At 63.7% G+C, this 42902-nt stretch carries 51 protein-coding genes (1 of these 51 running past the window's edge); 12 read left to right on the forward strand and 39 right to left on the reverse strand.

What is annotated here, in order from left to right:
- Positions 1–230, forward strand: the 3' end of a protein-coding gene (locus tag AC56LW_RS11510; RefSeq protein ID WP_332533338.1) for an NAD(P)/FAD-dependent oxidoreductase. Its footprint begins 700 nt before the window's first position; 230 of the gene's 930 nt are visible here — the last part of the coding sequence; its start codon lies beyond the left edge, outside the window; its stop codon occupies positions 228–230.
- An 11-nt stretch (positions 231–241) separates the two neighbouring features.
- On the opposite strand, the gene AC56LW_RS11515 is transcribed toward AC56LW_RS11510, so the two are convergent.
- From AC56LW_RS11515 to AC56LW_RS11540, 6 genes are all read right to left on the reverse strand, one after another.
- On the reverse strand, positions 242–871 hold the full coding sequence (locus AC56LW_RS11515; RefSeq protein ID WP_499634330.1) for a hypothetical protein: 630 nt from the start codon (positions 869–871) through the stop codon (positions 242–244).
- Positions 868–1815 (reverse strand): MlaD family protein, encoded by a 948-nt coding sequence (locus AC56LW_RS11520; protein ID WP_332533336.1) that lies wholly within the window; start codon positions 1813–1815, stop codon positions 868–870. The genes AC56LW_RS11515 and AC56LW_RS11520 overlap by 4 nt, the downstream gene beginning before the upstream one ends.
- A 19-nt stretch (positions 1816–1834) precedes the next feature.
- Complete coding sequence (locus AC56LW_RS11525) at positions 1835–2641, reverse strand: MlaE family ABC transporter permease (RefSeq protein WP_499570728.1); 807 nt, start codon at positions 2639–2641, stop codon at positions 1835–1837.
- Positions 2642–2730: 89 nt separating this feature from the next.
- The gene (locus AC56LW_RS11530) at positions 2731–4971 is read right to left on the reverse strand and encodes a RelA/SpoT family protein (protein WP_332533334.1); all 2241 of its coding nucleotides are present in this window, start codon (positions 4969–4971) and stop codon (positions 2731–2733) included.
- 4 nt (positions 4972–4975) lie between these two features.
- Positions 4976–5326 (reverse strand): RidA family protein, encoded by a 351-nt coding sequence (locus AC56LW_RS11535; RefSeq protein WP_499502769.1) that lies wholly within the window; start codon positions 5324–5326, stop codon positions 4976–4978.
- Positions 5327–5367: 41 nt separating this feature from the next.
- Entirely contained in the window at positions 5368–6255 is an 888-nt protein-coding gene (locus AC56LW_RS11540) for an alpha/beta fold hydrolase (protein ID WP_499634334.1), read from the reverse strand.
- Between the two features lie 149 nt (positions 6256–6404).
- On the opposite strand from AC56LW_RS11540, the gene AC56LW_RS11545 reads away from it, so the two are divergent.
- The 6 genes from AC56LW_RS11545 (at position 6405) to AC56LW_RS11570 (ending at position 11446) form a co-directional block, all read left to right on the forward strand.
- Complete coding sequence (locus AC56LW_RS11545) at positions 6405–7187, forward strand: 3-hydroxybutyrate dehydrogenase (protein WP_499634338.1); 783 nt, start codon at positions 6405–6407, stop codon at positions 7185–7187.
- Positions 7188–7350: 163 nt separating this feature from the next.
- A complete protein-coding gene (locus AC56LW_RS11550; protein ID WP_499634341.1) occupies positions 7351–8652 on the forward strand; it encodes a dicarboxylate/amino acid:cation symporter in 1302 nt (433 codons plus the stop codon).
- 143 nt (positions 8653–8795) lie between these two features.
- Complete coding sequence (locus AC56LW_RS11555; protein WP_499634344.1) at positions 8796–9299, forward strand: GAF domain-containing protein; 504 nt, start codon at positions 8796–8798, stop codon at positions 9297–9299.
- Complete coding sequence (locus AC56LW_RS11560) at positions 9292–9702, forward strand: DNA-binding transcriptional response regulator (RefSeq protein ID WP_332533718.1); 411 nt, start codon at positions 9292–9294, stop codon at positions 9700–9702. Before AC56LW_RS11555 ends, AC56LW_RS11560 begins: the two co-directional genes overlap by 8 nt.
- A gap of 89 nt (positions 9703–9791) precedes the next feature.
- Positions 9792–10178, forward strand: coding sequence for a BlaI/MecI/CopY family transcriptional regulator (locus tag AC56LW_RS11565; protein WP_332533719.1), 387 nt, complete (start codon positions 9792–9794; stop codon positions 10176–10178).
- A complete protein-coding gene (locus AC56LW_RS11570; protein WP_499634348.1) occupies positions 10175–11446 on the forward strand; it encodes a M56 family metallopeptidase in 1272 nt (423 codons plus the stop codon). The genes AC56LW_RS11565 and AC56LW_RS11570 overlap by 4 nt, the downstream gene beginning before the upstream one ends.
- A 136-nt stretch (positions 11447–11582) precedes the next feature.
- Here the strand turns inward: AC56LW_RS11570 and AC56LW_RS11575 are convergent, their stop codons facing one another.
- Both AC56LW_RS11575 and AC56LW_RS11580 read right to left on the reverse strand, forming a co-directional pair.
- Entirely contained in the window at positions 11583–12242 is a 660-nt protein-coding gene (locus AC56LW_RS11575) for a 3-oxoacid CoA-transferase subunit B (protein WP_499634351.1), read from the reverse strand.
- 34 nt (positions 12243–12276) lie between these two features.
- Entirely contained in the window at positions 12277–12981 is a 705-nt protein-coding gene (locus AC56LW_RS11580; RefSeq protein ID WP_499634354.1) for a CoA transferase subunit A, read from the reverse strand.
- 129 nt (positions 12982–13110) lie between these two features.
- Between AC56LW_RS11580 and AC56LW_RS11585 the strand changes: the two genes are divergently transcribed.
- On the forward strand, positions 13111–13668 hold the full coding sequence (locus AC56LW_RS11585; RefSeq protein WP_183553102.1) for a PAS and helix-turn-helix domain-containing protein: 558 nt from the start codon (positions 13111–13113) through the stop codon (positions 13666–13668).
- A 6-nt stretch (positions 13669–13674) separates the two neighbouring features.
- Here the strand turns inward: AC56LW_RS11585 and AC56LW_RS11590 are convergent, their stop codons facing one another.
- The 23 genes from AC56LW_RS11590 to AC56LW_RS11700 all read right to left on the reverse strand — a co-directional run bounded on the left by AC56LW_RS11590 (position 13675) and on the right by AC56LW_RS11700 (position 32942).
- The gene (locus AC56LW_RS11590) at positions 13675–14256 is read right to left on the reverse strand and encodes a 4'-phosphopantetheinyl transferase family protein (protein WP_499634357.1); all 582 of its coding nucleotides are present in this window, start codon (positions 14254–14256) and stop codon (positions 13675–13677) included.
- A gap of 44 nt (positions 14257–14300) precedes the next feature.
- Positions 14301–14738 carry an excinuclease ATPase subunit gene (locus AC56LW_RS11595; RefSeq protein ID WP_499634360.1) on the reverse strand — a complete coding sequence of 146 codons (438 nt, stop codon included), beginning with the start codon at positions 14736–14738 and terminating at the stop codon, positions 14301–14303.
- Between the two features lie 71 nt (positions 14739–14809).
- Positions 14810–15397: a hypothetical protein gene (locus AC56LW_RS11600; RefSeq protein WP_499634363.1), complete on the reverse strand. Its 588-nt coding sequence runs from the start codon at positions 15395–15397 to the stop codon at positions 14810–14812.
- Between the two features lie 30 nt (positions 15398–15427).
- Complete coding sequence (locus tag AC56LW_RS11605; RefSeq protein ID WP_499634366.1) at positions 15428–16651, reverse strand: beta-ketoacyl-ACP synthase; 1224 nt, start codon at positions 16649–16651, stop codon at positions 15428–15430.
- The gene (fabG, locus tag AC56LW_RS11610) at positions 16648–17382 is read right to left on the reverse strand and encodes a 3-oxoacyl-ACP reductase FabG (RefSeq protein ID WP_499634369.1); all 735 of its coding nucleotides are present in this window, start codon (positions 17380–17382) and stop codon (positions 16648–16650) included. Before fabG ends, AC56LW_RS11605 begins: the two co-directional genes overlap by 4 nt.
- Positions 17372–17836, reverse strand: a complete 465-nt coding sequence (locus AC56LW_RS11615) for a hotdog family protein (protein ID WP_499634372.1) — start codon at positions 17834–17836, stop codon at positions 17372–17374. The genes fabG and AC56LW_RS11615 overlap by 11 nt, the downstream gene beginning before the upstream one ends.
- The gene (locus AC56LW_RS11620) at positions 17833–19026 is read right to left on the reverse strand and encodes a beta-ketoacyl-ACP synthase (protein ID WP_499634375.1); all 1194 of its coding nucleotides are present in this window, start codon (positions 19024–19026) and stop codon (positions 17833–17835) included. Before AC56LW_RS11620 ends, AC56LW_RS11615 begins: the two co-directional genes overlap by 4 nt.
- A gap of 8 nt (positions 19027–19034) precedes the next feature.
- A complete protein-coding gene (locus AC56LW_RS11625; RefSeq protein ID WP_499634377.1) occupies positions 19035–19589 on the reverse strand; it encodes a DUF3261 domain-containing protein in 555 nt (184 codons plus the stop codon).
- Positions 19567–21945, reverse strand: a complete 2379-nt coding sequence (locus tag AC56LW_RS11630; RefSeq protein ID WP_499634380.1) for an MMPL family transporter — start codon at positions 21943–21945, stop codon at positions 19567–19569. The genes AC56LW_RS11625 and AC56LW_RS11630 overlap by 23 nt, the downstream gene beginning before the upstream one ends.
- Positions 21942–22544, reverse strand: coding sequence for an outer membrane lipoprotein carrier protein LolA (locus AC56LW_RS11635; RefSeq protein ID WP_499634382.1), 603 nt, complete (start codon positions 22542–22544; stop codon positions 21942–21944). Before AC56LW_RS11635 ends, AC56LW_RS11630 begins: the two co-directional genes overlap by 4 nt.
- Positions 22541–22975, reverse strand: a complete 435-nt coding sequence (locus AC56LW_RS11640; protein WP_499634385.1) for an acyl-CoA thioesterase — start codon at positions 22973–22975, stop codon at positions 22541–22543. The genes AC56LW_RS11635 and AC56LW_RS11640 overlap by 4 nt, the downstream gene beginning before the upstream one ends.
- Positions 22968–24527, reverse strand: coding sequence for an HAL/PAL/TAL family ammonia-lyase (locus AC56LW_RS11645; RefSeq protein WP_499634388.1), 1560 nt, complete (start codon positions 24525–24527; stop codon positions 22968–22970). Before AC56LW_RS11645 ends, AC56LW_RS11640 begins: the two co-directional genes overlap by 8 nt.
- Complete coding sequence (locus AC56LW_RS11650; protein WP_499634391.1) at positions 24514–25464, reverse strand: lysophospholipid acyltransferase family protein; 951 nt, start codon at positions 25462–25464, stop codon at positions 24514–24516. Before AC56LW_RS11650 ends, AC56LW_RS11645 begins: the two co-directional genes overlap by 14 nt.
- Entirely contained in the window at positions 25452–26192 is a 741-nt protein-coding gene (locus tag AC56LW_RS11655) for a glycosyltransferase family 2 protein (RefSeq protein ID WP_499634393.1), read from the reverse strand. The genes AC56LW_RS11650 and AC56LW_RS11655 overlap by 13 nt, the downstream gene beginning before the upstream one ends.
- Positions 26193–26194: 2 nt before the next feature.
- A complete protein-coding gene (locus tag AC56LW_RS11660; RefSeq protein WP_499634396.1) occupies positions 26195–27268 on the reverse strand; it encodes a methyltransferase in 1074 nt (357 codons plus the stop codon).
- 8 nt (positions 27269–27276) lie between these two features.
- A complete protein-coding gene (locus tag AC56LW_RS11665) occupies positions 27277–28974 on the reverse strand; it encodes an ApeI family dehydratase (protein ID WP_499634399.1) in 1698 nt (565 codons plus the stop codon).
- Positions 28967–29512: a COG4648 family protein gene (locus AC56LW_RS11670; protein ID WP_499634402.1), complete on the reverse strand. Its 546-nt coding sequence runs from the start codon at positions 29510–29512 to the stop codon at positions 28967–28969. Before AC56LW_RS11670 ends, AC56LW_RS11665 begins: the two co-directional genes overlap by 8 nt.
- A 4-nt stretch (positions 29513–29516) precedes the next feature.
- On the reverse strand, positions 29517–29807 hold the full coding sequence (locus tag AC56LW_RS11675; protein ID WP_499634404.1) for an acyl carrier protein: 291 nt from the start codon (positions 29805–29807) through the stop codon (positions 29517–29519).
- A gap of 9 nt (positions 29808–29816) precedes the next feature.
- The gene (locus AC56LW_RS11680; RefSeq protein ID WP_499634406.1) at positions 29817–30071 is read right to left on the reverse strand and encodes a phosphopantetheine-binding protein; all 255 of its coding nucleotides are present in this window, start codon (positions 30069–30071) and stop codon (positions 29817–29819) included.
- The gene (locus AC56LW_RS11685) at positions 30064–30834 is read right to left on the reverse strand and encodes a lysophospholipid acyltransferase family protein (protein WP_499634409.1); all 771 of its coding nucleotides are present in this window, start codon (positions 30832–30834) and stop codon (positions 30064–30066) included. The genes AC56LW_RS11680 and AC56LW_RS11685 overlap by 8 nt, the downstream gene beginning before the upstream one ends.
- On the reverse strand, positions 30824–31570 hold the full coding sequence (locus AC56LW_RS11690) for a beta-ketoacyl synthase chain length factor (RefSeq protein WP_499634411.1): 747 nt from the start codon (positions 31568–31570) through the stop codon (positions 30824–30826). The genes AC56LW_RS11685 and AC56LW_RS11690 overlap by 11 nt, the downstream gene beginning before the upstream one ends.
- 146 nt (positions 31571–31716) lie before the next feature.
- Entirely contained in the window at positions 31717–32148 is a 432-nt protein-coding gene (locus AC56LW_RS11695) for an acyl-CoA thioesterase (RefSeq protein WP_499634413.1), read from the reverse strand.
- A gap of 17 nt (positions 32149–32165) precedes the next feature.
- Positions 32166–32942 (reverse strand): SDR family oxidoreductase, encoded by a 777-nt coding sequence (locus AC56LW_RS11700; RefSeq protein ID WP_183553104.1) that lies wholly within the window; start codon positions 32940–32942, stop codon positions 32166–32168.
- A gap of 182 nt (positions 32943–33124) precedes the next feature.
- On the opposite strand from AC56LW_RS11700, the gene AC56LW_RS11705 reads away from it, so the two are divergent.
- Positions 33125–34801, forward strand: a complete 1677-nt coding sequence (locus AC56LW_RS11705; protein ID WP_332533724.1) for an electron transfer flavoprotein-ubiquinone oxidoreductase — start codon at positions 33125–33127, stop codon at positions 34799–34801.
- Positions 34802–34986: 185 nt separating this feature from the next.
- A complete protein-coding gene (locus tag AC56LW_RS11710; RefSeq protein ID WP_499634416.1) occupies positions 34987–35286 on the forward strand; it encodes a hypothetical protein in 300 nt (99 codons plus the stop codon).
- Positions 35287–35346: 60 nt separating this feature from the next.
- Here AC56LW_RS11710 and AC56LW_RS11715 read toward each other — a convergent pair whose 3' ends face one another.
- Positions 35347–36186, reverse strand: a complete 840-nt coding sequence (locus tag AC56LW_RS11715; RefSeq protein WP_499634419.1) for a transporter substrate-binding domain-containing protein — start codon at positions 36184–36186, stop codon at positions 35347–35349.
- Positions 36187–36247: 61 nt separating this feature from the next.
- Entirely contained in the window at positions 36248–37357 is a 1110-nt protein-coding gene (locus AC56LW_RS11720) for a Gfo/Idh/MocA family protein (RefSeq protein ID WP_499634421.1), read from the reverse strand.
- A 126-nt stretch (positions 37358–37483) separates the two neighbouring features.
- Here AC56LW_RS11720 and AC56LW_RS11725 point away from each other — a divergent pair, with 126 nt between their 5' ends.
- Positions 37484–38455: an SMP-30/gluconolactonase/LRE family protein gene (locus tag AC56LW_RS11725; RefSeq protein ID WP_499634424.1), complete on the forward strand. Its 972-nt coding sequence runs from the start codon at positions 37484–37486 to the stop codon at positions 38453–38455.
- 6 nt (positions 38456–38461) lie between these two features.
- Here AC56LW_RS11725 and AC56LW_RS11730 read toward each other — a convergent pair whose 3' ends face one another.
- From AC56LW_RS11730 to AC56LW_RS11750, 5 genes are all read right to left on the reverse strand, one after another.
- The gene (locus tag AC56LW_RS11730) at positions 38462–38866 is read right to left on the reverse strand and encodes a hypothetical protein (protein ID WP_332533729.1); all 405 of its coding nucleotides are present in this window, start codon (positions 38864–38866) and stop codon (positions 38462–38464) included.
- An 88-nt stretch (positions 38867–38954) separates the two neighbouring features.
- Positions 38955–39416, reverse strand: coding sequence for a metallophosphoesterase family protein (locus AC56LW_RS11735; RefSeq protein WP_499634451.1), 462 nt, complete (start codon positions 39414–39416; stop codon positions 38955–38957).
- 6 nt (positions 39417–39422) lie between these two features.
- Positions 39423–39713: a DUF378 domain-containing protein gene (locus tag AC56LW_RS11740; protein ID WP_332533730.1), complete on the reverse strand. Its 291-nt coding sequence runs from the start codon at positions 39711–39713 to the stop codon at positions 39423–39425.
- Between the two features lie 144 nt (positions 39714–39857).
- A complete protein-coding gene (locus AC56LW_RS11745) occupies positions 39858–40475 on the reverse strand; it encodes a YcbK family protein (RefSeq protein ID WP_332533731.1) in 618 nt (205 codons plus the stop codon).
- 111 nt (positions 40476–40586) lie between these two features.
- The gene (locus tag AC56LW_RS11750) at positions 40587–41111 is read right to left on the reverse strand and encodes a GNAT family N-acetyltransferase (protein ID WP_499634427.1); all 525 of its coding nucleotides are present in this window, start codon (positions 41109–41111) and stop codon (positions 40587–40589) included.
- Between the two features lie 221 nt (positions 41112–41332).
- Here AC56LW_RS11750 and AC56LW_RS11755 point away from each other — a divergent pair, with 221 nt between their 5' ends.
- The gene (locus AC56LW_RS11755) at positions 41333–42352 is read left to right on the forward strand and encodes a sulfate ABC transporter substrate-binding protein (RefSeq protein WP_499634430.1); all 1020 of its coding nucleotides are present in this window, start codon (positions 41333–41335) and stop codon (positions 42350–42352) included.
- Positions 42353–42412: 60 nt separating this feature from the next.
- Here the strand turns inward: AC56LW_RS11755 and AC56LW_RS11760 are convergent.
- The coding region (locus AC56LW_RS11760; RefSeq protein WP_499634433.1) for an IS1595 family transposase at positions 42413–42902 on the reverse strand (490 nt) is incomplete at its 5' end.

Genomic DNA, 42902 nt, shown 5'->3' on the forward strand with positions numbered 1-42902 from the left:
TCTACCCGATGCTGGGCGAGAATGCGCGCTCTGCCCTGGCGGCCAACCTGGGCGCCGAAACGGTTGAATGCGACACGCTGACCGTGGATGACCATTGCCGCACGGCGGTGCCGGGGCTGTACGCCATTGGGGATGTCACGCGCGGGCTGAACCAGATCACGGTGGCAACCGGCCAGGCAGCGATTGCCGCGACGACGATCCACAACACGCTGCCGTGGGCGCTGCGCTAAAGGGTTAAGGTCTACAGGCCGCCGGCCAGCTTGCGGCGCCGCTCGATCGCCGCCTGCGCGGCCGTGTCGCCCGCCGCTTCGGCACGTTGCGCCTGCACACCCAGCCACGCCAGCAGCGGCCGGCGCCAGCCCTGGGTCGAGGCCGTGTCAACCGCCAGCGCAATCCCCGCCGGCGTGATGCGGCGCGCCTTGAACTGCGCGCCAGCAGCAACCAGCCGCGCCAGTGGATCGGCGATGCTCTCCAGCGCGCCGCCGCCAACCACAGCCCGATGCTGCTCAGGCAGCAGCGCAACATCCAGTCCATCCCACTGCCCCGCCAGATACGCGGCGTACGCGCGCTGTGCCGGTGTGGCGTCAGGCGCCAGCGCCGCGTAACCCGGACAATCCTCGAACACCAGACTGGCTACCTGCGCCGCGCAGCGCACCAGCTCCACCTGGGCCACATGGTCGGCTCGGCCAGTGGCAGTCGTCTCGGCGCGCGCTTCGCGGAACTCGGCATTCGACGCGGCCGTGTGCCCTTTCAGGTAGTCGTCCACCGACGCGTCGAGCGCGCCCTTGGCGTTCGCCTGCCAGTCGGGCGGCAACGGTTTGCTCGCGCAGCCGGCCAGCAAGGCAGCGATCAACAATGGAAAGGTCTTCATGGCAGCTTGATCTCCGGATTGGTGCGCGCGAACGGCCACTTGCGGTTGATTTCCTCGACCAGGCGATTCACCTTGCGCAGGCTGGCGTCGACGTCGCCGCGCAATGCGCTCAGGTCTTCGGTCGCTTCGCGCGTGTTGGCGCCGACGGCTTGCGCCTCGACCAGCACCGCGTCGACCTTTTTCAGTGTGGCGCTCGCGTCCTTGAGCACGACGTCGAGCTGACGCACGGCCGTCTGGGCGTCATCCATCACGCCGGCCTGGCCGAATACGCGCTGGTCGGCCTTGGCCAGGATCACGTTGACGCGGTCCAGCGCTTCCATCAGCTTCTTCGCTTCTTCGTCGCCACCGAGTGCGCCACCGAGCACGCCATAGCGCCCCGACATGCGGCCCGTCACGGCCGACAGGTTCGACAGGCTGGTGTTCACGTCCGAGCCGGACGAGGTCATCGTTTCCAGATTTTCCAGCAGCCCGCGCGCCGTAGCGACGATGCGCGGGATTTCCGCGGTCGCGTCGCCGCGCAGCACGGTGCGGGTCGAGTCGGCCGGCAGCGGCGCATCGGTCAGCACGCCCGTGTAGGCGCGCAGGCGCGTTTCGCCGACGATGCTCGACTCCAGCGTAAACACGCTCGAGGCGCGCAGCCACTTGGCGTCCTTGCTCTGGACATCGACCAGGATATTCACCTTGCCGGTATCGGCCAGTTCGACCTGGCGCACGCGCCCGATCGGAAAGCCGGCAAACGTCATGTCCATGCCGGGAATGACGCCAGTCGAATCGTCGGCCACGAGCGTCAGGCGCTGGGTCGGCTCGAACACGCCGCGCGCGTACATCACATAGAACACGAAACCGCAGATCATCAGCCCCAGAAAAACGAGGAGGATCACGGCCTTGGTTTCGACATGCTTCGGCTCGTCGGGAAGCGCGTTATCGGGAATCTGGTCCGTCATGTAATGTGGGTCCTGTCAATCAGATGTATTTCAGTGCAAGCGAGGCCGCCTCGATCACGATCAGCACGAACAGCAGGCGCAGTGCGCCCGGCTGCACGGTCGAGACCAGGCGCCGTGGATAACGCTGCAATTCGAGAATGGCCGCCGTCGGAATCAGCGCCACGGCCAGGCCGAACAGCACCGTCTTGAGCACGAAGCCGGCGGTGACGGTTGGCGCGAATACGCGCCCCACGGTGCGGGTATAGTCGCCCAGGCCCCACGGCGAGACGCCGTAGACGTTCAGGTAGGCCAGCAGCAACACGACGATGGATGTAACCAGCGCCAGCGTCAGCACCGACACCGCATTCGCGATCAACTGCGGCACCAGGTCGCTGCGCATACGGCGCAGCGCATCGTCGCTGGCGCCACGTGCCGGCAGCGCGCGGCGGGCCAGGCCCAGCGCCGATGCGTCGAACGCCATGCTGGCGCGCAGCGCGACGAACAGCGCCGCGCACAGGGGAATGAGTTCGAGCACCAGCACCCGCACCACCATCTCGAGCGCAAAGCCAGACAAGCCGTAGCTCTTGGCCGTGACCAGCACGATGCGGATGATGACGAGGCTGACCAGGCACGCGGCCAGCGTGAACCAGGGCAGCACTTGCCAGGTGCTGGCATGGATGTGGCGCGCGGTGGCGTGGAAGCGCTCGCGCTGCCAGGTGGATGGCGAGAATGCCAGCACGATGGCCACCGCACCCAGATGGATCATGTACCACCAGCTGCGCAGATAGCGTTTGACGTGCGCGAACCAGAGTTCGGGATGGGCAATTGAAGGAAGCGAGCGCGGCATGGGCTGAATGATACTGCGGTTGCGGCAGGCTGCGCGGCACGGTGACAAATGATTACGTCACCTCGCCGCACAGGGGGATAATGCTACTGCTACTGCCGCTTCGCCTCCATCACGCCGCCCACTTCCATGATCGCCGCCAGCGCCTTCTGCGCCTGTGCCGTCGACCCGATTTCGGCCGTGAAGATCATGCGCGCTTGCCCTTTGGCGCTTTGCGTGTTCACCCCGATCACATTGATCTTCTCGCGCGAAAAGACTTCGGAGATATCGCGCAGCAGCCCTTGCCGGTCCTGCGCCAGAATGAACAGGTCGACCGGGTAGACGGTCTCGTTTCCGGCTGAACCCCATTCGGTCTGGATGACGCGCTCCGGCGACTTGGCCTGCATCTCGGAGAAGTTCTTGCACGTCAGCCGGTGGATCGACACGCCCTTGCCGCGCGTGACGAAGCCGATGATCGGATCGGGCGGCGCCGGCTTGCAGCACTTGGCGAGCAAGGTCATCAGCCCTTCGGTGCCCAGCACCAGCACGCCCGACTTGGCGCCCTGCTCCACGCTCGAGGCGCGGCTCTTGTTGTCGAACTTCGGCTCCTCAACGGGCGCCGGTTCGTCGCCATCGTGCAGCGCCGCTTCCACGTGGCGCAGGCTGAATTTGTCCTTGCCCACTTCGATGAACAGTTCGTCCACCTTGGCAAAGCCCAGTTTCTGCGCGAGCAGTTCCAGGTTAACGGCGGTCTTGCCTTCGCGCTGGAGCGATTTTTCAACGAGCGCGCGGCCGTGGGCCAGCGTTTCGGCCTGGTCCAGCGCGTGGAACCAGGCGCGGATCTTCGAGCGCGTGCGGCTGCTGACCGCGTAGCCGGGGCTGAGCCAGTCGCGCGACGGGCCCTGGTTGCCGCTCGATCCCTTGGCCGTGATGATTTCGCAGGTCTGGCCGTTTTTCAGTTGCGTATTGAGCGGCACCATCACGCCATCGATGCGCGCGCCGCGGCAGCGGTGGCCGACATCGCTGTGCAGGTGGTACGCGAAGTCGATCGGCGTGGCGCCCACCGGCAGTTCGAGCACCCGCGCCTGCGGCGTCAGCACGAAGATGCGGTCGTCGAGCGTCGTGGCCTTGAGCTTTTCGACCCATTCGCGCTGCAGTTCTTCCTGACCCGACACCGCATCGGACACGTCGGTCTTCCACGCCAGCAGCTGGCGCAGCCAGGCGATCTTTTCGTCGTATTGCTGGCTCTTGAAGTTCGAGCCCCCTTCTTCTTTATAACGCCAGTGCGCGGCGATGCCGTATTCGGCAAAGTTGTGCATCTCTTGTGTGCGGATCTGCACTTCGAGTGGCCGGCCGTCTTCGGCCATGACCACCGTGTGCAGCGAGCGGTAGCCGTTGGGTTTCGGGCGCGAGATATAGTCGTCGAATTCCTTCGGCACCGGCGTCCAGATATTGTGGATCACGCCCAGCACCGTGTAGCAGGTCTTGATGTCGGGGACGATCACGCGAAACGCGCGCACGTCATACAGCTCGGTGAAATCGAGCTCCTTGCCGCGCATCTTGCTCCAGATGCTGTAGATGTGCTTCGGGCGGCCCGACACATCGGCCGGAATCGACGCCGACGCCAGCTCGCTTTGCAGGCGCTCGATCGACGAGGCGACAAAGCTCTCGCGCGACATGCGCTTTTCTTCGAGCATCTTGGCGATGCGTTTGTAGGTATCGGGTTCGATGAAGCGAAACGCGAGGTCTTCCAGCTCCCACTTCAGTTGCCAGATCCCGAGCCGGTTGGCCAGCGGCGCATAAAAGTCCAGCACCTCACGCCCATAGGCGCGCGTGACGTCGTCAAACCGTTTGTGTTCGGCGAAGTGGCGCAGCGTGGCCGCGCACGAGGCCAGGCGCATCAGCACCACGCGCATGTCGGTGGCCATCGCCAGCAGCATCTTGCGCAGCGTCTCGTTTTGCGCCGCGGCCTGTTGCGCCGCGTTCTTGCCGCTGCCCACGGGCGCGCCGCCGGCGGTCAGGTCGCGCAGGCGGATCAGCTGATGCACGCCCTGCACGAGCGCAACGACGCCGGCGCCGAAGCGTTCTTCGAGGTCGGCGAACACGGCCGGATCCATCAGCGCCAGCTCGAACACCAGGCCGGCGATGCGCGTTTCGGCATCGGTATTCAGGTACGCGAGCGTGCCGGCTGCACCGAGCGAGAATTCGAACGCGCTCTGGCCCGAGCCGGCCAGACGCGTGCCGTACGCGCCGAACGCGTAGTCGAGCGCAGCGTGCACGCGCACGCAGTCCTCAGGGCTCAGCCCCTGTACCAGGCCAGTCTTGGTATCTCCTAACAGTGCGGTGGAGACCATGCGCTCAGCGCAGAGCGGCGATGATGCACACCTCGACCAGGCAGGCCGGGTTGGCCAGCCTGGCTTCGACGGTGGCGCGCGGCGGCGTGTGGCCCTGGGCGACCCACTCGTCCCAGACATCGTTCATGCCGGGGAAGTTGTCCATGTCCGAGATGAAGATATTGCAGGACAAAATGCACGATTTGTCGCTGCCGGCTTCGCCCAGCAAACGGTCGACGTGGCCCAGCACTTCGCGCATCTGGCCATCGATGCCCTGGGTCGTATCTTCGGCGATCTGGCCGGCCAGGTACACGGTCTCGTTGTGGATCGCGACTTCGGACAGTCGTTTGCCTACGTGCAGTCGTTTGATTTCCATGATGTCTTTCTGTTCGATAAAGGTTGATTCAGGCCGGATCGTCATGATCCCGTGCCGGTTAAAAATGTGCGGGCAATGGCGATCTGGTCGGCGTGCACGAACGTCGGCGCATGGCCGACGCCGGGGATTTCGACCAGGCGCGCATGCGGCCCGCGTGTCGTCATCTGCTGCGCCGTGGCGCGCGAGAGCAGATCGGACTGTTCGCCGCGTACCAGCAGCGTGGGACACCTGATCGCATCCCAGGCCGCCCACAACGCCGCTTCGTCCTCGGCCGCGCGTTCCACCGTCATGCTGCGAAACGGCTGCGCCAGGCTCAGATCATAATGGCGCCGCCACTGGCCGTCGGCGTCCTGGCGCAGCACATCGCTGGCCAGCTTGTGCCACTCGTCGTCGGCGTGCGGCCCGAACGTGGCCGAGACGGCCCTGATGTAATCCGCGCCGGCAGCAAAGCTCGGAAAGCGCACGTCCTGGCCGATATACTCGCCAATGCGCTGCAGCGCCTCGCCGCCCAGCGCCGGGCCGATATCGTTGATCACGAGCCGCGAAATCGGTGAGCCTTCCAGGGCGGCCAGCGACATGCCGATCAGGCCGCCCATCGAGGTGCCGAACCATGCGACGTCTTCGCTCTCAGTGCCCGCCGTGACGCGTGCAATCAGCGTGACCATGTCGGCCACGTATTGCGACACCTGATAACCGGCCGGATCGCGCAGCCGGTCGGAGCGGCCGCGCCCGACGATATCGGGGCACACGACGCGAAAGGTATCGCACATCGCCTGCGCCATATGGTCAAAATCATCCCCGACGCGGGTCACGCCGTGCACGCACACGAGCACCTTCGGATTGTCCGCCGCGCCCCATTCCTTGTAGGCGACGCGGTGCAAACCAGCAGGCGAGATGCACTGGACGCTCTTGAATCTGGGCTCGGACATCGCGACTCCGGAATAAGAAAATCATGAAAGGCGCCTGGCTGCTTTCGCGCGCGGGAGGCGTTACGGTTAGAATTCTACCAATTCTGAGGGAGTTCCCCACATACGCTCGCCAACGGGCATTTACCAATGAGGACACAATGACATCGACCATGCTAAACGGTAAAACGGCTCTCGTCACCGGATCGACCTCGGGCATCGGCCTGGGCATCGCACGCTCGCTGGCCGAACAGGGGGCCAATATCGTGTTCAACGGCTTCGGCGACGCGCAGCAGATCGAAAAGCTCTACACCGATATCGGCGCCGAATTCGGTGTGCAAACGGCGTACCACAATGCCGACATGTCCAAGCCCGACGAGATCGCCGCGCTGATGCAATATGCCAGCGACAAGTTCGGCGGCGTCGACATCCTGGTCAACAATGCCGGCATCCAGCACGTCGCCGCGCTCGAGGATTTTCCGCCTGAGCGCTGGGACGCGATCATCGCCATCAACCTGAGCTCGGCCTTCCACACGACGCGCCTGGCCTTACCCGGCATGAAGCAAAAGAACTGGGGCCGCATCATCAACCTGGCCTCGGTCCATGGCCTGGTGGGCTCGAGCCAGAAGTCGGCGTATGTCGCCGCCAAGCACGGGCTGGTCGGCCTGACCAAGGTCACCGCGCTGGAGACGGCGCAGACGGGCGTGACGTGCAATGCGATCTGCCCCGGCTTTGTGCTGACACCGCTCGTCCAGAAACAGGTGGACGACCGCGCTGCACGCGAAGGGCTCGACAACGACGCCGCGCGCAAGGCGCTGCTGCTCGAGAAGCAGCCGTCCGGCGAATTCGTCACGCCCGATGAACTGGGCGCGCTGGCCGTGTTCTTCTGCAGTCCGGCGGCAAACCAGGTGCGCGGCGTGGCCTGGAATATGGACGGCGGCTGGGCCGCTCAGTAACAATTCTCCCGTCGTGGCCTGGCTTGCTGCCCGGCCACGCACACTCCGGGTGCGAAAATTTCCACGCTGCACTGCTGCAGTGCAGCATGCGGATTTCCACAATAGCCCGCACCCGCTGATTGCGCCACCATGGCATCACTACCAACCTCGTTGAAGAGTTGCCATGAAGAAGCCGTTTTATAAAATCCTGTACGTCCAGGTATTGTTCGCCATTGTTCTTGGCGTATTGCTGGGCGTATTTTACCCAGAGGTAGGCACTGCGATGAAGCCCTTGGGAGACGGCTTCATCAAACTGATCAAGATGATCATCGCCCCCGTGATCTTCTGTACCGTCGTTGCCGGTATCGCCGGCATGCAGGACATGAAGAAGATCGGCCGCGTCGGCGGCAAGGCACTGCTGTACTTCGAAGTCGTGTCGACCTTCGCCCTGGCCATCGGCCTGGTCGTGGCCAACGTCGCCAAGCCGGGCGCTGGCTTCAACGTCGATCCGGCCACGCTTGATTCGAGCTCGATTGCGCAATACACGACCAATGCGCATGCCCAGACCACGACCGAGTTCATCATGCACATCATCCCGACCACGTTCGTGGATGCATTTGCTACGGGTAACATCCTGCAAGTACTGCTGGTCGCGATCCTGTTCGGTTTCGCGCTGTCGATGATGGGCGAGCGCGGCCGTCCGGTGACCAAGCTCATCGATGACATCTCGCACGTCATCTTCGGCATCGTCAACATCATCATGAAGGTCGCTCCGCTGGGCGCGTTCGGCGCGATGGCGTTCACGATCGGCAAGTACGGCATCGCGTCGCTGCTGCCGCTTGCCAAGCTGATGGGCTCGTTCTACCTGACCTGCGCCCTGTTCATCTTCATCGTGCTGGGCGCAATCGCCCGCTTCACCGGCTTCTCGATCTTCAAGTTCATCCGCTACATCAAGGAAGAACTGCTGATCGTCCTGGGTACGTCGTCGTCGGAAAGCGCGCTGCCAAGCCTGATGCGCAAGCTGGAAAACCTGGGCTGCGCCAAGCCGGTCGTCGGCCTGGTCGTGCCAACCGGTTACTCGTTCAACCTGGACGGCACCAATATCTACATGACGATGGCGGCCCTGTTCGTGGCGCAAGCAACCAACACCGACCTGACGCTGACCCAGGAACTGACCATTCTGCTGGTGGCGATGCTGACCTCGAAAGGCGCATCGGGCATCACCGGCGCAGGCTTCATCACGCTGGCCGCGACGCTGGCCGTGGTGCCGACGATTCCGGTGGCCGGCATGGCGCTGATCCTGGGTATCGACCGCTTCATGAGCGAAGCGCGCGCGCTGACCAACTTCATCGGCAACGGTGTCGCCACGGTCGTCGTGTCGAAATGGGAAAACGAACTCGACGTCAAGCGCATGGACGATGTCCTGCATAACCGCGTGATCGTTGAAGACCAGACCACGATGAAGGCCGTGCGCGAAGCGGCGTAATCTTCTGCCCTTGCCCGTCCACGAAAGCCGCACCCTTCGGGGTGCGGCTTTTTTTTGGCGTGCCTGATCGTGCGGAGGCGGCCTGGTAGCGTCTGGTATATTGAACATCCCGACTGACGACCGGCCGCGCCGGTGCTTCCACGATGCTGATTGCCGCTACCCCCGACAACGAAGCCGCGCGCCTGGCCGCCCTGTATGACCTGCTGATCCTGGACACGCCCGCCGAGGAGCGTTTCGACCGGATCGTGGCCTTCGCTGCCACCGAGTTCGACGTGCCGATCGTCACCATCACGCTGATCGACACGGATCGCCAATGGTTCAAGGCCCGTACCGGCACCGCGCTCTGCGAAACCGGCCGCGACATCTCGCTGTGCTCCCATGCGATCCTCGAGCAGGACATCCTGGTCGTGAACGACACGCTGCTCGACACGCGCTTTGCCGACAATCCCCTCGTTACCGGCGCGCCGCACATCCGCTTCTATGCCGGCGCGCCATTGACCATGCCGTCACGCCTGAGCCTTGGGACCCTGTGCCTGATCGACCGCAGGCCACGCACGCTGGACGCGATGGAGCTGGGCATCCTGCGCACGCTGCGCGACCTGGTCATACTGGAACTGCGCAATCTTGGCGAGGTGGCCGATGCCTGACGCAACCACCCACATCCTGCTGGTCGAACCGGAACCGATGCTGCGCCGTACTGTCGCAATGACAGCGCGCAGCCTGAACCTGGGCCAGGTCCATGAAGCGGCAACGAGCGCGGCCGCACTGCGCCTGCTGAGCGTGCGCACCTTCCAGGGCGCGGTGATCGCTGTCGATTGCGTGGGCAGCGGCAAGGACAGCCGCTACGATCTGGGCCTGATCGACCGCCTGCGCGCCGATGCGGCCGCCAACAAACAGGGCTTGTCGATCGCGATCATGACCGAGACGGCCACGCCCGAACTCCTGAGCGACCTGCGCGAGCGCCGGATCAGCCGCGTGATCCTCAAGCCGTTTCGCGCCAGGGTCGTGCTCGACACGATCGAGACGATGTGCCGCGCGCGGAAAACCTGAACGCTTCCACGCACGGTACGCAAAAATCTTCGTAGACAACTCGATCTAGACAAGATAATCTAGCTTCATCTTGCCTATCCGAGGATGTCATGCCGCTCTCCCCCGACGCGCCCAAGCCCACGCCTGCCGAGCTCGACCTGCTACAAGTGCTGTGGCCGCTGGGCGCCGCCACCGCCAAGCAAGTGCATGAGGCGATGCTGCCGCAGCGGCCCGACGTGACGTACGCAACAGTGCTACGGCTGATGCAGGTCATGCACGCCAAGGGCTTGCTGGGCCGCGACGAGAGCGAACGCTCGCACGTCTACAGCCCGGTCCACGCGCGCGATGCGCTGCAGGGCAATCTTCTCAACGACCTGATGCAGCGTGCCTTTGCCGGCTCGGCCAAGGCACTGGTGCTGGCGGCGCTCAAGAGCGGCATCTCGAAGAAGGAGCGGGCCGAGATCGAGCAACTGCTGAAGGATGGAGACGGCCAATGACCGCCGCCCACCTGGTTGCCAGCATTGGCTGGACGCTCGTCGAATTCATCTGGCAAGGGGCGCTGATCGGCTGCGCCGTGGCGCTGGCGATGAGCCTGCTGCGCAATGCACGCGCCGAGCACCGGTATGCGGTCGCCTGCGCTGGCCTGTTGCTGTGCCTGCTCTGGCCCGCCGCCGAACTGGCGACGCGCCTGGCCGGCACGCCGGACATGGCGACCCAGCCGATGGCAACCTTGGCGAGTAGCCTGCTAGCGGGTCCGCTCGACGAGAGCTGGCGCACCGTATTCGAACGCAGTCTGGGCTGGATCGTCGGCACGTGGGGTGTCTGCGCTGTCGTCCTCGCATTGCGGATGATCGCAGGATTGCTGTGGCTGCACCGCGCAGCGGCGGTCGAGGCAAGCGAACCGGTCTGGCAAGCCCGGCTTGACCGAATGGCGCAGGCTGCCGGCATTGCGCGCACGGTGCGGCTGCGCATCGTCGCGGGCCTGGCCAGCCCCGTCACCTTTGGCTGGTGGAGGCCGGTGGTGCTGGTGCCGGCATCGCTCGTATCCGGCATGCCACCCCACTTGCTCGAGGCGTTGCTGGCGCACGAACTGGCCCATATCCGGCGTCACGACTACCTCGTCAACCTGCTGCAGAACGTGGTCGAGGCACTGCTGTTTTATCACCCGGCAATCTGGTGGATCTCGGGACGCATCCGCGCCGAACGGGAACTGGTTGCCGACGCCATCGCAGCAAGACAACTGGGCGAACCGCGGCGCCTGGCTCTTGCGCTATCCGAACTGGAACGACGCCAGTTTTCAACCCAGCATCTGGCCCAGGCGGCCAATGGAGGCAATCTCATGCAACGCATCAAACAACTCGTTCGTCCCGACACGCAGGCACTGAACTGGAAAGCCGCGCTTCCGGTACTCGGCCTGGCCCTGGCAGCCCTGGCCGGCTGCACGAGCACGGCGCCGGTCAACCCGTTCGCCGCGATGCCCGACAACGACACGACGATACCAATGGCAAAATTCAATTCGTGTGCAAGGCCCGTGTACCCGGCCGATGCGCTGGCGGCCAAGATCGAAGGCACGGTGACACTCGCGATGCTGGTAAGGGCCGATGGCAAGGTGCGCGAAGCCGTGGTACGCAAAACCAGCGGCAATGGGTCGCTCGACGAGACGGCGCGCGCGGCACTCGCCAAATGCACCTTCCAGCCGGGCACGGTGAATGGCGCACCGAAGGAACAGTGGGCCGAGGTGCAGTACGTGTGGGTCGCGAGCTGATTCGCTCTACCGCCAAGCATTACCGTAGGGTGGACGGCTGCGCCGTCCACCCGTTCAACGATTGTTGATGCGCCACGAAATCCGTGCAGGTTGAACGCGTGGGCGGCATAGCCCCCCACCCTACGTTCGGCGACGGCTACGCGTGCTGGACGGAAGACACGTCGAGTTCGCAACCAGTCGCTGCGACGATCTCGTCCACGCTCACGCCGGGCGCCAGCTCGACCAGCTTCAAGCCGGTGGGCGTCACGTCGAGCACGCCCAGATCGGTGATGATGCGATCGACCACGCCGACACCGGTCAACGGCAGATCACATTTCTTCAGCAACTTGTGACTGGTGGAGCCATCCTTGGCGGTGGCGACATGTTCCATCACCACGACCACGCGCTTGACGCCGGCCACCAGATCCATCGCGCCGCCCATGCCCTTGACCATTTTCCCCGGAATCATCCAGTTGGCCAGGTCGCCTTCTTCCGACACCTGCATCGCGCCCAGGATTGCCAGGTTGATCTTGCCGCCGCGGATCATGCCGAACGAATCGGCCGAGCTGAAGTAGGCCGAGCCCGGCAGCGCCGTCACGGTCTGCTTGCCGGCGTTGATCAGGTCGGCGTCGACCGCATCCTCCGTCGGGAACGGGCCGATGCCCAGCAGCCCGTTTTCAGACTGCAGCGAGACCTCGATATCCTTCGGTACATAGTTTGCCACCAGGGTTGGTAATCCAATGCCCAGGTTCACATAGAAGCCGTCTTGCAGCTCCAGCGCCGCGCGCGCGGCCATTTCATCACGAGTCCATGCCATGTTGTTGTCTCCGTTTCTGTCGTCGGGTTAAAGCTCAGTTGCTCGCGGTGCGCACGGTGCGCTGCTCGATGCGCTTTTCAGGCGACGGGTTGTGGACGATGCGGTGCACGAAGATGCCCGGGGTGTGCACGTGGTCGGGATCGATCTCGCCGGTCTCGACCAGCTTCTCGACTTCGACGATGCAGATCTTGCCGGCCGTCGCCACGTTGGGGTTGAAGTTGCGAGCCGTCTTGCGAAACACGAGGTTGCCCGAGCGGTCGGCCATATAGGCCTTGACCAGCGACACATCGGGGAACAGCGCATGCTCCATCACATAATGCTCGCCATGGAATTCGCGCGTTTCCTTGCCCTCGGCGACGATGGTGCCGTAGCCGGTCTTGGTGAAGAAAGCCGGGATGCCGGCGCCGCCGGCGCGCAGCTTCTCGGCCAGCGTGCCTTGCGGCGTGAATTCGAGTTCGAGTTCGCCGGCCAGGAACTGGCGCGCAAATTCCTTGTTTTCGCCGACGTACGACGCGATCATTTTCTTGATCTGGCGTGTCGCGAGCAACTGGCCCAGGCCGAAACCATCGACGCCCGCGTTGTTGGAGATCGCGGTGAGTTGCTTGACACCCGAGTCGCGCAGCGCTGCGATCAGGGCTTCCGGAATACCGCACAGGCCAAACCCGCCCACGGCGATGGTCTGGCCGTCCTGCACGACGCCTTCGAGTGCCGAGCGCGCGTCTGGATACACTTTATTCATACCTGTCCCTTTTATAAGTTTGAGAACCCGTCTCAGCATAGAATACCGGCAGCCCGTGCACAATACCGTAGAACTACCGCCATCCTGCGCCACCTGCACGCCAACGAACCACGCCCTGACCCGCCTCACATGAACCTGCCGCACACGATTGACTATGAGATGATTTTCCAGCACGCGCCAGTGGGCATGTGCATCTCGCGCGACCGGGTGATCCAGGCTTGCAATGGCGCGCTGGCGGCGATGTTCGGCCATCCGGCCGGGCACCTGACCGGCTCGTCGTTCTCGGTGCTGTATCCGACCATGGACGAATTTTTACGCACGGGTGACCGCATCATCCCGATCATGAACGCGAAGGGGCGCTACTCGGACGAGCGCATCATGCGCCGCGCCAACGGCGAGCTGTTCTGGTGCCATGTGACGGGCCGTGCGCTGTCCCCGCTCGAGCCCCTGGGCGCCGGCGTCTGGATCTTCGAGGATGTCAGCGAGAAGCGGCCCGTGACGGCGCAGCTGACACCGCGCGAGCGCGAAATCGCCGCGCTGCTGGTCGAGGGCAAGACCAGCAAGATCATCGCGCGCGAAACCGACCTCAGTCCGCGCACGGTCGAAATGCACCGCGCCAGCCTGATGCGCAAGTTTGCGGCATCGACGTCGGTGGAACTGGTGCACAAGCTGGTGGGTGCGGGCTAGGCGCGGTCACAGGTCACCCAGTTTTACCTGCACAGGAACGGACATTGATGTCAAAGGCATGCTGCATGCCAGCGCGCCGGCCAGACCATCACGTTCCCACAAATGTTCCACGGCGGCAGGCTGGCCGAGCTTGATGAAAGCCTCATGCCGGCACCACATCTTGTAAAACGTGGCGTGACGCCGTTCCGTGGAGGAATCCAGTACAAGCGTTGCATCCTCTACATCGAAGGCATGCTGCGCCATCGACACCACGTCGCGCGTGAGGTCGATACGCTCGATATCGATGCCGAGCGCAACGCCAGTAGCAGATGCGCACGCGACCCAACGGCCACTATGCGAGATACTGAAGCCAATGTCAGCGAATGAAAGCAAAGCGGGTGCCTGACCGGGCCGCTCGAGCAATGGGATCGTGTCTGGTGCGCATGCCAGCAACCGGCCCAACGCCAGACGCAATAATGCGCGTCCGACAATGAACTGGCGCTTGCGTTCCGGTCGCACAAACCTCGCACAGCGCGCCAGCTCGGATTCGCCAAGCCACGCAGCGCACGCGACGAACAGATTGTCATCGACGTCATTGGCATCGACCAACCACACCAGCAGATCCGCGCCAGGCGCCACAATGATGGTGTCGTTTATTTCAATTTGACGAAGTCGGCCTTGAGCGCAACGCCGCTCATGATCGCGCCTTCATGGCACTCAAATTCGGTCCTGCTCGAGCGCTCGACATTCTTGTAGTTGCTGACGATATTGACGACCGCATCCGCACCCAATTCTTTGGCCCGTGTCTGCAGGCGCAACATGGCCGACAGGAAGACCCAGTTGCACGATGTCTCGAAAGCCTTGCCGACGGCATTGGTCTTCTGGCTGGTCTTGTCGGAACCGAGACGCCGCGCAATTTCCGGGGTCGGCTGATCCCCGAAGTAGAACTTGATCTCGTCACCGAGCCGGGCTTTGGCGTTGTTGTCGTTCAGCGCAACCTCGATTGGAAGAAAGTGGACAGAGTCGGCTGCCTGGACCGGCAAAGTAGCCAATAACATGGCAGCTGCGATGGTCAGAATACTTTTTTTCATGTTTTTCTCGTTACCAGAATGGATGGGATGGGAGGTAACGCACGGGGATCGTGCGCTACCCAGAGAGAAAATTAATTGGCTCCCACCGCGCTGTCGTCAGCGCCCGTCGGGCCGCCTACCGCGCGCTCGTAATTGTCGATCGTATAGCTGCTGGCCAGCTTGGCTACGCGGAACAGCATCATGTTGTCCTGCACACCGAGCGTAAAACCACCGCTCATGGCACCGGCACGCTGGAAGAACTGCGGCTCGGCGATGACCTTGCCGTTCTGGTCACGGTACGTAACGCGCATCAGCACGCCCGAACTACCTGCGAACGGGCCGAGGAACACGCGTTTGGTACTGCTCTTGAACGAGATCTGCTCCACGACCGGTTCCACCGTCAGTGTGGTGCCATTGGCTGGTACGCCATTCCATTTCGCCAGCGAGGGCGCCAATTCCTTGTTGAAGTTCGCGGCAATCTTGCTCAACGCAGCATCGTTGCCCTTGTAACCTGCAGCGAACATCACCGGCTTGACCTCGATGCGGCTGAAGTTTGAGAAAGCTTGCATCGGCGCCGGATTGGTCAGCGACGACGCCTTGATCCTGGTGGCACAACCGTGCAGCATTGGCACAGCCGTGATGAGTGCGACGGCGACGATAGTACGACGAGTGACTTTCATGGGATTTCCTGTTGTAGGTTTTAGTGGGGACTACCTTTTGAAAATCAGCGACGTGTTGATGCCGCCGAAAGCAAAATTATTGGACATCACGTATTTGCAATCGAGCTTGCGGCCCTCTCCCCTGATGTAGTCGAGTGCTCCGCATTCAGGATCGACGTCATGCAGGTTCACCGTTGGCGCAAACCATCCTTCTCGCATCATCTCGATACTGATCCACGCCTCCAGCGCGCCGCAGGCGCCGAGCGTATGACCCATATAACTCTTGAGTGAACTGATCGGCATTCGTGCACCGAACAGTGTGCTGGTTGCCAGACTTTCTGCCAGGTCGCCGTGCGACGTCGCGGTGCCGTGCGCATTGACGTAGCCGATCGCGTCCGGCGTCAAGCCGGCATCCGAGAGGCTCAGCGCCATCGCGATTTGCATGGTCGCCGCGTTGGGCTGCGTGACGTGGGTGCCATCGCTATTGGTTCCGAAGCCCACCAGTTCTGCGTAGATGGTCGCGCCGCGTGCCAGCGCGTGCTCGCGCTCTTCCAGAATCAGACATCCCGCGCCTTCGCCGATCACCAGGCCATCGCGCGCCCGATCGAACGGGCGCGGGCTGGTCTCAGGCGCATCGTTTCGCGTGCTTGTGGCAAACAGCGTATCGAACACCGCCGCCTCGGTCGCATCGAGTTCTTCGGCGCCGCCGGCGATCATGGCCAACTGCCGCCCACTCTTGATTGCCTCGTAGGCATAGCCAATGCCCTGACTGCCCGATGTGCATGCCGACGACGTGGTGATCACGCGGCCCGTCACGCCGAAGAACACGCCAATATTCACCGGCGCAGTGTGCGCCATCATCTTGATGTAAGTTGTCGCGTTGATGCCGCGCGTTGTGCGTTCCTCCATCATCCGGCCGAAGTCACCGATCGCACTCGGCGTGCCGGCCGACGAGCCGAACGACACCCCCATCTGCCCGCTCGTGAGCAGCGGATGGTCAAGCAGACCAGCATCCTGCAGCGCCAGTTCGCTCACGCGCGTGGCCAGCAGTGCAACCCGGCCCATGCTGCGCGTGGCTTTGCGATCGTAATGCTTCGGCAGCGCGAACGGCGCAGCAGGTGCGCCCAATTGCGTATTCAACCCTTCGTAATTGGCCCACTCGGGCATGCGCACTATGGCATTGCGGTATTCGCCCAAACGCGCACGTACCGTCGGCCAGTCGTTGCCAAGGGGGCTGATGCCGGCCATGCCGGTGACGACCACGCGATAGCTCATGCCAGCCCCCCGTTCACCGACAGCACCTGCCGCGTGACATAGCCAGCGTCGTCGGACATCAGGTAACTGACCGCCGCCGCGACTTCTTCAGGGCGGCCAACGCGGCGCGCCGGCACCATCTTCAGTACCTCGTCGATCGGTACGCCATCCAGCATCTCGGTGTCGATCAGGCCCGGCGCGACACAGTTGACCGTGATGTCGCGCTTGGCGAGTTCGAGCGCGAGCGCCTTTGTTGCACCGATGATTCCCGCCTTGGCCGCGCTGTAGTTGACTTGCCCGCGATTGCCAATCAGGCCCGACACCGACGCCATCGTCACGATGCGGCCGGGTTTGCGGCGCTGAACCATCGGCATCACGAGCGGATTGAGTACGTTAAAGAACCCATCGAGGTTCGTGCCCAGGACGATATCCCACTCTTCCCCGGTCATGGCGGGAAACGCCGTATCGCGCGCGACGCCGGCGTTGGCGACGACCCCGTAGTAGCAGCCGTGCGAATCGATGTCAGCCAGCAGTGCTGCAGCGGTGGCGTCACGCTGGCCGATGTCGAACTGCAGTACGCGCGCGGCGCCGCCATCAGCAACGATCTGCGCGGCCACGGCGTCGGCCTCGGCACGCCGGTCCCGGCAATGTACGACGACTGCAAAACCATCGCGCGCAAGGCGCAGCGCGATGGCCTTGCCGATGCCACGCGACGACCCTGTCACCAGCACTGTTTTCTGGTTACTGCTCATTCAGACTCCGTTGCAAAAACGTTTCCACATTGTGGGGTTGAAACACTGTGATCGTGGCACTGGCCAGCGCCAATCCACCGTTGGCGTCAACAATGCGGCAATCAAATGCGCCCATGCCGTTGTCCCCCTGCAGCGCGCGCTGCACGTGAACGTGCAGTACGCTGCCGATCGGGAACGCTGGCATGCTGCACACGTAACGGCGGGTGCCAAGCAAAAAACCCAACTGCACTGGCTGATCGAGCTGGCGCGCCAAGTAGCCGGCGTGCGCGGCAACCGCCTGCGCCATGTATTCGACGCCTACCCAGGCGCCAACCGCGCCATCAGTGCAGAACAAGCTGTGCGCCCCGATCACGACCTCGGCGCTCAGGTTCTCGTTATCGGCTGCAAGCAAACGGCCCAACAGAGACATGGCGCCGCTGTGCGGTACCAGTTCCTGGATAGCCGGCAGCGTCATGACATCCTCCCGAACACCAGGGATGCGTTCGAGCCGCCGAACGCGAATGAATTGCTGAGCGCGTAGCGGATCGGGCGGCCCAGCCGCGCGCCATACGCCACCACGTTAAGTACCGGCAGTGCCGGATCGGGGACGCCGTCCCACAGGTGCAGAGGCAAGCAGCCCTCGGGATTTTCATCCTGCATCGCCAGCCAGCAGAGCGCCGCTTCGACCGCGCCGGCCGCACCCAGGGTGTGGCCGGTGAGTGGTTTGGTCGAGCTGACAGCGACTTGCACGCCAAACAGCGCCGCCACTGCGCGCGACTCCATCGCGTCGTTCTGCGGCGTGGCTGTACCATGCAGATTGATGTAGTCGATGCTGCTGGCGTCGATGCCAGCGCGTCGGAGCGCCTCGGTCATCGCGATACGCGCGCCGCCGCCTTCCGGGTCTGGCGCCGACATATGGTGGCCATCGGACGACTCGCCCCAGCCGCACAGGGCCACGGTCGCCGGCGAGCGGCTCATCAGGAACAAGGCCGCCGCCTCACCCAGATTGACCCCGTTGCGGTTGGCGCTCAGGGGATTGCAGCGCGCGCCGCTGACCGATTCAAGGGCCGAAAATCCGGCGACCGTGAAACCGCACAAGGTATCTACACCGCCCGTGACGACGGCGTCGCACAGGCCCATGCGGATCAGACGCGCGGCGCTGGCCAGCGCCTTGGCGCTCGACGAGCAGGCGCTTGAATGCACGTAGGCGGGGCCGCTGACGCCCAGTTCGCGCGCCACGACCTCGGCGCACGACCCCATCTCTTGCTGGCCGTAGTGGAAATCGGCCGGCAACGCGCCGGTGTGCAACTCCTTGGCCAGCGCCGTCTCGGCTGCACTGACGCCCGACGTACTGGTGCCGAGTACCACGCCCACGCGCGCTGCGCCGTACTGCGCGATCGCCGCATCGAGCGCCGGTCGGATCTGTGCCAGTGCAGCCAGCGTGAGCTGGTTGTTACGGCTGCGCAGGCGCAGCGGCAAATGATCAATCGGCGGTAGTGCGCCCGTTATGCGGCCTAATGGCAACGGCCGTCCGATCGACCAGGCGTCCGATACAGTCAGGCCGCTGACGCCATCCACCAGCAAGCGTCGCGTGATCGCGGCGCGCTCATCGCCCAGCGCGCACACCAGCGCGCAGTCGTTCAGAAAAGTCGTCGGTTGGGGCATGGCGGCGCTCATTCAGTGGCGGCCACCACGGTCAGGCGATAGCCGTAGCGCACATTGTCCAGAACCGCAGTACCCTGCCAGCGCGGCATCGTGCTGTAGGTTACCGTGGCCACCACAGCGCCGTCACGACTGAGCGTGCGGCGCAAGCCGTCATCGACGATCGTCCAGCCAGGCGGCAAGGCACGCGCGATCTCGGCAAGCGGCCACAGGGTCAGTTGCAGGTCTTCCAGTACATCGGCAGCGCGCACCTGGGCCGGCAGCATCGCATGGCGCCATTCCTTGACCTCACGCCCGTCGAAATCCAGGCTCAGGACACGCATGCCCATCGCCAGGCCCACCAGGCTGACGCGCTGTGAATCGACTTCGAGCGCGGCAAGCAAGTCGTTTTTCATGCCAGCGCGTTCGACGCTCAACTGCTGCTGCACGCTAATGGTCTCGCCCAGCGCGGCGGGCGCCAGGCGCAGGCCAAGGCGCGTGGGCGCTTGCGGCGCGGTGCCGCATGCTGCAAGAAGGATCGCCAGCGCGAGCGGCGCGGCGCATTTATACCAGGACGGGCGTTGCATGCATCGATTCCTTGGAAACGGAAAAACAGGGAGCGAACAACCACACGAGCGCAGAGCCGACCAGCATCGTCAACCCGAACGCCTGCAGCGCCGGCGTGCCGCTCAGCGCCAGTAATCCGAACGACAGGATGGTGCTGGCGGCCGAAAGGCCAACGGCCAACCATGGCGCATCATCGCCGGCGGCTGACTCCTCCTGCATGAAAATGCCGTAGTCAACACCGACACCGAGCAGCAGCATCAGTGCCAGCACGTGAAACAGCTGCAGCGGCTGGCCGGTGTAGCCAAGCACCGCAAGGGTCAGAAGGCTGGCTGCCGCGGTCGGCGCCAGCACGTGCCAGGTGCGGCTGCGGTAGCGCGGGAACAGCACGGCGAACACCACCACGTACGCGCCCAGCACGACCCAGCCCATGGTCTCGCGATAACTGCCCAGCACCGCCGAAATCCCTCCGACCTTGTCGACCCATTGCACGCCGTCGAGGTCCCTGGCCGCACCGGCCAGCAGCGGCAGCGAAGCGTAGCGCAAGCCGCGCAGCGCGACGATGCTGGCATGCGTCGGTACGCCGCCCACGTCGATCGCGCCCAGCCACAAGTGGCGCCACGGCTGGGCGGCCGGCGTGCGCATGAAATCATCGATAACGAGTGGCCTGGCGTTCGTGCGCAGGTGCGCGGCCGTATCGGCTGCCCATTGAGGGTCTTCGCCGATCTCCTGTGCCAACAGCGACAGCGGGCCGCCATCGGCCAGCAGCGTGTTCTCGACCAGCGTCCTGCGCTCGGCCTGCGCGCGCATGGACGGCACCCAGTTCGACAGTGCCTGGTAGCCGGCGATGTGCTTCTGCGCGATCATGACCTCGAGCCTGCTCTTGAGCGCTTCTTCGCGCTGCAGCACCTCTTCGCTCGACGCGCCACGCACCAGGAAATACTGGACCGGACTCGGTGCGTCCAGCAGCTTGCTCAACTTGATCTGGTCGCGGATCAGGTCGGGCGGCGACGATTGCAACGAGCGGATGTCGTCGTTCGTCGTCAGCTGCAACCAGCCGCCGATCGCCATCACACCTACCAGCAACACCAGGGCAATCGCCTTCGGCTGCTTCGACACACGCGGCCAGCGCGGCATGAGCTTGCGGTATTTGTGCGCCAGCCAGCCCGCCTTGAGCGTCCGACCCGAGATCAGCCCCGGGAACCAGCACACCACCGTCAGCCATGCAAACACGAGGCCCAGTGCCGAGAACACGGCCATGTGGCGCAAGCCGGGGAAAGGACTCAGAGCCAGTCCCAAATACCCCACCACCGCCGCCAGCATGCTCAGGGAGAGGCCTGGCAGCAGACGTCGCAGCAGCGCGGTCGAATCGAGCGCCGGATCCGCGCGCAGACGATGGCACAGGAAGTAGATGCCGTAATCCTGCGCCACGCCGATCAGGCTCGCGCCGAAGACAAGCGTGAGCAAGTGGATCTGCCCGAACAGCAGCCAGCACACGGACAGCGCGCCCAGAAAGCCAATGCCGATGGCCAGCAAGGTCAGGCCGATCGGCTTGACCGAGCGGAAGGTTAGCCACGTCAGCAGGATGATGCCGACGAGCGAGCCAACGCCGATCGTGTGGATTTCGCCGCTGGCCTGGCGGCCGGCAGCCGCAGCGTGCAACAGTACGCCGGCGGTGACGACTTCGGCATCCGGTGCCCCGCGGCGGGCAGCATCGGCGGCCTGGGTCAGCAATGGCACGACCGCATCCTGCGCACCGAGCGAAAAGGCCGATCCCTGCAGCGTGTAGGTCAGCAGCACATAGTCGCGCCCCTCTCCCGCCACAAGCAGGCGTCCGTCGCGCGGACGCACCGGCGTTTCGCCCGCACGTTCCTGCACCCAGCCGGCGAACAGGCCAAACGGATCGTCGCGGAACGCGCCGAGCCTGGGGCCAGAAAACGCGTTATAGAGGCGCGCCAGCGCGTCGTTTTTCCAGAACTCTGCAGACTGTTCGCGCATCTGGCGTTCCTGCGCCGCGCCCACGAGCAGCAGCGCGTGCGGCTGCAGGCCAGCCAGCCATCCTGCCTGCGTGTCGTCGTTCATGGCATCGAACGTCAGCAGCGCGCCATGCGGCGTGAGCACCTTGCGGTAAGCGTCGGCGGCGTGGACTGCATCGTTCCAGTCTTTCGCGCCGACCAGCACCACCACGCGCTGCTGCGCGCTGTCGACCATGTGCGTGAACGACTGTTGCAGAACCGGATCGCGCTTATCCAGCGGCAGCAGGGCCAGGATGTCAGTGTCCGGCACGATGCGCTGGCCCAGCCACAGCCAGGCGTTATGCCCGATCAGCAGGCATACGATGAATGCCCAGGCCAGTGCCAGGCGACGTTGCGTGATCAAAGCTGGGCTGCCTCTTCAGGCAACGCGGCGCCGGGGCCGGTTTTGATGTCGGAGAAGACGATGCTGGTCTGATCGCCGCTCTCTTCAGTCATCTGAATCACGCGCACATGGGCGCCGCCTTCCAGCGAGATCGCGCCAACGGCGCGCGCCAACGCCGCGCTGCGCGCTTTCAGGTCCACCTTCCAGGTCTGGCCTGTGATGCTGCCATTGACGTCAAATAGCGTTTCCAGCTGTCCCAGGTCCCCACCCAGCAGAGAGAACAGCACGCCGTTGATCATGCGCACCGTCGGTTCCTGACTCGCATCCAGTCTCATTGAAACGCGGTCTCCCTGCATGTGGATGATCTCGTCGCGTGTCAGGCGCAGTGTGGTGGGAAAGGGCTTGATGGTGCGCCAAAGGACCCCCTTGCCGGCGACCACGCAGAAGCGGCCCGTCGATACCAATGGCTTCCTCATGCCGGCCAGGCGCTTGGTCTGGTCAAAGCGCCCACACAACTGCTCGGGTTTGGTCAGCATTGCACCGATTTGCGCGATTGGCGCTGCCGCATGCGCGCTGGCGACGCCGACAACGAGCGTCAGCGATAACAGAAGGCCTTTCATTGTGTGGAAACTCCCAATTTGTCGAACAGAATGGCGGGCGAGGCAAAGCACATCTCGCCGCTGGTGATATCCACCGCGACCTGGGTCGTCGTGGCGCGGTTCAGGCGCTTGCCGCTGATCGCGTCCGTGATCGCGTATTCGATGAGCAGGCGATTTTCCCATTCCACGATTTCGGCACGCAACAGCAGGCGCTGGCCGAACGCGGCCGGGCCGGCGTAGCGCAAGTGCATGTCGATAATCGGCCAGCCATATCCCGACGCACGCATCTGTTCGTAGTTGTAATCGATCTTGTCGAGCAACGCGCAGCGCGCCACCTCAAGGTACTTGACGTAGTTGCCGTGCCAGACGATCTGCATCGGATCGAGGTCGAAAAACTGCACCTGCATCTCGACCTCGGCCCACCAGCGTGCAGGGAGCTTCGCCTTACGCATACAGGCTCCAGGCTTGTGCACGAATACGCCCAAGCAACAGGCGCAATTCGAGATCGAGCCGGCGGTCTTCCACCACCGGTGCGATGTCCGTGCTCAGCTGCTCGAGCATCTGGGCCAGTGGAGCTGGCAGCGTACGCGCCGGGTCCAGGCGGCAGCGCAGCCATACACCCTGACGTACGGTGATCAACATGCTTGCGGCGACCTGCTCGGTCAGTTCCAGCACGCGCAGGCAGTCACGCGCGGCGATCGTGCCCATGCTGACCTTGTCCTGGTTGTGGCATTCGGTCGAGCGCGAGAATACCGACGCCGGCATGGTCAGCTTGAGCGCTTCGGCAGTCCAGGCCGACGCGCTGATCTGCAGCGCCTTCAGGCCGTGGTTGATCGCGGCATGCTCACCAGTCATGCCCGAGAGGTTGGCCGGCAGGCCGGCGTTGTAGCGCGCATCGACCAGGAGCGCCATCTGGCGGTCCAGCAGGTCGGCCAGGTTGGCAACCGCATTTTTCATGCTGTCCATCGCAAACGCGATGTGGCCGCCGTAGAAATGCCCGCCATGCAGCACGCGTTCGCCGTCGGCGTCGATGATCGGGTTGTCGTTGGCACTGTTGAGTTCATTTTCGATCCCGGTGCGAAAGAACGGCAGCGCGTCGGCCAGCACGCCGATCACGTGAGGCGCGCAGCGAATCGAGTAGCGGTCTTGCAGACGCTTGCCGTTGCGTTCCTGCTGGCCGGTATAGACCAGATCGTCGCGCAACCAGGCAGCTACCCCCTGCATGCCCGCATGCGGCTTGACCGAGAACAGCGTCTCGTCGAAGTGGTGATCGTTGCCGTCAAGCGCAAACGAAGCCATCGCAGTGATGCGTGTCGTCAAGCGCGTCAGGTACGCGGCGCGATCAAATGCCAGGCAGGCCAGGCCCGTCATGACGGCGGTGCCATTCATGATCGCCAGGCCTTCTTTCGGGCGTAATCGCAGAGGTGTGATGCCGGCCTCGCGCAACGCGTCGGCGGCGGACATCTGCACGCCGCCACGCAGCACTTCGCGCTCGCCGCACAGCACCGCCGCCAGGTAAGACAGCGGGGTCAGGTCGCCGCTCGCGCCCACAGAGCCTTCGCTGGGGATCAAAGGCAGCAGGTCGGCATCAAACAGGCGCACGATCTGTTCCAGCAGACCCACGCTCACGCCCGAGAACCCTTTCGACAGCGATGCCAGGCGCGCGGCCATCACGGAGCGCGTTTGCGACGGGTCCAGGTAAGTGCCCAGGCCGCAGCCGTGATAGGTGTACAGGTGATGCGGCAGCTCGTCCACCAGCGACAGCGGCACGGCCACCGTGCACGAGTCGCCGTAGCCGGTGGTGACGCCGTAGATTGCGCCATCCTCGCGCAGCAGACGGTCGAGGAAATCCGCGCCACGCGCAATCCCCGAGCGAAATTCAGGGTCATCCGACAGCACCGGGCGCGCCGTGCCGCGCGCAATGGCTACCACGTCTTCCAGCGTGAGACGCCCACGGTCGAAACGGACCGTACGTACATCAGGGTTTACATCATTGGACTGCATCAGGACGTTCCGATCCGGGGGTGTGCCAAAAATCATAAAAGTTGAACCATTCGAGCGGCGCGCTCCGCACGTGGTATTCGAGCTGCGCCGCGAATTCTGCCGCGAGCACGCCGAGCGCCGCATCGCGGCTGGCGCGCGGCAGCAGCACGCGTTCGCGCAGGCAAGCGAAATGCAGTTCGTGGCGCTCGCCATTACGCACTGCGAACATCGTGTAGACCGGGCAACCCAGCACCGACGCCATCACGTACGGTCCGACCGGGAACGCCGCGTCGCTACCCAGGAACGGCGCCATCACGATGCGCGGCGCTGGCGACACCGGCACGCGGTCACCGGCGATGACGATGAATTCGCCGCGCTCGATACGCTCGGACAGCTGCATCGCCATCGCAGGCGTCATGTCGGTCACCTGCATCAGATTGAGCTCGCTGCGCGGGTCGAGGCTGGCAAGCATCTTGTTGAATGCCTGCGCGTGGCGCGTGTGCACCAGCACGGTGACCTTCAGGTTCGGTGTCGACAGGGACAGCGCACGGCACAGGTCCAGATTGCCCAGGTGCGCGCACACAAGCAGCGCGCCGCGGCCGGTGGCAATCATCTCGGCAAGCGGTGCGCCGCCGTGCAGTGAAACTTTCGAGAAATCGAACAGGCCGCCCCACAGCAGCATCTTGTCGAGGATCGATTCGGCAAAGGCGCCGAAGTGGCGCACCACACCGAGAAAGCCATGCGACGCGCCCACACGCTGCAGGTAGCGGCTCGATGCACGCCGCGCCCTGCCCTGTGTGGCGACATACCACAGCAGTACCGGGTACAGCACGGTGCGAAACGGCCAGCGGCCGAACACGCGGCAGACCCAGAACAGCAGGCGCATGCCGCCGACGAAGCTCGCTTCGTTGATCGACGCCCAGTGGCGTGCGTCGCGTACGTTGTTCACTTTCGCCATGTGCGGGCCAGCAGGCGTGGAATGCGCGGCAGCATGCCGAAAAACAGTGCCGTGTGCAGGCGCGTGATCAGGACGTTGTCGGTCCAGGCCTTGAAGTGCGAGACGCCGTCTTCGGGGTAACCGACTTTCGTTGGCAGGCTGACCACCTCAATGCCGTCCCAGTACAGGCGCACGAGGATCTCGATATCGAAGTTCATGCGCAGGCCGAGCCTGCGGCGCGCCGCCAGCGCGACGACCGGCGCAACCGGATAGACACGAAAACCGCACATCGAATCGCGGATGCTCAGCGACAGTGTGTTGATCCAGACCCAGACGTGGGTCAGGTAGCGCGCGTACAGGCGCAGTGCCGGCACCGACTCGTCATAAATCGGGCAACCGGCAATGAGCGCCGCCGGCTGCGCGAGGGCGCCCGCCAGGAAGCGCGGGATGTCGTCGACATTGTGCTGGCCATCGGCATCGACCTGCAACACGTGGCTGTAGCCGTCCGTTGCGGCGCGCGCGAAACCGGTCAGCACCGCACCGCCCTTGCCCTGGTTGCTCGCGTGACGCTCAAGCACCAGCCGGTCGGGATACTTCGCAACGAGCGCATCGAGCACGCCGGCGCAGTCCGGCGAGCTGCCGTCATCCACCAGAATGCAGCGCAGGCCGTGCGCCAGCACGCGCGCCACGACCTTGCCGATGGCATGCTCGTGGTTATAGACCGGGATGACGACGCAGGGCTGGAACATGATTAGTCCGACTTGGCAAAACGCAGCAGCGAGTGGCAGTAGCCGATGCCGTCGCGCGCCGTTAACAGGGTGAGACCGGCGTCGCGCGCCAGGCGCACGTAATCGTCGCTCTGATAAACCTTGCTGTTGCCACTGGCGAGCACGGTAAAGTACGGCGACGTGTTGATCAGGCAGTACGACGCGATCTCGTAGCGCTGACGGTCCCAGAATGTGTCGAGCACGAGCACCTGTCCATGCGGCGCCAGCGCTGCAGCCACACGACGGAAGATGCTGGCAATGGCGTCCTCGGAAAAGCAGCTCAGGAATTGGCTCATCCAGATCAGGTTCATGTCGCCCGGCAGTGCGGCCTCGCCCAGCAGATCGGTCGGGTGCAGGCAGGCGCGTTCGCGCAAGCCTGCATCGGTCAATACCGTGTCGGCCACGGCCAGCTGGCCCGGCAGATCGACCAGGTGCAGCACCACCGAAGCATCGTAGGCCAGCGCGGCGAGCGTGAATTTGCCGGTGTTGGCGCCGATGTCCATCAGGCGCCGCGGCGCGGTCGCGAACACGTCCGGCATGATGTCAGGGAACGAGGTGTCCGAATAATAGTGATCGAACGCGAGCCAGCTGGTGCGCGCCGGCTCGGGCAGTTCCGACAGGCCTTCGTACAGCGTTGGCCAGTCGCCGAACACCTTCAGGCCAAGCGGGCGCCTGGCATCGAGCGCATGTTCGAGGTCGAACATGGCCTGATAGCAGACATCGTGATTGAAGTCGATGTTCACCTGGGTGATCGGATCGGTCAGCACGACAAAGCCCGCCTTGTCGAGCGCGTAGCGGCCATCCTCGATCACGACCACACCGGCTGACAGGCAGGTTTCCAGAACCACCTTGAGCGCGTACGCGCTCCAGCGACCATCCTGCGCCAGCATCTCGAGCGACAGGCCGGTGTCGCCGGCGTCGGCGATTGTTTGCAGCATGCCGCGTTTCCAGGCGTAGCGCACGCACTGGAACACCACCGGACCGTAGGCGATTTTTTGCGCCTCGAAGCGCGCGGCGAACGCGCTCTGGCCCTCGGGCGAGAATTTTTTGTTCAGCATGCTGATGGTCATGGCCCTAACTGGATGCGGCCGCTGGCATGTGCGCCGGCGTCGGAGAAATAGCGAAAATTAAGACTGCCCTTGGACAGGTCGTGGACCAGCTCGATCCGTACCGGGTGGCCGGGGCGGATCATTTGTTGAAACTTCAGCGCATTGACGCCAGCGAATGCGCCCGACAGGCCTAAATACAGGCGCCCGAAATGGATCGCCCAGTCAAGCTGCACCACGCCCGGCAGAACAGGCGCCACGCGAAAGTGGCCGTCGAAATACAGCAAGTCTTCGGGGATCGTCAGCGCCAGCAGCGCGCGCGCCGGTTCGGCCTCCAGCACCTTGATGAGGGGGTAGCGCGGGCGCTCTAAGGGGGCTTCGTCAAGCAGCGACAGCAAACCCGCGACCGTCGTCTTGCCCTGGGCATTGACGGGCCAGGCGTCCAGATAGCGCCAGCGGCGTGGCAGCGCGACCGCTTCGACCAGTGGTGCGAGCGCCGCGCGCAGGCGCGTGTTGAGTGCCAGCTTGCCGTCCCCCGCCAGCAACACCCTCCCCGCCTCGCTTGGCAACGCGAAGACTGCGAGCGCCTGGCGTGCGGTCTGCTGCATGCTGACGACCTTCGCTTCGCACACCAGTCCAGTTGTGACCAAGGCCGCTTCGAGAGCATCGAGGGCGATGCGTTTTTCTTCGATCTTGACGATGCGGTCGGCGCGCCCGCGCAACACGAAGCGGCCAGCGCCGGCATCCTCGACGCAATCGGCCAGCGCCAGCCACGGCACAGGGCCGGCGTACGGCGAGGCCACGTCAAGGGTGCCGGAAGGCCCGATGCGCCAGCGCACATCCGGCAGCGGCGTCCAGGATTCACCCGCGTCACGGCGGCGCCAGGCGATGCCGCCGCTCTCCGAACTGCCATACACCTCGATCGGCGCATGGCCCAGCAGGCATGCGGCATGGACCGATGCGTCCTGCTCCAGCATGCCGCCCGAAGAAAACACAGCGCGCAGCATGCCAGTTGCACCGGTCCAGTCGAGGTGCGCAGGCATGCGCTTCAGGTGAGCCGGGCTGGCCAGCAGGATGCAGGGTTGTTGCGCCAGGCTTGGCGCCAGCGTTTCAGGAAATTCGTGCCGTGCCGCGTGAATCGGGCGGCCCGCGGCGAGCGGCCACAGGATGCGAAACAGCAGGCCATAGATGTGCTGATGCGAGACGGTCGAGATCACGTGCGCATCGTGCAGGCCGGCGCCGAACTGGCGCTCTAGTGCGGCGACTTCGCTGGTCAGCTGCGAGAATTGCTTCGGGATCGGCGTCGGTTCGCCGGTGCTGCCCGACGTGAAGACGACGAGTGCTGCGAAATCGTCGGCCGGCATGCGCCAGGCTTCCTGCCAGTCGTCACCAAAAACCGTCGCGACCGGCCGGCAGCCGGCGGGAAAAGTGCCCCAGAATGCATCGACCCGGCCGGCCAGCGCGATGCAATTGGCCGGCAATGTATCTGCAACTAACCACACGGTCTTGTACGTAAGCCAGGCGCCGATCAACGCCGCGGCGAATTCAAGGCTGTCATCGTGATACAGCGCCACGCGGCCCGCATCGCTGCGCGCACCGAGTGCGGCCCAGGCTCGCACGCGTGCCAGGAATGCGCCGTGCTTAACAGGCGCGCCATCGCGCCAGCCGGTGACAGCGTCCTCGCGACGCGCTGCGATCAGGAAAAACAGGTCACGCATGGTGCAAACGCTTGAAGCGCAGGCGCAGCAGATACTCGCCGGCGAACATCGCACCCATCAGGACATACGCGATCACGCCGTTGTAGAGCGACCAGACGGCACTCGACGCAAACAGCGCCGTACCCAGTGCGATGGCGCCATTGATGACGAAGAACACACACCAGGCCTGGGTCACGCGGCGCGTGTAGCGAATGCCCGCCGGCGGCAGGCCCGGTTCGCGCAGGCGCGCCAGGCGCTCGACCATCGACGGTCCCTCCATCAGGCTCGCGCCGAACGCGGCCAGCATCGCACCATTGACCAGCACCGGATAAAGCTTGAGTGGCAGGACGACATTGGCCACTACGGCCATACCCACCAGCAGCAAGGCCCCGGCCGCGCTCCAGCGCGCGGGCCCGCTCATCTTGAGCGTGGGCAGGCGGGTAGCGACTGTCAGCAAGAGCAGCCCGGCCAGCCAGCGCGGCTCGATACGGTCGTGACCGAGCCAGATCGCCAGCGGATACACGACTGTCAGCAGCGCAGTCAGGACATTCCAGTGCACGGATTTACGCCACTTCGGCGTGCGTCTCGACCGGCGCCGTAGTCAAGGCGACCAGCGCATTGACCACATCATCGATCGTGCGGATGGTTTTGAATACGTCCGGCTGCAGGCGTTTTCCAGTCATTTGCTTGAGCTTGACGGCCAGGTCGACCGCGTCGATGCTGTCGATGTCCAGGTCGGTGTACAGGTTCGATGCTGGCGTGAGCGACGCGCGATCGAGTTCGAACATCTCGGCCAGCAGGTCGGCGACCCACACGAACAAGGCGTCGCGGTTCATGTCTTCAATGCGTACCATTTCCTTCTCCTACTTCTTGCGGTTTGCTTCGATCATCGATGCCAGCGCACGCACCGACGCGAAATGACGGCGCGTTTCTTGCGATTCGGCCGACAGGGTAATGCCGTAACGCTTTTGCAGCGCGACGCCGATTTCCAGAGCGTCGATCGAGTCGAGTCCCAAGCCATCGACAAATAGGGCGGCATCGCTGTCGATATCCTCGGGAGTGATGTCCTCTAGCTGCAGAACATCGATGATCAGGTGTTTCACTTCCAGTTCAAGCATGGTGCTGACTTTCTCTCATAAACAACTGTTGCAGGCATTCGGTGAGCCGACGTGCGGCGACGACCTCGGAGGCATCGTGGACAAAATCGTCAACCGCGATATCGTCCAGAACGTCGATGCGAAAATGCGCCTGGTGCGGCGGGACATGCCACCACCTGTCGCCCTTCCCCAACGTGGGAGGATCGCAGCGAATCACGACCGGTGTTACGGCCCTGAGACCGCGTACCGCGATATTGGCAGCGCCGCGCTTTAACGTGGCCGCGCTGCCAGGCGGTGTACGCGTCCCTTCGGGGAAAATGATCAGGTTCCCACCAGCGCGCAGGGAAGCGATGCCATCACCGACCAGGTCCGGGCCTCGATCGTTGCGAATGTATCCGGCAGCGCGAATGGGTCCGCGCATGAAGGGGTTGGTCGACAACGTGCCCTTGACGATGCAGTCGGCATTGGGCACGAACGCGATCAAGAAGACGGTATCGATCAGCGTCGGATGATTCGCCAGGATCAGCTGCCCTCGGCGCTCGAGCTTGTCCAGGCCGCGCACCTCATAGCGCAGTACACCGAGCAGGCGCATGACGCCGACAAAGGCCCGGAAACTCACACTCACCGCACCGCGTGCGGCGCGCTGATGTGCTGCCGGTTCGTGCACGCACAGCGCCAGCAGAGGGAATACCATCACGCGCAGTACCACGCCACCGATACCGAACAGCGCAAAGGAAAACCCCGTCGCGAGAACGCGCCACAGGCGCCCAATGCTACTGCTCATAGCGGCGCCAGGACCAGCGCTTGCCCGCTGCTTCGCGCACCAGCAGGCGGTCGTCGCTCAATTGAAAACGCAGTACATCGAGGCCACCGGGCATACGCGGAACGGATGGATCAGCAGAATCGGTTTCCTGCCAGGCCAGGCACAGAGCAGGCACACCGGCCTGAACAGGCACGATGGCCCACGCAAATGCAAACGGCTGCTCGTCGCAATCCTGAAATACCGCGTACGGCTCTGGCAGCGCCATATCGCAAGCCACGATCAACACCATCGGTGCGCCGTCAGCCAATTGGCTGCAAGCCTCGATGACGGCATGCTCGAAAGTGGCAGCGCCAGCGGCCAGTGCAACATGGTTGGCGCAGTCGGTACGGGCTATGGAGAACAGTCCGGCGCTGGCGTTGTGCACAGCCAGGCCAAATGCGGTTGGCGAGAGCGGCTCGCCGCGCGCCAGGTCACGCAATAATTCGACCGAACGCACGACTTCGCCGTGTCGAGAACAGAATACAGTAGGGACATTGCGGTCCTGTCCGAGACAGCCATAGGCGACTTCGAGCGCCATCCGACCAAGCAGGCCGGCGCGGCGGCGCAGCATCGGGGGCATCGCGGCAACCCTGGGCTCTTCGCCCTGCGTCAGTGGCCGCGGTGCCTTGGACCAGGCAACCCACCCTTCCTGCGTCGTTACGCCGGGCGACCACGCCGCATGACGCGCAATGGAGAAGATGACCTCGTTCTCGTACATACCATGCCATCAATGGGGAATCGGCGCGCGCCAGACGGCGCCCGGAAAAACTGAGACGATTATAGCCGCTCAGTTTCCTACCGGGAAATACTAAGTGTTAAAAATCAGGAAATTTGCAACACTAACGAAACCGGATCTGCGTTTGATCAAACCCCAGGCAGCACGTTTTTGAGCGCAGCCGGCAATGGGGCCGACTTGCCCACCTTGAAATCGACCCACACCACCTTGGCCATGCCGTTGGCGTGCACCTCGCCCGGTGCGCCGTTCGCGTCCAGCAGACGGATTTCGTGCGACACCTCGATGCTCGAGCGCCCCGGCGGCGCAATGAAGGTACGCACCTCGATCTCGCCTGGATAAGTCAGCTGCTTGAGGAAGTTCATCGATGCGTTGACGATGACGGGACCCTGGTCGCGCGAGTCGGGCAAGCCGCCGACCTGCTCGAGCCAGGCGATGCGGGCCGACTCGATATAACGGAAGTAATTGGTATTGTTGACGTGCCCCATGGCGTCCATGTCGCCCCAGCGGATTGGCATGCGCATGGTGTGCACCAGCATCGGTGCGGTAGTCTCACTACTCATTCTGTGGTTCCTGGCGTTTAGTGCGCCATCATGCCGTCGTCGGCCGTGATGATGGCGCCGTTGATGAAATGGGCTTCTTCGGCAGCCAGCAGCAGCAGCAGGCCGTCGAGGTCTTCGGGCCGGCCGGCGCGCTTGCGCGGCAACATCTCGACAAGTTTGCGGCCCTGCTCGGTCTCGAAATAATCTTCGTTCGCGTCGGTGGCAATGTAGCCGGGGCAGATGGCATTGACGTTGATGCCGTACTTGCCCCACTCCACCGCCATCGCCTTGGTCATCTGCACCACGCCGGCCTTGCTCATGCAGTACACGCCAATCTGCGGCAGTACCCGCAAGCCCGCCACCGAAGCGATATTGACGATGCGATGCTGCTTGCGCGGGTCGCCCTTGGCGCGCGCGATCATGCGCTTGGCGGTTTGCTGGGCCACGAAGAACGCGCCGCGCAAATTGGTGTCCATGATGTAGGTGTAGTCATCCTCGCCCACGTCGATCAGGCGCTGGGTGGATGATACGGACGAGTTGTTGATCAGGATATCGATCGGCCCCGCCTCGGTTTCGGCATGGGCGATGGCCGCCTTGATGCTGCCGAGATCGGTCACGTCGAGCCGCACCACGTGCGCGGCGCCGCCGTCGGCTTCGATTTCGGCGCGCAGCTCCTTGAGGCGCTCGACGCGACGCGACGCCAGCACGACCTGGGCGCCGGCCCCGGCCAGGGCCTTGGCGAAACGGGCGCCCAGGCCGCTCGATGCGCCAGTGACCATGGCGATCTTTCCTTCGAAATTGACTTCAATGCCCACGTCCGACTCCCCGGTGTAAGTACGATCACGAGTTGCGAAAGCACCATGATCCCACAAATGTCCGGTATTCGATTGTCCCTTCTAATAATGCCTTTACAATGGCCGCGATATTGCAATGAACAGCGAAAACCCGCACACTCGTGCTATTTTCTGATTACCGTCATCCCTTTCCCAAAAAAACCATGACAGAGACAACGAACTTTCTCGAACAATACGGCCCGCGCGAAGCGATGGAATACGACGTCGTCGTGGTCGGCGGCGGCCCGGCTGGCCTGTCGGCGGCGATTCGCCTGAAACAGCTGGCTGCTGAAAAAGGCCAGGAAGTCACGGTCTGCGTGCTGGAAAAAGGCGGCGAGCTGGGCGCGCACATCTTGTCCGGCGCCGTGATGGACCCACGCGCGATCAACGAACTGATCCCCGACTGGAAAGAAAAAGGCGCGCCGCTCAATACCGCCGTGACCGAAGACCGCGTTTTGTTCCTGAGCGAGACCAAGTCGTATGCCACGCCGGCATTCGCCATCCCGCCGGCACTGGCCAATCACGGCAACTACGTGATTTCGCTGGCCAATGTGGTGCGCTGGCTGGGTCAGCAAGCCGAGGCGCTGGGCGTGGAAATCTTCCCCGGCTTTCCGGCTGCTGAAATCCTGTACAACGAAGACGGCTCGGTCAAGGGCGTCGCGACCGGCAATATGGGGATGAAACGTGACGGCGAGCCCGGCCCCGAATTCCAGCTTGGCATGGAGCTGCATGCCAAATACACGTTCTTCGCCGAAGGCTCGCGCGGCCATCTGGGCCGTCAGCTGATGGCCAAGTATGAGCTGAACAAAGGCAAGGACCCGCAAACCTACGGCATCGGCATCAAGGAACTATGGGAAATCGATCCGGCCAAGCACCAGCCGGGTCTGGTGATCCACACCGCCGGGTGGCCACTGCCGAACGATACCTACGGCGGTTCGTTCCTGTACCACCTGGAAAACAACCAGGTCGCGGTCGGTTATGTCGTCGGCCTGTCGTACCAGAATCCGTATCTGTCGCCGTACGAAGAATTCCAGCGCTATAAAACGCACCCGGCCATCCGCGGTTTCTTCGAAGGCGGCAAGCGCATCTCGTACGGCGCGCGTTCGATTACCGCAGGCGGCCTGCAATCGCTGCCTAAAACGGTGTTCCCGGGCGGTGCGCTGATCGGATGCGATGCGGGCTTCCTGAACACCAGCCGCATCAAGGGCAGCCACGCAGCGATCAAGACCGGCATGCTGGCGGCCGAGGCGGCGTTTGCCGCGCTGGGCGAAGGCCGCACGAGCGACGAGCTCACGAGCTTCCCGGCAGCGTTCGAACAATCGTGGCTGCACGAAGAGCTGCATGTCGCGCGCAACTTCAAGCCGTGGATGAGCAAGGGCCTGGTCCTGGGCACGATCATGACGGGCATCGACCAGATCGTGTTCCGTGGCAAGGCGCCCTGGACGCTGCACCACAAGCATGCCGACCACGAATGCCTGAAGCCGGCGTCGCACTTCAAGCCGATCGTCTATCCGAAGCCGGATGGCAAGCTGACCTTCGACAAGCTGTCGTCAGTGTTCATCTCGAACACCAACCACCGCGAAGACGAACCGATCCACCTGACGCTCAAAAATCCGAGCGTGCCGGTCGACGTCAACCTGGCCAAGTACGCCGGGCCCGAACAGCGTTACTGTCCGGCCGGGGTGTACGAGTACGTCAAGCGCGAAGACGGGGGCGACCGCCTGCAGATCAATGCCCAGAACTGCGTGCACTGCAAGACCTGCGATATCAAGGACCCGACGCAGAACATCGTCTGGGTGACACCGGAAGGTGGCGGCGGGCCGAATTATCCAAATATGTGATTGCCGGGCCTTCCGCTTTTATTGCTGACTTTGTAAGAATCATCCTGCAATACCACCGCCAATCTGCTGATTGGCGGTCGACACGAACGGCGTAGCATGGGTCGCTCCTACACCAGTGGCAGGAGGCAGCGATGGGTGATTCCACACGCAGTAATGGCCAATCATCGGGGCGCTCAAACCCCGGCATGCAGCAAAACAGCAATCTGCAAGGCGGCAAGCAGGATATTGCTGGTAACAAGCAATCCACCGGCCAGCAAAGTGGCCGCACGCAGGAGGGCAAGCAGCATGACACCGGCAGCCGGCAAGGCGCTGGTGCCCCACAGCAGAACCAGCAACATGGTGGCCAGCATGCATCAGGCGGCACCCCGGCGCTGGACGACCTGAATGCCGACCGCGCCAGCCGCGACCAGGGTTCGCCGGGCAGCGGGTCCCGGCAAATGGACCAGCAGAGCGACTGGCAAGGCAAGCAGGACAAACAACGCTGACGTGGCACTGTCCACAAAAAAGCGCGGCGCCATGACTGGGCCGCGCTTTTTTTTGCGCCGTCAGGATGGCGGCATGCTGCTGGCGTCGTGACCGAACCACTTGAGCGACAGCGCGCGCAGCGTGCCATCCGAGCGCGCCTCGCGCAGCGCCTTGTCGATCGCCAGTTTGAATGCCGGACGGCTCTTGCGCAGGGCGATGCCAACGGGCTCAGGAGTGCCGATGCGGGCACCGGCCTTCAGTGGAAGCTGCGTCTTGCGGATCAGGTAATGCACCAGCAGGCTGTCGTCAAGCAATGCGTCGATGCGGCCAAAGGCCAGGTCCTGCAGATTCTCAGGCGCGGCCGGATAACGCTTGATGTTGATACCCTGGACCGCCCTGGCCTGCTGCTCGAACACGCTGTTCTGTCGCACGCCCAGTGTGCGGCCCTTGAGGTCGGCCAGCGTGCGGTAAGTAGCGCGCTCGTTCTTGCGCACGATGAGCTGGGACTGCGAATAGCAATAGGGCGCGGAAAAGTCGAACGTTTTCGTGCGTTGTGGCGTGATGATGACCTGGCTGATGGCCACGTCCACCCTGCCCGCACGCACCGCCGGCAGGATCGCGCTCCATTCGGTCAGCACGAATTGCGGCTCGAGGCCGATGCGCGTCGCGACCGCGTGCGCCACGTCGACGTCATGACCGGTCAATTGCCCGCTCGCCGGATCCTTGAAATTGAAGGGGGGATAGGTGCCCTCGAGCGCGATGCGCAGCGTGCCCCGTTGGCCGGGTGAATCTGCCTGGTCTGCCTGGTCTGCCAGGCCCGCCGCGCCCGCCGATGGCGTACATAGTGCGGCTGACGCTGGCAGCGCCAGCAACTGCCCCAGCACCCGGCGCCGCCCCCCGTTTGCGATCCCTTCGGCCATCCCCTTGCCCCCGCGCGGTCAAAGATACGTTATAACCGAAAAGCAGCAGGATGGGCCAGTGTCAGGACCGCACGACGATCCGCTTCTGTTCGCGCGCCGAGCGGTACACGGCTTCGATGATGCGGATGTCGCGCAGGCCTTCTTCGCCAGGAACCAGCGGCTCGCGGTTCTGCATGACGCACTGCGCCATGTGGTCGAGCTGGCCAACCCACTGGTTCGCGTACGGTCCGGGTGGGGGTTTGACCTCCGTCTTGTCGCTGCGTTCCTGGCCCACCCACATGCGCTGGCCGCTGTAGGCAGTGGCCGGTTCCAGTTCGATGCGGCCCTTGTCGCCCATCAGCACGAACTGGTTGCGGTTGGCGCTGTACATCGACATGCACGAGCCGATCGCCCCGGACGGGAACTCGAGCTGGAAGTCGATCATGTCTTCCACTTCACGGAAACGCGGGTCGCTGCGATTGGTCGTTTCTTTGGCGAACACGGCCACCGGCTCTTCGCCGGTCATGTAGCGCGCCGCCTGCAGCGCGTAGATACCGATGTCCATCAGCGAGCCGCCGCCCGACTGCGCCTTCTTCATGCGCCAGGTGTTCGCGTCCCCCGCGACAAAGCCGTGCTCCGAGCGGAAGTAGCGGATCGTGCCGATCGCGCCGGCACGTGCCAGGCAGATGGCTTCGACATTGTGCGGCTCGAAGCGCGAGCGGTAGCCGATCATCAGCTTCTTGCCGGCCTTGCGGCAGGCAGCAATCATCTGTTCACACTCCGCTGGATTGATGGCCATCGGCTTTTCGCACATGACGTGCTTGCCGGCTTGCGCGGCGCGGATCGTGTACTCGGCGTGCATGAACACGGGCAGGCAGATATACACGATGTCGATGTCCGGGTTGTCACGGATGAGGTCGAAATCGCTGTACGAATAGATGCCGCGTTCGGGCACGCCGTATTCCTGCGCCACCTTTCTTGCCTTGGCGGGGTCGCCGCTGACGAGCGCCACGAGACGGCTGTGCTGGCAATTCTGGAACTGCGGGATGATGCGACCCAGGCCATAGCCGCCCAGGCCCACGATCGCGTAGCCGAGTTTGCGGCCGGTGCTGGCCCAGGCCGGGTTTACTGCGCTTGCCGCCAGGACGCCACCTGCAGCCATGACCAGGCCGCGCCGTTGTAAATCGATCATGCTTGTCTCCTCCAATAAGGTTGCGGGAATGTTATCGTCTTATGGAGAGAAGGATACAATTGATTCATTTGAAATGATAGCGGTATCACTGCCCTCATCTAACGTTCACTTTGCCAGGAGTTGCCCATGTCCTTGTCCCCCCGTCGTGCCCCACGTCGCATTCCGCTCGTCCGACTGATGCTTGCCGCCAGTGTCGCCGCTATCCTCTCGCCAGCAGTGTTGGCTGCCCCGGCCGCCAGTTGCAGTGGCAAGGCCCCGTCGGGCGAACTGAAAGCCGAGCGCATTGCGGCGATCACGCCGTCGCGGGGCGAACCAGGCTTGTACGAAGGGGCGGTATGGATGAACGGGGCGCTGTATTTTTCGGACTTCAGCTTCAGCCAGGGTTTTCCGTCACGCGTGCGCAAGTACACGCCGGGCGGTGACGTGACCACCGCCATCGAGGACGCGGGCAGCAATGGACTGGCGGTCGACACCGCAGGGACACTGGTCGCGGCCACCCACAAGTACAAGGCTCTGTCGCGCTACGACCTGGCGGACGGCAAGCGCACGGGTGTCGCTTCACAGTTCCAAGGGCAGGTCTTCAATTCACCGAACGATATCGCCATCGCGGCTGACGGCACGATTTACTTCACGGATCCGGACTATCAGAAAGCCGCAGCGCCCGGCGGCCAGCCGGTGACCGGTATCTATCGCGTGGGGACGGATGGCGCGGTGACACTGGTCGACGGCTCGCGCAAGAATCCGAACGGGATTGCCCTGTCACTCGACGGCAAGACGCTGTACGTGAACGCGAGCGATGGCGCGGTCCGCGCCTACCCGATCAAGAATGGCGTGCCGCAGGCGGGGCGTGATCTGATCAAGGGCATCGAGAATGGCGACGGCATGACGCTGGACTGCCATGGCAACCTGTATTTGACGGAACACGCACCCAAGCGCGTGCGCGTGTTCTCGCCGCAGGGCCGCGAACTGGCGACGATCCGGGTCGACGCCAATGTGACAAATGTGGCGTTCGGTGGCACTGACGGCAAGACGCTGTACATCACCGGCGCCGGCGCCGTCTGGCAATTGCCGCTGGAAGTCACGGGACTGCCCTACTGACACCGCTTACCAGCTGGGGCGCGAACCTGGTCCGAAGTTGTGGCCCGTGACCAGCGTGGTGCTTTGTACGAGCGTCGACAAGCCCAGGATCAGCTGGACGAGCTTATCGTCCGGCAGCACCCAGATCTGGCCGCGCGGCTGCTCGGCGCCGGTGGCGGCCATGATCAGGGGCGCGATCCAGGCGGCATCGCTGTCGACGTCAAGCAGAATGGCGTCAGCCGTCGTCTGCATGTGCACGAGCCCGCCTTCGGCAATGGCGAAGCAGATGCCAACGCCCGTTTCCTGCGGCGTGATCAGTTCCTGCATGGCGGCGTTGTGCTCGTCAATCCAGAGCTCGACGTCTTGCGGCGTCTCAAGCGCGGTCCAGGGACGGGGTTTGAAGCGGGGTGGTTGTTCGGGCGGGAGGGTCATGTGCTGCAAGCAAAAGGGGACGGGGCGTATCTTACGGCAATTTCCATCGCCGCGGGCCAGGTCCACGTTTGCCAGGCTCACGCTTGCATCATGGGATATCGAGCGTCACGAGCCGCACGCTTGCATGCCCATCCTCGATGATGAGTTCGCCGACCGACACGGGCAGCGTAAACCGGCGCCGCCCCGCCGCACCCGGATTGACGTACAGCACACCGCCCCGCTCGATGCAGGCCGGCTTGTGCGTGTGACCGGTGACCACGACGCGCACGCCACTTGCCACCGGATCGATGGCAAGCTCCTTCAAGTCGTGCAGCATGTGGACGGCGACACCACCAAAGTTCACCGTGACGACGTCAGGCAATGCCCGGGCCCAGGCGCCGCTGTCGTTGTTGCCGCGCACGCTCGTGAGCGGTGCAATCCCGGCCAGGCGCTCGAGCGTGGCCGGATCGACGATGTCGCCGGCGTGCAGGATGGCATCGCTACCCTGCAGAAAGTCGAGCGCCTGTGGACGCAGCAGGCCGTGCGTGTCGGCGATCAGGCCAATGCGAATGACCACTTACGCGCGCTTGCTGCCAGCCATCTTGGCCATCGTGACCACCGAGTACAGCGCCGCCAGGCCAACGAGCACGTAGACGACGCGGGTGAGCGTCGAACCCGGCGCGAACAGCACGCCGACCATGTCGATGTCGAACAGGCCGACCATGCCCCAGTTTAGGCCACCAATAATCAATAGCACCATCGCAATATAATCCAGTGCAGACATGGCGGAGCGGCCATGCGTACGCGCCGTCACGCGACGATCGGGCATCGAACGGCGATCCATGGTTGGGGTATTGATTGTTGACATCAGAGCCTCCTGGAAAAGTGACATGGACACCACCGGGGCGGCGCCCCGGCACTTGCTGTCCATACTAGCCCAGGTTAGCAAACACGCACGCACCGTTGCAGCGCATGCACACCGCAGACCCGACACGGGGCTGCGGCCGCGAACTCAGCCTTTCCAGGTACGCGCCAGGCCCGTATCGGCGTGAATCCAGCCACCGCGCGGACCGCTGCGGTAGTAGTAGCCGACACCGCCGCCGCGGAAGCTCTTGATCAGGCCACCGAGCACTTCTTCGTTCAGGTTGGCGATCCGGATATCGGCAGCCTTGCCGACCAGGTGCAGCGACTGGCGCGCTGCCGGGATGCCCTGCTCGCGCAGGCGCGCGTTCGATGCCGGCGAACGGTAGCCCGACAAAATCTCGAGCGGCTTGATGATGCCGAAACGGGCGATGAAGGCCTGGGTGCTCCACAGCATCTCGAACAGCTTCGGATCGATGGGAGCGGACGCCTTGCCGTTCACGTCGCGCAGCAGATGGCACAGTTCCTGGTATGCCGACTCGATGACTTCGCCGTCTTTCCAGTACAGTACGTTGGCCGTCTCGCCGCTTTGCGGGCGCGTGACCGACAAGGTACGTGGCTTGACCCAGAAATCGAGGTCAAGCGCCTGCGAATCGAACAGGTCAGGTGGCGGTTGGAGGTCAGTTGCGGCGGCGGCCAGCGGCGCACCGATGACACCGATGGCGGCAAGGCGCGCGCCCTGATGGAGGAAGTCTCTGCGGGAAGCCATATATGCGTTGGTGTGACTCGTGAATATCGATGGGCCGTACTATAGCGTATTCGTCATGGATAGCGCTGTGTGGCGTGCTGGGGGCGTGCAGCGTGCGGGTTGGTCGACTGTTCAGTCGCTGCAGTTGCAGAAGCGCTTGCGCGCGCCGCCTTCGCTGGTGCCGTCGAGCCGCTTCCACATCAGGTCGCTATCGAGGCCGAAGCAGGATTTTTCCTTGCCCGCATTGCTGTAGCCGTGGCGCTCGAAGAACGTGCTTGCGCCAGCCGGGCTGTGCAGATGCAGCTTGCTGATATTCCAGGCACGCGCCTGCTCTTCGACCGCCGCCAGCAGCGCCCGGCCCACGCCGCAGCGCAACGCATCGGGCAGCACGTAGCACAGCGCCACCTTGCCGGCCGGGGTCAGCAGCGTCAACCCGACCATCCGCCCTTCACTCTCGGCAACGACGGCAAAATTGGCGGGCGCGGCAAACCAGGCGGCGACGGTGGCCGGCGTCTTGTTGCCGAGCCAGGCGTCGAGTACTGCTGGCTGGCCATGGTGGTCGGCACTGCAGCCTTCCTCGATGGAGCGGCGCAGCAGATTGCAGGCTGGCGCGGCGTCGGCGGGAACTGCCTTGCGGATTTCAATACGCGTGGACATCGATCATCAACATAAATACGGTACAAAGACGTGAGGTGGCGACAGATGGCGTCCCCGGCTTAACACGGGCTCGACTATACACTGAAAGGCAACGACCCTGCTGGCGGCAGGGACAAGCGCATGATGGGCATAACCATATGACGAAAGTATTGTTCCGTTTGACGGCCGCATCGGGGAACATGCACGCTGTCACTCCAACTTCAAGCAAGCGAGACCACATTATGCGCATCACCTCTCCGAACACGCTGCGCCGCTCGATCCTGGCGCTGGTCCTGGCTGCCGGCAGCGCCGTGCCGCTGCACGCCAGCGCCGCCGGGCCAGAGCTGCTGAACGTGTCGTACGACGTCGCCCGTGAATTGTACAAAGAAATCAACCCGGCGTTCATCGCATCCTACAAGCAGCAAAGCGGCCAGACGGTCGAAGTCAAGCAGTCGCACGGCGGCTCGAGCAAGCAGGCGCGCGCCGTGGCCGATGGCCTGGCGGCGTCGGTTGTCACGATGAACCAGGCCAATGACATCGACATGCTGGCCGACCGCGGCCTGGTGGCAAAAGACTGGGCCAAAAAGTTCCCGAACAATGCGGCGCCCTACTACTCGACGATGGTGTTCCTGGTCCGCAAGGGCAACCCGAAGCAGGTACGCGACTGGCAAGATCTGGCACGTCCTGGCGTGGCCGTGATCATCCCGAATCCGAAGACCGCCGGCAACGGCCGCTACACCTATCTGGGTGCGTGGGGTTCCGTGATCAAGAAAGGCGGCAATGAGGCCGCTGCCCGCGACCTGGTCTCGAAGATCTTCAAGAACGTGCCGATCCTGGACGGTGGCGGCCGCGCCGCGACCACCACGTTCACCCAGCGCCAGATCGGCGACGTGCTGGTGACATTCGAAAACGAAGTGAGCATGGTGCGCAAGGAGTTCGGCAACGACTTCGAAGTCGTCTACCCGACCAGCTCGATCCTGGCCGAGTCGCCGGTGGCCGTCGTCGACAAGGTCGTCGATCGCCAGAAGCTGCGTCAGCCTGCTACGGCTTACCTGAACTTCCTGTACAGCCCGGTGGGCCAGGAAATTGGGGCCAAGCACTTCATGCGCGTTCGCTCGGAAGCGGTCATGAAGAAGTACGCGGCCAACTACAAGCCGATCAGCCTGTTCACGGTTGACGAAGTCTTCGGCGGCTGGCGCGCAGCGCAAAAGCGTCACTTCGACGATGGCGGCGAGTTCGACAAGATCTACACCGCGAAGTAATCCGCATCACCTCACGACAGCCCTGCCATGTGCAGGGCTGTTTGCATGGCTCAGTCAGCGTTATCTGTTGATGACGTTGATGGCAACGCGAAGCAACTGTTCCGGCGAAATAACCCGCTCCCCATCCAGCGCCCAGCGCCAGCCCAGGTAATTGGGCAGGTAGCGCGATGCCACGCCACGAAAGCCCTGTAGCCACGCCTTGAAGCGCTGGTGGTAGGCGTTCACGTTCTGGACATGAATGGCAAGGCTGCCCAGACGCCTTGCACGCACACCGGCGCGCACATTGACCGCCTCGTGCGCGATCCTGTGCTTGCGGGCAAAGGCGCGGTAAGCGGGATGGCCATCACTGACCAGCAAGGCCTGCCGATCGAGCCTGGGCAGCAAGTCACGCTCGAGTTGCGCAGTCTTCAGCGCACCGCGCCCGGTGACGGCATCGATGGTGCGCCCTTCGCGGTCGCGCGCGACCAGGATGCAATCGAGTTCACCGGAAATGCCCCGTTTGGCAGCATGGCCGCCACGGCGGCGCGGTGGCCGATCGAGTGTGCGCGAA

This window comes from Telluria sp. LT2P80 (assembly GCF_059685955.1).

What these genes read in the sequence shown, in the direction of transcription:
- AC56LW_RS11515 (WP_499634330.1), bottom strand. Translation starts at nt 871, where the DNA reads ATGAAGACCTTTCCATTGTTGATCGCTGCCTTGCTGGCCGGCTGCGCG.
- AC56LW_RS11520 (WP_332533336.1), bottom strand. Translation starts at nt 1,815, where the DNA reads ATGACGGACCAGATTCCCGATAACGCGCTTCCCGACGAGCCGAAGCAT.
- AC56LW_RS11525 (WP_499570728.1), bottom strand. Translation starts at nt 2,641, where the DNA reads ATGCCGCGCTCGCTTCCTTCAATTGCCCATCCCGAACTCTGGTTCGCG.
- AC56LW_RS11530 (WP_332533334.1), bottom strand. Translation starts at nt 4,971, where the DNA reads ATGGTCTCCACCGCACTGTTAGGAGATACCAAGACTGGCCTGGTACAG.
- AC56LW_RS11535 (WP_499502769.1), bottom strand. Translation starts at nt 5,326, where the DNA reads ATGGAAATCAAACGACTGCACGTAGGCAAACGACTGTCCGAAGTCGCG.
- AC56LW_RS11540 (WP_499634334.1), bottom strand. Translation starts at nt 6,255, where the DNA reads ATGTCCGAGCCCAGATTCAAGAGCGTCCAGTGCATCTCGCCTGCTGGT.
- AC56LW_RS11545 (WP_499634338.1), top strand. Translation starts at nt 6,405, where the DNA reads ATGCTAAACGGTAAAACGGCTCTCGTCACCGGATCGACCTCGGGCATC.
- AC56LW_RS11550 (WP_499634341.1), top strand. Translation starts at nt 7,351, where the DNA reads ATGAAGAAGCCGTTTTATAAAATCCTGTACGTCCAGGTATTGTTCGCC.
- AC56LW_RS11555 (WP_499634344.1), top strand. Translation starts at nt 8,796, where the DNA reads ATGCTGATTGCCGCTACCCCCGACAACGAAGCCGCGCGCCTGGCCGCC.
- AC56LW_RS11560 (WP_332533718.1), top strand. Translation starts at nt 9,292, where the DNA reads ATGCCTGACGCAACCACCCACATCCTGCTGGTCGAACCGGAACCGATG.
- AC56LW_RS11565 (WP_332533719.1), top strand. Translation starts at nt 9,792, where the DNA reads ATGCCGCTCTCCCCCGACGCGCCCAAGCCCACGCCTGCCGAGCTCGAC.
- AC56LW_RS11570 (WP_499634348.1), top strand. Translation starts at nt 10,175, where the DNA reads ATGACCGCCGCCCACCTGGTTGCCAGCATTGGCTGGACGCTCGTCGAA.
- AC56LW_RS11575 (WP_499634351.1), bottom strand. Translation starts at nt 12,242, where the DNA reads ATGGCATGGACTCGTGATGAAATGGCCGCGCGCGCGGCGCTGGAGCTG.
- AC56LW_RS11580 (WP_499634354.1), bottom strand. Translation starts at nt 12,981, where the DNA reads ATGAATAAAGTGTATCCAGACGCGCGCTCGGCACTCGAAGGCGTCGTG.
- AC56LW_RS11585 (WP_183553102.1), top strand. Translation starts at nt 13,111, where the DNA reads ATGAACCTGCCGCACACGATTGACTATGAGATGATTTTCCAGCACGCG.
- AC56LW_RS11595 (WP_499634360.1), bottom strand. Translation starts at nt 14,738, where the DNA reads ATGAAAAAAAGTATTCTGACCATCGCAGCTGCCATGTTATTGGCTACT.
- AC56LW_RS11600 (WP_499634363.1), bottom strand. Translation starts at nt 15,397, where the DNA reads ATGAAAGTCACTCGTCGTACTATCGTCGCCGTCGCACTCATCACGGCT.
- AC56LW_RS11605 (WP_499634366.1), bottom strand. Translation starts at nt 16,651, where the DNA reads ATGAGCTATCGCGTGGTCGTCACCGGCATGGCCGGCATCAGCCCCCTT.
- fabG (WP_499634369.1), bottom strand. Translation starts at nt 17,382, where the DNA reads ATGAGCAGTAACCAGAAAACAGTGCTGGTGACAGGGTCGTCGCGTGGC.
- AC56LW_RS11615 (WP_499634372.1), bottom strand. Translation starts at nt 17,836, where the DNA reads ATGACGCTGCCGGCTATCCAGGAACTGGTACCGCACAGCGGCGCCATG.
- AC56LW_RS11620 (WP_499634375.1), bottom strand. Translation starts at nt 19,026, where the DNA reads ATGCCCCAACCGACGACTTTTCTGAACGACTGCGCGCTGGTGTGCGCG.
- AC56LW_RS11625 (WP_499634377.1), bottom strand. Translation starts at nt 19,589, where the DNA reads ATGCAACGCCCGTCCTGGTATAAATGCGCCGCGCCGCTCGCGCTGGCG.
- AC56LW_RS11635 (WP_499634382.1), bottom strand. Translation starts at nt 22,544, where the DNA reads ATGAAAGGCCTTCTGTTATCGCTGACGCTCGTTGTCGGCGTCGCCAGC.
- AC56LW_RS11640 (WP_499634385.1), bottom strand. Translation starts at nt 22,975, where the DNA reads ATGCGTAAGGCGAAGCTCCCTGCACGCTGGTGGGCCGAGGTCGAGATG.
- AC56LW_RS11645 (WP_499634388.1), bottom strand. Translation starts at nt 24,527, where the DNA reads ATGCAGTCCAATGATGTAAACCCTGATGTACGTACGGTCCGTTTCGAC.
- AC56LW_RS11650 (WP_499634391.1), bottom strand. Translation starts at nt 25,464, where the DNA reads ATGGCGAAAGTGAACAACGTACGCGACGCACGCCACTGGGCGTCGATC.
- AC56LW_RS11655 (WP_499634393.1), bottom strand. Translation starts at nt 26,192, where the DNA reads ATGTTCCAGCCCTGCGTCGTCATCCCGGTCTATAACCACGAGCATGCC.
- AC56LW_RS11660 (WP_499634396.1), bottom strand. Translation starts at nt 27,268, where the DNA reads ATGCTGAACAAAAAATTCTCGCCCGAGGGCCAGAGCGCGTTCGCCGCG.
- AC56LW_RS11665 (WP_499634399.1), bottom strand. Translation starts at nt 28,974, where the DNA reads ATGCGTGACCTGTTTTTCCTGATCGCAGCGCGTCGCGAGGACGCTGTC.
- AC56LW_RS11675 (WP_499634404.1), bottom strand. Translation starts at nt 29,807, where the DNA reads ATGGTACGCATTGAAGACATGAACCGCGACGCCTTGTTCGTGTGGGTC.
- AC56LW_RS11680 (WP_499634406.1), bottom strand. Translation starts at nt 30,071, where the DNA reads ATGCTTGAACTGGAAGTGAAACACCTGATCATCGATGTTCTGCAGCTA.
- AC56LW_RS11685 (WP_499634409.1), bottom strand. Translation starts at nt 30,834, where the DNA reads ATGAGCAGTAGCATTGGGCGCCTGTGGCGCGTTCTCGCGACGGGGTTT.
- AC56LW_RS11690 (WP_499634411.1), bottom strand. Translation starts at nt 31,570, where the DNA reads ATGTACGAGAACGAGGTCATCTTCTCCATTGCGCGTCATGCGGCGTGG.
- AC56LW_RS11695 (WP_499634413.1), bottom strand. Translation starts at nt 32,148, where the DNA reads ATGAGTAGTGAGACTACCGCACCGATGCTGGTGCACACCATGCGCATG.
- AC56LW_RS11705 (WP_332533724.1), top strand. Translation starts at nt 33,125, where the DNA reads ATGACAGAGACAACGAACTTTCTCGAACAATACGGCCCGCGCGAAGCG.
- AC56LW_RS11710 (WP_499634416.1), top strand. Translation starts at nt 34,987, where the DNA reads ATGCAGCAAAACAGCAATCTGCAAGGCGGCAAGCAGGATATTGCTGGT.
- AC56LW_RS11715 (WP_499634419.1), bottom strand. Translation starts at nt 36,186, where the DNA reads ATGGCCGAAGGGATCGCAAACGGGGGGCGGCGCCGGGTGCTGGGGCAG.
- AC56LW_RS11720 (WP_499634421.1), bottom strand. Translation starts at nt 37,357, where the DNA reads ATGATCGATTTACAACGGCGCGGCCTGGTCATGGCTGCAGGTGGCGTC.
- AC56LW_RS11725 (WP_499634424.1), top strand. Translation starts at nt 37,484, where the DNA reads ATGTCCTTGTCCCCCCGTCGTGCCCCACGTCGCATTCCGCTCGTCCGA.
- AC56LW_RS11730 (WP_332533729.1), bottom strand. Translation starts at nt 38,866, where the DNA reads ATGACCCTCCCGCCCGAACAACCACCCCGCTTCAAACCCCGTCCCTGG.
- AC56LW_RS11740 (WP_332533730.1), bottom strand. Translation starts at nt 39,713, where the DNA reads ATGTCAACAATCAATACCCCAACCATGGATCGCCGTTCGATGCCCGAT.
- AC56LW_RS11745 (WP_332533731.1), bottom strand. Translation starts at nt 40,475, where the DNA reads ATGGCTTCCCGCAGAGACTTCCTCCATCAGGGCGCGCGCCTTGCCGCC.
- AC56LW_RS11750 (WP_499634427.1), bottom strand. Translation starts at nt 41,111, where the DNA reads ATGTCCACGCGTATTGAAATCCGCAAGGCAGTTCCCGCCGACGCCGCG.
- AC56LW_RS11755 (WP_499634430.1), top strand. Translation starts at nt 41,333, where the DNA reads ATGCGCATCACCTCTCCGAACACGCTGCGCCGCTCGATCCTGGCGCTG.